The 57,671-nt window shown below is 33.2% G+C and carries 52 protein-coding genes (2 of these 52 only partly in view); 29 read left to right on the top strand and 23 right to left on the bottom strand.

Features of this window, described 5'->3' with window-relative positions; all coding sequences use genetic code 11:
• The 3 genes in view from ACWGOQ_RS02770 to ACWGOQ_RS02760 are tightly spaced (at most 58 nt apart) and all read right to left on the bottom strand, a layout consistent with a single transcriptional unit that may run on beyond the window.
• Window positions 1-2,014, bottom strand: partial view of a T9SS type A sorting domain-containing protein gene (locus ACWGOQ_RS02770; protein ID WP_452057024.1) — the 5' portion only. It extends 659 nt beyond the left edge of the window; 2,014 of the gene's 2,673 nt are visible here — the first part of the coding sequence; it begins with the start codon at window positions 2,012-2,014; the stop codon falls past the left edge of the window.
• 58 nt (window positions 2,015-2,072) lie between these two features.
• Window positions 2,073-3,203, bottom strand: coding sequence for a hypothetical protein (locus tag ACWGOQ_RS02765; RefSeq protein WP_452057023.1), 1,131 nt, complete (start codon window positions 3,201-3,203; stop codon window positions 2,073-2,075).
• Between the two features lie 30 nt (window positions 3,204-3,233).
• Window positions 3,234-5,150 (bottom strand): T9SS type A sorting domain-containing protein, encoded by a 1,917-nt coding sequence (locus ACWGOQ_RS02760; protein ID WP_452057022.1) that lies wholly within the window; start codon window positions 5,148-5,150, stop codon window positions 3,234-3,236.
• 543 nt (window positions 5,151-5,693) lie between these two features.
• Between ACWGOQ_RS02760 and ACWGOQ_RS02755 the strand changes: the two genes are divergently transcribed.
• The 16 genes from ACWGOQ_RS02755 to ACWGOQ_RS02680 all read left to right on the top strand — a co-directional run bounded on the left by ACWGOQ_RS02755 (window position 5,694) and on the right by ACWGOQ_RS02680 (window position 17,727).
• Complete coding sequence (locus ACWGOQ_RS02755) at window positions 5,694-6,359, top strand: recombinase family protein (RefSeq protein WP_452057021.1); 666 nt, start codon at window positions 5,694-5,696, stop codon at window positions 6,357-6,359.
• Between the two features lie 258 nt (window positions 6,360-6,617).
• Entirely contained in the window at window positions 6,618-6,800 is a 183-nt protein-coding gene (locus tag ACWGOQ_RS02750; RefSeq protein ID WP_452057020.1) for a hypothetical protein, read from the top strand.
• Window positions 6,800-7,375, top strand: coding sequence for an ABC-three component system protein (locus ACWGOQ_RS02745; RefSeq protein ID WP_452057019.1), 576 nt, complete (start codon window positions 6,800-6,802; stop codon window positions 7,373-7,375). Before ACWGOQ_RS02750 ends, ACWGOQ_RS02745 begins: the two co-directional genes overlap by 1 nt.
• Window positions 7,372-7,890, top strand: a complete 519-nt coding sequence (locus tag ACWGOQ_RS02740; RefSeq protein WP_452057018.1) for an ABC-three component system middle component 5 — start codon at window positions 7,372-7,374, stop codon at window positions 7,888-7,890. The genes ACWGOQ_RS02745 and ACWGOQ_RS02740 overlap by 4 nt, the downstream gene beginning before the upstream one ends.
• A 19-nt stretch (window positions 7,891-7,909) precedes the next feature.
• Entirely contained in the window at window positions 7,910-9,796 is a 1,887-nt protein-coding gene (locus ACWGOQ_RS02735) for a hypothetical protein (protein WP_452057017.1), read from the top strand.
• Window positions 9,793-10,797, top strand: a complete 1,005-nt coding sequence (locus ACWGOQ_RS02730) for an FRG domain-containing protein (protein ID WP_452057016.1) — start codon at window positions 9,793-9,795, stop codon at window positions 10,795-10,797. Before ACWGOQ_RS02735 ends, ACWGOQ_RS02730 begins: the two co-directional genes overlap by 4 nt.
• 92 nt (window positions 10,798-10,889) lie before the next feature.
• Window positions 10,890-11,783, top strand: coding sequence for a hypothetical protein (locus tag ACWGOQ_RS02725; protein ID WP_452057015.1), 894 nt, complete (start codon window positions 10,890-10,892; stop codon window positions 11,781-11,783).
• Window positions 11,780-12,091, top strand: coding sequence for a hypothetical protein (locus tag ACWGOQ_RS02720; RefSeq protein WP_452057014.1), 312 nt, complete (start codon window positions 11,780-11,782; stop codon window positions 12,089-12,091). Before ACWGOQ_RS02725 ends, ACWGOQ_RS02720 begins: the two co-directional genes overlap by 4 nt.
• A 61-nt stretch (window positions 12,092-12,152) precedes the next feature.
• Window positions 12,153-12,554, top strand: coding sequence for a hypothetical protein (locus ACWGOQ_RS02715; RefSeq protein WP_452057013.1), 402 nt, complete (start codon window positions 12,153-12,155; stop codon window positions 12,552-12,554).
• 17 nt (window positions 12,555-12,571) lie between these two features.
• Complete coding sequence (locus ACWGOQ_RS02710; RefSeq protein ID WP_452057012.1) at window positions 12,572-12,931, top strand: hypothetical protein; 360 nt, start codon at window positions 12,572-12,574, stop codon at window positions 12,929-12,931.
• Window positions 12,932-12,958: 27 nt separating this feature from the next.
• Window positions 12,959-13,696: a hypothetical protein gene (locus tag ACWGOQ_RS02705; RefSeq protein ID WP_452057011.1), complete on the top strand. Its 738-nt coding sequence runs from the start codon at window positions 12,959-12,961 to the stop codon at window positions 13,694-13,696.
• 49 nt (window positions 13,697-13,745) lie between these two features.
• Window positions 13,746-14,240 carry a hypothetical protein gene (locus ACWGOQ_RS02700; RefSeq protein ID WP_452057010.1) on the top strand — a complete coding sequence of 165 codons (495 nt, stop codon included), beginning with the start codon at window positions 13,746-13,748 and terminating at the stop codon, window positions 14,238-14,240.
• 251 nt (window positions 14,241-14,491) lie between these two features.
• Window positions 14,492-15,196, top strand: a complete 705-nt coding sequence (locus ACWGOQ_RS02695) for a hypothetical protein (protein ID WP_452057009.1) — start codon at window positions 14,492-14,494, stop codon at window positions 15,194-15,196.
• A 72-nt stretch (window positions 15,197-15,268) separates the two neighbouring features.
• Window positions 15,269-16,375: a TlpA family protein disulfide reductase gene (locus ACWGOQ_RS02690; RefSeq protein WP_452057008.1), complete on the top strand. Its 1,107-nt coding sequence runs from the start codon at window positions 15,269-15,271 to the stop codon at window positions 16,373-16,375.
• A 99-nt stretch (window positions 16,376-16,474) separates the two neighbouring features.
• On the top strand, window positions 16,475-16,951 hold the full coding sequence (locus ACWGOQ_RS02685) for a cupin domain-containing protein (protein WP_452057007.1): 477 nt from the start codon (window positions 16,475-16,477) through the stop codon (window positions 16,949-16,951).
• A gap of 443 nt (window positions 16,952-17,394) precedes the next feature.
• The gene (locus tag ACWGOQ_RS02680; protein WP_452057006.1) at window positions 17,395-17,727 is read left to right on the top strand and encodes a DUF5713 family protein; all 333 of its coding nucleotides are present in this window, start codon (window positions 17,395-17,397) and stop codon (window positions 17,725-17,727) included.
• Window positions 17,728-17,917: 190 nt separating this feature from the next.
• On the opposite strand, the gene ACWGOQ_RS02675 is transcribed toward ACWGOQ_RS02680, so the two are convergent.
• The 6 genes from ACWGOQ_RS02675 to ACWGOQ_RS02650 all read right to left on the bottom strand — a co-directional run bounded on the left by ACWGOQ_RS02675 (window position 17,918) and on the right by ACWGOQ_RS02650 (window position 34,081).
• On the bottom strand, window positions 17,918-19,573 hold the full coding sequence (locus ACWGOQ_RS02675) for a glycoside hydrolase 64/thaumatin family protein (protein WP_452057005.1): 1,656 nt from the start codon (window positions 19,571-19,573) through the stop codon (window positions 17,918-17,920).
• A 38-nt stretch (window positions 19,574-19,611) separates the two neighbouring features.
• On the bottom strand, window positions 19,612-28,062 hold the full coding sequence (locus ACWGOQ_RS02670; RefSeq protein ID WP_452057004.1) for a TorF family putative porin: 8,451 nt from the start codon (window positions 28,060-28,062) through the stop codon (window positions 19,612-19,614).
• 15 nt (window positions 28,063-28,077) lie between these two features.
• Entirely contained in the window at window positions 28,078-29,691 is a 1,614-nt protein-coding gene (locus ACWGOQ_RS02665; protein WP_452057003.1) for a hypothetical protein, read from the bottom strand.
• 29 nt (window positions 29,692-29,720) lie between these two features.
• On the bottom strand, window positions 29,721-33,173 hold the full coding sequence (locus ACWGOQ_RS02660; RefSeq protein ID WP_452057002.1) for a hypothetical protein: 3,453 nt from the start codon (window positions 33,171-33,173) through the stop codon (window positions 29,721-29,723).
• Between the two features lie 49 nt (window positions 33,174-33,222).
• Complete coding sequence (locus ACWGOQ_RS02655) at window positions 33,223-33,663, bottom strand: hypothetical protein (protein ID WP_452057001.1); 441 nt, start codon at window positions 33,661-33,663, stop codon at window positions 33,223-33,225.
• An 88-nt stretch (window positions 33,664-33,751) separates the two neighbouring features.
• On the bottom strand, window positions 33,752-34,081 hold the full coding sequence (locus ACWGOQ_RS02650) for a hypothetical protein (RefSeq protein ID WP_452057000.1): 330 nt from the start codon (window positions 34,079-34,081) through the stop codon (window positions 33,752-33,754).
• Window positions 34,082-34,589: 508 nt separating this feature from the next.
• Between ACWGOQ_RS02650 and ACWGOQ_RS02645 the strand changes: the two genes are divergently transcribed.
• The 11 genes from ACWGOQ_RS02645 (at window position 34,590) to ACWGOQ_RS02595 (ending at window position 44,363) form a co-directional block, all read left to right on the top strand.
• Entirely contained in the window at window positions 34,590-35,543 is a 954-nt protein-coding gene (locus ACWGOQ_RS02645; RefSeq protein ID WP_452056999.1) for a bifunctional helix-turn-helix transcriptional regulator/GNAT family N-acetyltransferase, read from the top strand.
• Window positions 35,544-35,554: 11 nt separating this feature from the next.
• Window positions 35,555-35,968, top strand: a complete 414-nt coding sequence (locus tag ACWGOQ_RS02640; protein WP_452056998.1) for a PTH2-like family protein — start codon at window positions 35,555-35,557, stop codon at window positions 35,966-35,968.
• Window positions 35,969-36,615: 647 nt separating this feature from the next.
• On the top strand, window positions 36,616-37,140 hold the full coding sequence (locus tag ACWGOQ_RS02635; RefSeq protein ID WP_452056997.1) for a DUF421 domain-containing protein: 525 nt from the start codon (window positions 36,616-36,618) through the stop codon (window positions 37,138-37,140).
• Window positions 37,141-37,192: 52 nt separating this feature from the next.
• On the top strand, window positions 37,193-38,233 hold the full coding sequence (locus ACWGOQ_RS02630) for a TIGR04086 family membrane protein (protein ID WP_452056996.1): 1,041 nt from the start codon (window positions 37,193-37,195) through the stop codon (window positions 38,231-38,233).
• 34 nt (window positions 38,234-38,267) lie between these two features.
• A complete protein-coding gene (locus tag ACWGOQ_RS02625) occupies window positions 38,268-38,420 on the top strand; it encodes a YqaE/Pmp3 family membrane protein (protein ID WP_452056995.1) in 153 nt (50 codons plus the stop codon).
• A 44-nt stretch (window positions 38,421-38,464) separates the two neighbouring features.
• On the top strand, window positions 38,465-38,800 hold the full coding sequence (locus tag ACWGOQ_RS02620; RefSeq protein WP_452056994.1) for an SWEET family sugar transporter: 336 nt from the start codon (window positions 38,465-38,467) through the stop codon (window positions 38,798-38,800).
• A 31-nt stretch (window positions 38,801-38,831) separates the two neighbouring features.
• Window positions 38,832-39,266 carry a hypothetical protein gene (locus ACWGOQ_RS02615; protein WP_452056993.1) on the top strand — a complete coding sequence of 145 codons (435 nt, stop codon included), beginning with the start codon at window positions 38,832-38,834 and terminating at the stop codon, window positions 39,264-39,266.
• A 442-nt stretch (window positions 39,267-39,708) separates the two neighbouring features.
• On the top strand, window positions 39,709-39,918 hold the full coding sequence (locus ACWGOQ_RS02610; RefSeq protein WP_452056992.1) for a hypothetical protein: 210 nt from the start codon (window positions 39,709-39,711) through the stop codon (window positions 39,916-39,918).
• A gap of 164 nt (window positions 39,919-40,082) precedes the next feature.
• Window positions 40,083-41,090 (top strand): 2,3-diaminopropionate biosynthesis protein SbnA, encoded by a 1,008-nt coding sequence (gene sbnA / locus ACWGOQ_RS02605; RefSeq protein WP_458202299.1) that lies wholly within the window; start codon window positions 40,083-40,085, stop codon window positions 41,088-41,090.
• Window positions 41,084-42,925: an FAD/NAD(P)-binding protein gene (locus ACWGOQ_RS02600; protein WP_452056990.1), complete on the top strand. Its 1,842-nt coding sequence runs from the start codon at window positions 41,084-41,086 to the stop codon at window positions 42,923-42,925. Before sbnA ends, ACWGOQ_RS02600 begins: the two co-directional genes overlap by 7 nt.
• A complete protein-coding gene (locus tag ACWGOQ_RS02595; protein WP_452056989.1) occupies window positions 42,903-44,363 on the top strand; it encodes a type III PLP-dependent enzyme domain-containing protein in 1,461 nt (486 codons plus the stop codon). The genes ACWGOQ_RS02600 and ACWGOQ_RS02595 overlap by 23 nt, the downstream gene beginning before the upstream one ends.
• A 20-nt stretch (window positions 44,364-44,383) precedes the next feature.
• Here ACWGOQ_RS02595 and ACWGOQ_RS02590 read toward each other — a convergent pair whose 3' ends face one another.
• The 4 genes from ACWGOQ_RS02590 to ACWGOQ_RS02575 form a co-directional block, all read right to left on the bottom strand.
• Complete coding sequence (locus ACWGOQ_RS02590; RefSeq protein WP_452056988.1) at window positions 44,384-45,379, bottom strand: endonuclease/exonuclease/phosphatase family protein; 996 nt, start codon at window positions 45,377-45,379, stop codon at window positions 44,384-44,386.
• A gap of 139 nt (window positions 45,380-45,518) precedes the next feature.
• The gene (locus tag ACWGOQ_RS02585) at window positions 45,519-45,998 is read right to left on the bottom strand and encodes a ferritin-like domain-containing protein (protein ID WP_452056987.1); all 480 of its coding nucleotides are present in this window, start codon (window positions 45,996-45,998) and stop codon (window positions 45,519-45,521) included.
• Window positions 45,999-46,009: 11 nt separating this feature from the next.
• Entirely contained in the window at window positions 46,010-46,141 is a 132-nt protein-coding gene (locus ACWGOQ_RS02580; protein ID WP_452056986.1) for a hypothetical protein, read from the bottom strand.
• A gap of 12 nt (window positions 46,142-46,153) precedes the next feature.
• Window positions 46,154-46,522 (bottom strand): DUF3253 domain-containing protein, encoded by a 369-nt coding sequence (locus ACWGOQ_RS02575; protein WP_452056985.1) that lies wholly within the window; start codon window positions 46,520-46,522, stop codon window positions 46,154-46,156.
• 70 nt (window positions 46,523-46,592) lie between these two features.
• Here ACWGOQ_RS02575 and ACWGOQ_RS02570 point away from each other — a divergent pair, with 70 nt between their 5' ends.
• Complete coding sequence (locus ACWGOQ_RS02570) at window positions 46,593-47,654, top strand: helix-turn-helix domain-containing protein (RefSeq protein WP_452056984.1); 1,062 nt, start codon at window positions 46,593-46,595, stop codon at window positions 47,652-47,654.
• Window positions 47,655-47,888: 234 nt separating this feature from the next.
• Here the strand turns inward: ACWGOQ_RS02570 and ACWGOQ_RS02565 are convergent, their stop codons facing one another.
• The 4 genes from ACWGOQ_RS02565 to ACWGOQ_RS02550 all read right to left on the bottom strand — a co-directional run bounded on the left by ACWGOQ_RS02565 (window position 47,889) and on the right by ACWGOQ_RS02550 (window position 51,879).
• Window positions 47,889-48,047, bottom strand: a complete 159-nt coding sequence (locus ACWGOQ_RS02565; protein WP_458202295.1) for a hypothetical protein — start codon at window positions 48,045-48,047, stop codon at window positions 47,889-47,891.
• A gap of 373 nt (window positions 48,048-48,420) precedes the next feature.
• Window positions 48,421-49,161, bottom strand: coding sequence for a DUF547 domain-containing protein (locus tag ACWGOQ_RS02560; protein ID WP_452056982.1), 741 nt, complete (start codon window positions 49,159-49,161; stop codon window positions 48,421-48,423).
• Window positions 49,162-49,980: 819 nt separating this feature from the next.
• Window positions 49,981-50,979 (bottom strand): fasciclin domain-containing protein, encoded by a 999-nt coding sequence (locus ACWGOQ_RS02555; RefSeq protein ID WP_452056981.1) that lies wholly within the window; start codon window positions 50,977-50,979, stop codon window positions 49,981-49,983.
• 24 nt (window positions 50,980-51,003) lie between these two features.
• Complete coding sequence (locus ACWGOQ_RS02550) at window positions 51,004-51,879, bottom strand: hypothetical protein (RefSeq protein ID WP_452056980.1); 876 nt, start codon at window positions 51,877-51,879, stop codon at window positions 51,004-51,006.
• A 773-nt stretch (window positions 51,880-52,652) separates the two neighbouring features.
• Between ACWGOQ_RS02550 and ACWGOQ_RS02545 the strand changes: the two genes are divergently transcribed.
• Window positions 52,653-52,991, top strand: coding sequence for a hypothetical protein (locus tag ACWGOQ_RS02545; protein WP_452056979.1), 339 nt, complete (start codon window positions 52,653-52,655; stop codon window positions 52,989-52,991).
• A 184-nt stretch (window positions 52,992-53,175) separates the two neighbouring features.
• On the opposite strand, the gene ACWGOQ_RS02540 is transcribed toward ACWGOQ_RS02545, so the two are convergent.
• From ACWGOQ_RS02540 to ACWGOQ_RS02515, 6 genes are all read right to left on the bottom strand, one after another.
• Window positions 53,176-53,931 (bottom strand): biopolymer transporter ExbD, encoded by a 756-nt coding sequence (locus ACWGOQ_RS02540; protein ID WP_452056978.1) that lies wholly within the window; start codon window positions 53,929-53,931, stop codon window positions 53,176-53,178.
• Window positions 53,932-53,933: 2 nt separating this feature from the next.
• Window positions 53,934-54,098, bottom strand: a complete 165-nt coding sequence (locus ACWGOQ_RS02535) for a hypothetical protein (RefSeq protein ID WP_452056977.1) — start codon at window positions 54,096-54,098, stop codon at window positions 53,934-53,936.
• Between the two features lie 34 nt (window positions 54,099-54,132).
• A complete protein-coding gene (locus ACWGOQ_RS02530; protein WP_452056976.1) occupies window positions 54,133-54,963 on the bottom strand; it encodes a peptidoglycan DD-metalloendopeptidase family protein in 831 nt (276 codons plus the stop codon).
• A 99-nt stretch (window positions 54,964-55,062) separates the two neighbouring features.
• A complete protein-coding gene (locus tag ACWGOQ_RS02525) occupies window positions 55,063-55,959 on the bottom strand; it encodes an ExbD/TolR family protein (RefSeq protein ID WP_452056975.1) in 897 nt (298 codons plus the stop codon).
• Window positions 55,956-56,603 (bottom strand): hypothetical protein, encoded by a 648-nt coding sequence (locus tag ACWGOQ_RS02520; RefSeq protein WP_452056974.1) that lies wholly within the window; start codon window positions 56,601-56,603, stop codon window positions 55,956-55,958. Before ACWGOQ_RS02520 ends, ACWGOQ_RS02525 begins: the two co-directional genes overlap by 4 nt.
• Window positions 56,604-57,671 carry the 3' portion of an AHH domain-containing protein gene (locus tag ACWGOQ_RS02515; RefSeq protein ID WP_452056973.1) on the bottom strand. The gene runs 1,020 nt beyond the window's last position, so 1,068 of the gene's 2,088 nt are visible here — the last part of the coding sequence; its start codon lies beyond the right edge, outside the window — the gene reads right to left on this strand; its stop codon occupies window positions 56,604-56,606.

The following is a 57,671-nucleotide window of genomic DNA, read 5'->3' as shown; positions in this document are numbered from 1 at the left end:
CTCCGTATTGACTCCAAACCCAATTCCACTGAGAAGTATTCGTATTAAATCTCAAAACTGTAACCCAAGTATTTACCCACGTCAACAATTCATCTGTATTAGTGACAGTAAATTTACCAGGTGTATATCGATTCTTATAACTTGCATCCACTCCTCCTATTCTACCACTACCACTATTAGTCCAACGTTGATTAAAATTCCCACTATCAAAATCAAATAAACTCGCCCAATCATATGAAAATCCAAGTAGTTCATCTTTTCCATCTCCATCAAAATCTCCAACCTGAAATTGATCAGAAGATCTTATATGCCACGTAGAAATATTAAAACTACCAGAATTACCCCATTTATAATACCAAGAGTTTGTAGTTGCATCGAACCCTTGCAATATTGCCCAAGCATTACTAACAGACATAGACAATAGATCCGTAATTCCATCACCATCAAAATCTCCTGTATAATGTCTATCTCCATCATTCATATACCACGATCCAATCCATCTACTTCCGTGATTATTCCATGTATCATACCAGTCTGTTCCTGTATCACAGGAATAATCCTCCATTCCAGACCATGTGGTACTACTCATAAAAAGGAGTTCTTCATCGGTATCTCCATCAAAATCTCCTACCAACTTATGGTCTCCATTATTAAAATACCACCCTCCTAATCTTCTTTTATTTCTTTCATTGGTCCAAGTCATCTCCCAGTCATTTCCTACAGTAGAAGAATTTATATTATTTAGACAACTACCATAAGAAGTGAGATGATTCTGAGTTCTAATTACGCTGGACGCGTTAAAAAAATACCCTGTCGAACCATAGCACATAATACCTGGATTTATATTACATTCTGTATTACCAGAAACTTCAAATGGATGCAGCATATCTAATGCGTGTCCTATTTCATGGGCAATCGTCATAAACGCGCTAGAAACATCACCAATTACCGCACAGGCATAAGTAGGAATGCGGCAAACTGTTCCTCGGTAAGCAATTCCCCCTACAGTTAAGCTTCCGTTATCATTTTTCATACGTCTTAATCCAGTAAATAGCATATTTAGATCTCTGTTCACCCCCGCAAAAATCGAAGGACTATTTGCTCTCAATTCTCCCAATCGATCTTCTGCAATAATAGATGTATATGGATCTGTACTTGATGTCTGTATATTCTGACCAGTAACACTAAAAAGAATATTAAAATAAATAGAAAAAATCCCTTCTGTTTGGTTTAATAAGGATAAGATTTTGGCATTAGAGCCTCCTCTATTTCTATATTTTTGATAGTGTTCATAATCCGCATCGGTTGCGATTTCCAAATATTTTGGTGTGCAATTTGTTGTACCACTTTTTGCAGTAAAAGTTTTATCTCCAATACTGATTTCTTCCTCATCTTCTATCGCTACAATTACCTGTTGACATGTTCCCAATGACTCTTCTTTTAGGTCATTCATTCGGTATACCAACAATAAATTTTTCACTTCATTATTTTTCAAAAAACTACGAGTAGACTCAAAAAACAACCAATCATCTTTTTCCTTATCATAGATATATCCCCAAAAATTATCTTTTGTGATAGTTAGTCTAACTACATTATTTCTGTTTTTGTCTGCAAATCCTTTATACGTATCAACCTGATCAATAATGTTGGTAGTTTCTCCTCGCTCATTAATAATTTGTCCATTAATCGCTTCTACATACTCTGGACTTCTGATATCATTAGATTGTAAACTTATTGTATATTTCCATTTTTCCGCAGCTATCACTAATTCAGAAACATAATTATCTTTATTAACATGTTTATAAACCTCTTCAAAATTAAAATCAAAAAGCTCATATCTCTCTAAATACGCTTCTAAACCAGCTACTGTTTCGTTAGAAGTTGTTAATTGAATTGTCTTGGGCACATACGTATCGATGTGATCAAAATCACTTCCTTCTTTTATCTGTTCTTGTCCATAAAGTATGGTAATCCCAAAACTTATAAACAAGAGGTTTTTTATAAATGATTTCATTGCTTCAGTATATTGTATCCACCTCCATATTTTTTATCTATAGAGGTGGATTGTTATATTAATTATTTATGGTCCAAACCCCAAGATCCGTACATCCAGAAGGGTTCATTGTCACTGTAGACAAGTCTATAATAGATGTATGAATTGGTCCTCCAGGGATACATAAACACAAACAAGCATTTAACTGAAATACGCTATCAGGACATACCCAAAACTCTACAAATCCATTTGCATCTGGTGTAAAATGTCCAGAAAAACCATTATAAGTAAGACCGGTAGCCCATACATAACATCCTGGGTCACCATTCGTATATACAACCTGTACACGTACACATACCAGCGCATTTGCACATGGATCATCTGCATTCCATGAACTATTAACCGATGTAATCTCTCCTCGTAAGACATTTCCTTGGTTAATCAAAACTCCAGAGATATCCCAGTATCCTGTATCTCTATTTAGCTCATATAAATTGACTTGTTCAGGAGTATTTTCTGTCCGTATGGGAAATGAAGTGTCAATAGCAACACCTTCGTTCAAGTCTAAAGGAATATTTTCTTCAGGAATTGTTGCTGTTATTTCGATCATACCGAAAGAAGTTAAAGGATATAGAGTACCATCTTCTTCGTTTTCTGCAATGTAACTTCCTGGAGCACTCCTTAACTCTAACTGATTTGTTATATCTATATAAGTTGCTCTAATTTCTACTACACCATTGTAAGGTTTTCCTTTATAACTGAATGCATTTGGCGGTATTGTTATCTGTCCATCAGAAGCTACAGAGATTTCTGCTCCTTTTTTAGAATCAATCACATGAGCTTTAGCCCTTTCTTTCATCAAAATAAACAACTTTGTGTTTTCCTCAATTACTTTAGATACGGTCACAAAACCCTGATGTTCTATAGTTAATACATCACCAAGACTAAAACTATTTTCTTTTAAGATGAAGCTCCCTTCTGCATCACTTATTCCAATTATTTTTCCTTCAAGTTTTATCGTTGCGTTATCTATTGGTTTATTATTTGTAGTCTGAAGCGTTCCACTCAGTCGATCTAATACTCCTTCTTTTTTCAGAGTGGTTTCCAATACAACCTGCTTTTCTGATGCAGTAAACTCATCATTACAAGCATAAAAAAAGGTTATAATTGCTAACAAAGTGATCAAAAAAAATGATTTTAAATTTTTCATTTATTCTATATTTTAAGTTGATTCAAATTTTTATTGTATTGCTAATTGCTGTGTGATTATCGCTCCTGATTTTCTGATGATTCTAATAAAATACATCCCTTTATCAATTCTAGAATCAATGTCTAAAACGATGTTTTCTTTTTGAACCGAAAAAGATAATGAGGTGCTTTTTCCAGAAAGCTCAACCAGCGCTATACTTTCAATAGGGTCGTTATTAAATCCCGAAATGGTCAGTGTATTTCCTGATTGTACCGGATTAGGATACATCTCTAACTTAGACACATTGGTATTTTTATCATCTGTAGAATGCTCTCTTTCATATTCTTCATACAGTTCATAAATAGCACCTGAATTCACTAACTCATTAATTTCTCTACTGTACCCACTATCAGGTTCAAAAGGATATTCTTTGGTCTCTAAAATAAATCCTCCGATATTATTCTCACTTTCTTGTATCTGCACTCTAAAATACTTTCTGGTTTCTTGCCATTCTTTGCAATCATTCCAGATTCCGTGTTTAATGTAATACCACGTATTTATTAACAGTCCCTGAAAAGAAGCTACATCAGAATTACAACAAAATCCACTGATGACATTATGATTTACATCATACACTTCCCATCCGTGATACACAGAAACAGGATTGGCATTTGCCTGCATATTTACACCTACCTGACCATTAAAGTTAGAGCTTACGCTTAGTGCAAAATCCGTAGTATATCCAGCCCAACTTACAGAACTAGGAACAATTTTTCTGGTTTCTTGCCACGGATAACAGTTTTTATCAGCATCATTCCAAACTCCATGTTTGATATAATAATTGTTGGTTCTGCTTAATCCAGTAAACGTTACCGTCGTTCCTCCTTGAATAGGTCCAACTTGTGTACCTCCAATTGTTGTAGCAGTAGCCGTTTCAAATAATCCCCACCATTGATACACATTAGGGTTTGTTGCTGTTACCTGTACTGTAATCGTTCCATTACCAGCACAACTAGCATTCACGGTAAAATTAGAATCCAAGGCTACATTCGATAACACGGTAAATCGTTTGGTTACAGGCAACCATCCTATACAATCATTACCCAGTGCAACTTTGATTTCATATTCATATCCAGCTTCAAAATTCACATTATTTCCTGCAAATAGCGTGGTTAAATTAACGGTTTGTAATTGCCCTGTAGTCCATCCCAATCCAGATACGTACTGAAAACTACCAGTACTTCCTGTAGGTCTCCTCCACGCATCAATAAAATAACGAACTTCTCCTTCAGAAGCAGTTCCGTTTAGGAGGATCGTTTCCCCTTCACAAAAGGCATCTTTACTATTGGAATCAGAATCTTCAAAATGAAAATCAACAGATAATGCTTGACTTTCTTCGATAACGATATCATCAATAGTCATTTCTGCTTGTTTTGCTCCTCCTGTATACAAAGGATTGATCAAAAGGCTGGCATAGTTCGCATTGGGTGTAAAGGTGGTCGTAACCAAATGCCAATTGTTTCCTACATACGAGCCTATAGTATTAGAAAAAATCGTCTGCTCATTCAGGATAGCGCCGCTCTGAAAATTAACCGCTCTTAAGTTTATCGTACCATGATCACTTATGTCCTGATTACCTCTATCATTCGTTCGTACTCTAAAAGAAACTGTATAACATTTGCCCGTCTCAAATGCGATAGCAGTTTGTATACTCTCATAATGATTGTTTGAACCTCCTGACCACATCCAGGCATTTGGATTAGAAGGCGTTCCATGCAATGAAGGACTACCGGTAAATGAATTCCAATTAGGAACGCAATTATTGCTAGTGGTAGTAAATGCAAAACTATAATTATTACAATTGGTATTGTAAGAAGAAAAATCTCCATTGGTGACCAGATTTTGACCTACCCCCAGATTAACCGATACTATTGTAAAAAATAGTACTAAAATATTTTTAAAATTCATTGTATTCGTTTTAAAAGAAATGCCTACTCATACGCTTTTCAGCTTCCGCGTTTTGCTTCACAAAAAATGATTATGGTTGATCAGACCCAGAAACAATTGCTTATTTGAAAAGAGGAGTATGTTTAGTGCTACATGTTACCCTTGTTTTTATTTTTTTTTGAAGTAGTTGCTTTTTATGAATGATTTATGAATGCTACAAATCGATGCTTACGTGCTTCAATAAGGAGACAAGATGTTTTGGTTATCACTACTAAAAAAGGAAGAACAGATATGAGATGATCTGAAAAGAATACTTGGAGTAGTTACCATCAGTCGGAGTAATTGGTTTGGAAAACATTTTATTTAGCTTACTAAATGTGTTCTTTTAAACTGGTGGTTTTATTAAAACTCGAATTTGAGAAGTCTGAAAGACGCACTCAAATCCGTTAGTTGAATTAATCCCGCCTCCAGGGCGGGATCCCATAAATTCTAACTCTAAGCTCATTAAGTTCAATAAAGCGGTTCATTTTATAAGTTTATCAAATAACACTTAAATGAACTATTATGATATTTGGATATGCGCGTATTAGTACTCCTTCCCAAAAGTTTGATTTGCAAATCGACGCTTTGCTGAAAGCAGGAGTAAAAGAAAAGAATATTTATAATGATGTTTCTTCCGGAGCAAAAGCAAATCGAAAAAACCTTGATTTACTTTTAAGCAAGTTACGTGAAGAAGATGTAGTCATTGTTTGGAAGATGGATCGAATCGCTAGGAGTGTTTCTCATATGCTAAAACTTGTTGATGAATTTGAACAATTAGAAGTGGGTTTTAGAAGTTTACAAGAACCTTTTATTGATACAACATCTGCCTATGGAAAATTTGTGTTAACCATTTTTAGTGCTGTTGCCGAAATGGAACGCAATATTATTGTGGAGAGAACATTAGCTGGACAGGAAAGTGCACGGAGAAGAGGCGCAATGATTGGCAGAAGAAAAGGTCTAAGTAAAAAAGCTGAAACAAAGGCCATTCTAGCAGAGAACTATTATCGGGATGAAAAAAATCAGCTTTCTATTACTGAAATCATGAAACTAATAGATATTAATTCCAAAGCGACTTTATATAAATACTTAGCGTATCGAGGTCGGAGAAATTGTAAGGTTTGCAAAGCCATGTTCTGGGATAAAGATCAAGAACCAGATAATGCATATTGTTGTAAACATTTTAAATAATCAGGGAAATAAATCCTAATTTATTTTATTTTTTAGTAATTTAGGAGCAACGTAAAAATTATAAATAATCCCCATATCCAGGTTGACTCTGGGTACGGGGTGTTTTTTTGAAAATAACCAACCACTGTGGAAAACCGTAATTAAGACATTGATAAATTATTGATATTGCAAAACCATAAAAAACTAAAATAGAATTTATAATGAGAAAATAATAACAATTACTATTATAATTGTTGAAAGCAAACTGAAAAGCAAACTATGGAAGATAATACTACAAAAATAATTATAGCAGTTATTGCTCTTGTTACAGCAATAATTGGTGGTGCTCTGATTTCAATCAATAAATCTCGAAAACGAAATACAAATACAAACCAAGACAATATAAAAATAAAAGGAAAAAAGAATAAAGTAATTGGCGGTGACGATAACTCTAAAGGTTAATGCTAAAAAAAACGAATCAAAATAACGCCAATATAACTGGCTCAAAGAATAAAATAATTGGTGGTGATGATAATTCGCAAACCAATAATTACATTGGCTCAAATGGAAAATTATCATCTCTATTTGAAAAGCTTAAAGGAAGTGTAGATAATAGCGAAGAAATTGAAAAAATATCAGATAACCTTAAAAGATATACTACACGTAGAGATACAATAGGTCTTGAACAAAAATTAAAAAATGCAGACAAAAGTTACTTGTATGAAGATTTTGCTTGGTTAAAACAGGAGTTTCACAAGAAGCTTGTTTATTATCAAAATTATGAACCAGCTCAAGAAATATTTGCCTTTATTTTAGCAATAGTACTTGAAAAACACATAAATCTTATTAAACCAATGTTACGCGAAGGTATAACAGAAAGGGAAATATTGGCAACAGTATCAAATGATATTGTAAAACCGATTTTAGATTTAATCGAATCAGAAGGGTGTGATGATATAATTGGTTTGTCATCAACTGAAATTCAAGGAATGTTTCATTACCTAACAGGCAATTGCCACATAAATTGGGAAGTATGATTGTATATCAAAAGGCATATGATTTATATCACACAGTTTACAGAATGATGAAACTGCTTGCTCATTTTAAACAAGATGGATTAATAGAAATAGATAGATTAAGAATTTGGGATTACTATTTACTTTATCCAAATAAAATGAAAAATATAAGATTAAAACGTGAAGAAAAAGATGTTAAACAAATAATTAGAAATTATATCATAAAAGATGAAAATCCTTATGAAATGGTTATTAACGACCGAAAAATGTTTGAGAAAATTAAACCGTATCAAATGACAGCTATAAAATGTCTAGCGTCATATGGAATAGTGAATAAAGATTATCTTCAAGAAAACAGAATATCAAGTATTAATAAAAACATATTTGATGATTACGCAGAGGACTTTAAGGACATAAGTGTGCAAGAAGAAAATGCAATCAAACTTTTAACAAGTCATTTTTATCAAATTTCTTTATTTGGTATTGATGGTTTAAAAAGTAGAACCGGATTATTAGAAAGTAAATATGACGCATAATAACCTCTTTTTTAACAGAATGAAAATTTACACCAGATATGGTGAAATTGCTTATGATGAAATTTTTCATAAAGGGATTAACATTATAAGAGGTAATAATAGTAGTGGAAAATCTACTATAACTCATTTTATGTTCTATGTATTAGGTGGAGCTTTTAATGACTGGGTAAAAGAAGCTAAAAAATGTTCTTATGTAATAGCTGAGATAGAGATAAATAAGGCTCCTCTAACCTTAAAGAGAGAAATAAACCTTAATAAATACGGAAAAGGAAACAAAACAGAAGGGTTATTTATTTTTTGGGGAACTTTAGAAGAAGCCGAAAAAGAAACCGAAGGTTGGCAAAAATTCAATTTTAATACAACAGATAATAAAAAAAGTTTTTCTAACGTATTATTTGAAAACCTCGACCTCCCTATTGTAAAAGGTGAAAATAACATCACTTTTCATCAGATACTTAGGTTACTCTATTTAGACCAAGATTCACCCACAAATTCTTTATTCTATTATGAAGAATTCGATACTACATTAACTAGAGAAACCGTTGCTGATTTATTACTTGGTGTTTACAGACAAGAATTATACGATAAGAAACAAAGAAAAGTTGAAGCTGACAAAGAACTTGATGAAACCAAGAGAGAAATCAAAGTAATAAAACGTTTTATTCAAAATCCGTATGACCTTATACCAAGTAGTTTAAATCAACGTATTACAGAGAAGGAAAAAGAAATCAATCAAATTGAAAGTGATATTATTGATTTAAAAAACCAAGAGAAAAAAGTTCGTTTCACTCAAAAGACTCAACTAGACTTTGAAAAGCTAAATACGGAAGCAATTTTACAACGTCAAAAGGTGAAAAAACTTGAACAACAGATTAAGAACTTTTCATACGAAATTGAGGATACAGATTATTTTATTCAAGCATTAAGAAACAAACTAAAAGCTTTAAATAAATCTATTTTGACCCGAGATTTATTAGGTAATTTCCCAATACAAAATTGTCCAGAATGCTTGTCCCCTATTGAACTAATTGAAAATGAAAATGTCTGTAAACTATGTAAAACTGATATTGATGATAGTTTCGGTATAACTCAAGCAAGAAAAATAGAACAAGAAATTGATTTTCAAATTAGAGAATCTAAAAATCTTATATCTATTAAGAAAAGACAACTATTAGAATTACAAGCTGAATTAGAATCAAACAAATTAGAATTATTTCATATTCAGCAAAAAGTTAATAGTAGTATTAATGATGTAAAAACAATAAGACAAGAAAAGTTAGACCAATTATATGTAGATAAAGGGTTTATGGAAGGAGAAATCATTCAACTGAGAACACTATTTGAAAATGCAGAAATGTATCAAAGTCTAATAAAACTTCAGTCCGATTTAGAACAGGAGATTGAAGCTTTGGATTTCTCAATTAAAAAGATATCAGCCGAACAAGAGAAACTTAAATTAGACATCAAAAATAAAATTGAAAAAGAAGGTGTTTATCTATTAAATAATGACCTTAAGAGGCAAGAGGATTTCTATCAAGCAAAAGAATTTCACATTGATTTTAGAAATAATATGGCTTATATTTCTGACAAAGACGCAAAGTATTCTGCCAGTTCAAGTTTTTATCTGAAAATTTCTGCAAGATTTTCTATTTTCCTTGCTTCGCTTGGTATCGAAAGAATGCGATATCCAAGATTTATTTTCTGTGATAATATGGAAGATAAAGGAATTGAAAAAATAAGAGCTGAAAATTTTCAAAAAATACTTGTAGAAGAAGCCGAAAAGTTTGATTCAGAAAAATATCAAATGATTTATACAACATCATTCATTCCAGCGGAATTAAATATTGATAAATATACAGTTGGAGAATTCTATACGGAACAAAATGCAAGTTTAAAAAACGTATGAGATATAATAGCACAGCTATTATAATATTAGTAACATTAAAAACAAGCTTTGTGAATTTAGAAGAATATTCAACCATTGAAGAAAAAGTTAAATTTTTCATTAACGGAGAAAGTAAGATAAACGTAAATATTGAAGGAATTTTTGAAAAGCTTGCTGAATTCACTGAAAAAGGAGATGGATTTATTTTTAGAGGATGTAGTGAAGCTAAATACAGGATGTATAGCTCTGCACAGAGAATTTATATGAATCAAGAACTTCACAAACAAGTCCCTGAAGACCAAATAGCTGAACACTATAAGAACTTTGTTGCTGAATTAATTGAAAATTGTAAAACTTGGAATAATGGAGTTGTAAGTAAACTATTAAAGAATTCTGGAATTGACGAGAATAATGCTATTGCTTATTTAAGTTATATGCAGCATTTTGGAGTACCTACACCATTTTTAGACTATAGTTATAATCCATATGTTTCACTATTCTTTGCTATAGATAATCTTACTTATTATCCGAGTAACAACGAAATTGACAACTATTTTTCTCTTTATTACACTTATAAAGATGGAACAATGTTTCAAGGTTGGAAATATGTATTTGACGAAAATTTAAAGAAAAAAGATATATCCTATGAAGCTATAGACACAAATGAAATGTCTATAATACTTCCTGATGATGAACTTTATAAAATAATAAATAGCGTTAATATTATTAATCAAGAAGGGTTATTCTTTTATAATAATCATCCTTGGTATCCCTTGGAAAGAACATATAATGAATATGTGACTTTTTTCAAAGAAGAGAAAGGGCAAGCAAAATTTGATGAATTAATGATGCACGATACAGTATCAGGTTGTTTCAATATTCACAAATCATTAATTCCTGCAATTAGAAAAAAACTCAACGAACTCGGAATTAATAAAAATTATATTTATCCTGATATGGCTGATTTCAGGAAGACTGTTACTAATGAAGGAATATTAAACAGTTTGACTCTAAAAAAATAATGTTGGCTAATAACTATTTATTTAGAATATAGTTTGAAACATTATAAATTTTAAAAGTTCAATAAAACGATCGTTACCTGTAAAAAGAAAAAATGTCATTAATAATAGGAAAAAAAGAACTACGTACAATACTATTCCTAGCAGATACAAAATTGACAATTGATATAGTTGATAAATCTGTTACGGGAGGTAATAAAATGAGAGTTAATCCACTTCATGGGATTCTAAAAACTTATATTTTGAACTCAAAAGTATGCATCAGTTTTGCAGGTAGGGTTGAAAATTCGATTGAAATAATAAAAATGTGTATAAATGATAATCCTGAAAATATTCCAGAATATTTAAAAGAAAAACTAAGACAGTCTAATGATAAAAATTCCGAGTTCCTAGTAGGAATTTCAGAAGTGTCTAAGACATTTATGTATAAGGTAAATTATGATAATATTACTTCGGGAGAAACCTTTTGGACAGGAAATCAAAATGGATTTAACGATTATCAATTCCATTATCATAATGAGAAAAATTACAATGAGAATAAATTCAACCAAAGTCAAGCTGCTTTTGCTGACTTAGTCACCTACACTAATGTTCCAACTGTGGGAGAATTCATAGTTGAAACTATATATGACACTGATTACAAATCGTTTATGTATTGCGAAAGATTAATGAGTTTTAGAGGCGAAAGAGTTTTTAATGTTCCTAAGGGTCAAAAGATCACTCTGGACATCGAAGGCTCTAGTGAAATTGGTAGTTTTCAAGTTTCAAATCTTGTTTCTAAAGATATAAATAAACCAGCCGTAGCTCTATTTTTCCCTTTGGCAAATTCTGGTGTTTTGTTTACAGTCAATAACTGTTTAGAACATGATGGTTGTGGCAAAGTTTATAGGAATAAGACAGTCGTTGAGTTTAAAGATTCAATTTATAATGAATATGGAATCTTGTTAGAGGGCTATATACTGAAAGATAATCGTCCAATTAAAATATGAATACAAAGACCAGAAACGGGCAATTTGAAGTTATAGATAGTTTTGCCATCAAAAGGCGAAGCGAGTTTTATCTTATAGGAGAAATTAAGGAAGGAACTATTGAGAAAAATTGGTTTATTAATGTTCCTTTCAATGATTCTTTTTCACTAACCGTAAGAATTTCTGCCATAGAAGATGTTGAAATATCAAGCGACAAAAAGATTTACAAATTGTTAATTGTTTCTGGCGATGAAGAGGAGATAAATATTTTGCTCGGATTAAACATCGGTAGCGAATATCTTAACATTACTATTGAAGGAAATGACTAGCTAACGAATTATTAAAACTATAGTAAAGCAATAAATAAAGTTCAATAAAACGATATTTGAAATGACGCTTGAAAAAGAAATAGAACCTCTTTGGATATTAGCTGCAAATATCGTGTCCGAGAGACAGTTTGGACCTGTTGGCATCGAAACCAAACATGGAACAAAAGCTTTTAAACCCAAAACTAAAGTTTATATTATTGGTTGGCACCCAGGAATGTGTGAATCGATAATTGTTATTGGACTTGCAAGAAAACCTCGAAAATTTGTTACAATGACGATTCGTGCCGATTGGGTAGAAAATCTGAGAGTAAAGCTGACCTATAACCCTGCTGTTATTAAAAAAATACACAAATTTCATGGAGTAGATCAAACATATTTAACTGAGGAATTTGTGACCAAAATGTGTAAAGATATACCGGTTTGGCAAGAGAAATTAGAGAAAAACAGAAGTAAAGTTCAATAAAACGATACCTAAAAACTATGAAAATACTTAAAGAAATAACTAAAATCTATTTTTTTACATCACTACTATTTATAGCGATAAGCTGCGGAACACAAGAAAAGCCTTTGGAAAACCCAAATAATTTAAAAGCATTAGCAGAAATAAAAACTGAATCGAAAATAAAGGATGCCATTATAACCGATGCCAATGTGTTATATGTCCAAGTTGAAGATGATGGTACGTCAAGAAATGGTTATGCTGAATATTTATGTCAAGTTTTATTAGATAATAAAGCAACAACTAATTGGGTTAGAGTTATGAAATTTGGAAGCCAAAATGATTTAAATAAAGATAACGCCTATGGAGTTCTTCTCGGAGAAAGCCACTGTAATTTTTAAAGTTCAATAAAACGATAGCAACTGGTTATGAAATGCAATCTATGTTTAAATGAAGTTCCACTTGCAAAACAAAGTCATATTTATCCTCAATTCTTATATGAATCAATAAAACGGGTAAATTTTATTCAAAAGGAAATAATCGAAAAATATATTAAATCATTCCCAAGACAGACTCCAGAGTTTGATAAAAACATATTGTGTTTGCAATGTGAAAATGAGAAATTTGGACAAGCGATAGAAGGAGTTGCTAAGGAAGAATTACTAAAAGTTTTTAATTTGAATTTACGTTCTGTAAAAATTTTAAGAGCAGAGGATGGGTCAAAGTTTTCAATTATTTCTGGAATTGATTATAACAAATTAAAATTATTTTTACTTTCTATTTTATGGAGGTCAAGCGTAACTAATAGAATATATTTTAGTGAAGTCAAACTTAACCCTGCCAATCAAGAAAGAATTAGAGACATTCTTTATAATAAAAGAGAAATTGACATTTACGAATATCCAATTTTTGCTACATCATTATTACACTTTAATGACATATTTAGACACAATATTGGACAGCCTAAGGAAATGTCATATTATAGTAATTTAGATGGATATTCATTTCTAATTAATGGAATAGTTTTTCATATTATTGTTAACTCATCTGGGAATAGTTTACCAGAATCAATTAAAGACTGCGTGTTAAATAAAAAAAATGAATTGACTCTTTTTTTTCCGGATGCAGAAAAGGAACTGTCTTTTTATATGAAAATGTTTTTATAAAAGAAATGTTAACGAAACTAAAGTTTAAATAACCGATGAAAAAAACACTATGAGAAAAATAGTAACTATAGCGTTCGTATTAATAACCAGTTATGGATATTCATGTAGTTTTGCCCCTAGTAGAATTAAAGAAAAATTCAATCGTTCTAATTTAATCTTTATTGGAAAAGTGGTTGAAATTAGTGATATTGAAGTAACAGATTCAATTGCAATTCCGTTCGAAGATAAATTTAGGGTAAGAAGATTTCCTTGGAAAGTGTATAAATTTAAGGTTAAAGAATTGATTAAAGGAGATTATGATACTGATTTTATTGAAATAAAGGTATCTGTCGGAAACTCCTGCTCTAAACATTTTTCATTAAATGAAACAAGCTTAGTGTTTTCGAGTCCGTCCAATTATGGATACCGTATAGCGGATAAAACCGAATTCCAAACATCTAGTGTTTGCAGTGGAACAGATCAATTTAAAAATATAAAACGTAATGATTTTAAAAAACTAAAAAGATTATCAAAGTCATTCTTTAGAAGAAATAAAGTTAAATAAAACGATGAGTGGAAACTGGAAAACAAGAATAAAGATAGGAAGCATTTGGGGAACAAGTACCGCGGTTTTGTCCTCTCTATTTGAATTTTTTGAACATAAGAGTTTTAGTAATATATTTTTGACATATAGTTTTTTACTTAAGCTTTTAGTTTTTATCATTTTTGGAGTTATACTTTTCGCGTATGGCTTTGCTAAAGACGAAAAAAAATAGTAAACTAAAAGTTTACTAAAACGATTCAAAATAAAACTGAATGATTTTAAAAATTATCACACTGCTATTTTTACTCACATACACCCAGTCATTTTCTCAGAAACAAACAATGAATCCAAAAAATGGAGAAATTTCCTTTTCCTGGCTAAAAAAAGATTCCGTTCTTAATGTTTTACACGTAGCAGGTGAACGAATTGAACCTATAAGAGAACAAAAATTTATACACGAATTTCAAGATAGTATTATAAGGCTTTTTTCTATTTTTCGTCGTGAAAATGGAAAAATTGATACTGGAGCATCAAATTTTATAAGTAGAGAATTAGGGCTAACTTACATAGCTTCTAAAGACAACACTCCTAAATTCGATAGAACTTATCCCTATCCATATAAGGGATATATTAAAGAAACATTTAAGGTAATAGAACATCGTTTAGATATCAAAAATATTAAGGGCTATGAATGTTTTCGTATTGTTGTTGAAGGCTTAAAAGAGTTAGATCAAAATCACGAAATACTAACAACCTATGAAATGTATGTTACTGAAAAAATAAAATGCAAATACCATCCCGTTTTGGAAGCTAAAAGTTTTCTTGAGCAATATTACCCTTTAGAAATTAGAACTTCAGCAACTTTAAATAATAAGATCAAAAACCCTAGTGATTACGAAAAACAATTGGATCAAATTTTTAAGACGCAAATAGGAAATACAAAATTATACACTCTTGATAGTATTTCTATTAAATAGATATATTATAAAAGTTCAGTAAACTGACAGGTAGTGTAAACCATGTCCCCTAACGAACATTTGAAAAAAACTATGAAGAGAATTTTAATCGTCTTATTAACATCTATTTTACTTGTAAATTGTAAAAAACAGGAAAAAGTTGACATACAATATTTATCAAAAGAATTCAATAAAAGTGTTCAAAATATTAACAAAATCCAATATAATGTTCAGAATATAATGACATTTTCAGACGGAAATATTTGGAACAACAAAGGTTTTGCTGTTATTGAGAAAGAACCTAATGATACAATCTTTGGATTTTCATTTTATGGAATAAGGGATGATATTAATAAATCTGCTATTTACAAAGATGGAATTGGATTTCAAATTTCAAATGAGAAAAATAATTTTAGACAAGAAAAAGGAGGGCTACATTTTTTGGGAAGTCCTGGTGGACAAATGATTTATAAGGATTTATTCAGATTAGAAGATAATTACAAAAGCGTTGAGATTTTAGAAACAGAAAATAGTTTTAATATAAACTATGAATTTGAAGATGATTTAAAAAACGAAATAACCCATAAAACAAAAAAGTTAGAATTAAGTAAGGAGACATTTTTACCAATCAAAGTAACGACTTCGTTACAACCAAGTTTTGGAGGTAAACAAACAAATATATATGTTTTTGATAATTTAAAAATCAACGAAAATATTGACAAAAATATAACTGAATATATTCAAGACTTAAATCAATTAGAGTTAATTAAAGAAGAGGAATCAAAACCGAACAAACTTTTAAATAAACAATTACCATCAATATCCTTAAAGAACTTGTTTAACGAAAACGAAACGGTAAAAATACAAACAGACAAAGTTACATTAATTGACTTTTGGGAAGTTTGGTGTGGACCTTGTGTTGCTTCATTTCCAAAAGTTGATAATTTAAAAAATAAGTTTTCTTCTAATTTAAATATTATTGGAATAGTTACGGAAGATAAGGGAAATGCAATAAAATTAGTTAAGAAAAAAGGAACTACTTTTTTAAATTTAATTGGAAATAAAGAGTTAAAAAAAACATTTAGCGTGAATAGTTGGCCAAGGTATTTTTTAATTGACAAGAATGGAATAATTCTAAAAGAATATCACGGATTTTCAACTCAAATTGAAAAAGATATTGAAGAATTAATTCGGGAATAAAAACGTTGCCTATGCATAAAATATAGTGCAGAGTTAATATAAACTTTAAAAGTTCAATAAAACGATGATCAAAAAATAAATACGTAAAAAGATATAAAAATGAAAAATTCAATTTTCTTCCTGTTTATTCTGTTCTCAGTTTCTGTATTTGCCCAAAATTCAGAATATCAAGTTTCCTCATATCAGACAGAAGGTATAAAAGCACCAAATACCCATTATATAGGAGAAGCTTGGTTGACGGCTATTATTCACGATGACAAAGAATTAGGTTATAATATCACAAAAGCAACCTTTAAAGCCAATTCGACATTAGACTGGCATAAACATAGTTCCGTACAGGTCTTAATAATTGTAGATGGAGAAGCATATTATCAAGAGAGAGGAAATGAGCCTGTAATTCTAAAAGAAGGTGATGTAATTAAATGTGAGAAAAATATCGAACATTGGCATTCCTCAACCAGGATTAGTGATGTAACCTATTTAGCTTTATATGGAGGTGGACAACCAACAACTTGGACTGAAGTTCTAACACAAGAATATTACAATGACGTAGCCGAAAAGCTAAAAAGTAATTGAAATTATTAAATCCAGACACTTGAACCAAAAAGCAAGCGTATAATACCAGATATGAAGTAATGTCGTACTACACATATCCAAACCTTTAAAAGTTTAATAAAACGATGAAAAAAACACTATGAGAAAAATAGTAACTATAGCGCCAGCTCTGCGAAGTTTGCAACTTCGTAGCGGTATGAGTAAGAGATAAAGAAAGCAATAACTGATTCAGAATAAACACAATAATAGTTCAGTAAAACGATGAATAAATTAAGAATTATAGGAATAGTATTATCAATTCTAGGAATTTCATTCTTTGGTTTAGGAGTATTATTTAAAATACTTCATTGGTCTGGATTATATGTCTTGCTTATCTCTGGACCGATTTTGTTTATCTTAGGATTTGCCCTTATTTTTTTAAAATCAAAAGTTCAAATAAACGATAATTAAAGACATTAACAAGTATGCCTTTCCCAATAGATGAAAAATATATAAGTAATACAGAATCTGAATTATGTGTAGAGTTTCCGAAGGAATTCAAAGAAAGAATGATTGAAACAAATGGAGGTGAGCTTGTATTAAATAATTATCAATTTGATTTGCATTCATTTTTTGATAAAACTGATAATCATAGTGCTACCGATAGGATAAATGATATAGAGGATGAATTCTTTGAAAACAATAGTGAAATTGAAATCGGTGCCATAGAGTGTCTAGGTTCAAATTTTGAATTCATTTCAAAAACTTATGGTTTTGATGCTACTATTGAAGAACTAATAGCAACAAGGAACTGGTAATGAATTTTTAATCAATTAAGGTCTAGACAACCGATGAATATTAACTCCTGAAAAACCAAAAGCTCTGAGAGTTTAAACACTCAGAGCTTTTAAAATTAAAACTAGCTTTTCGAAAAACTGTAACGGTTATTTAGGATGGAACATTCTGATCCATCCTGAAATATGCATACAAAAAATACTATTTTAAAATTTACAAAACATTAGTTGTATTTAATAATTCGATTTCTAGTGTATCAATAGTAGCTGGGTTTAAACTAGCTAACACATGTGCAAAACGATCCGTGAAGGCAAAGTTGTATGCGTTAGAAAGTTCTGATAATGTAGCTGCCCATCGATTGTAGTTCGTATCATTATTTGGTTGTAATCCACTAAAAAAATAAGAGGAAGAAATAGTAAACCAATCTTGGCTTGGCATTGCACCAGCCATAGTACCATTAATGTTTGTGGAACTACCTAACGCACCAATACTAAAACCTGAAAAAAGATCACCGCCAATCCATCCATATACGTCGTTTCCTGGGGCTTGAGCAGCAGTTGATCCATTAAGATGATATGGAGTATTACCTCCATAAATCCCTTCAGGATTCATCAGATCATCACTCTTGTAAAGTATTGTTGTTGTACCCGTAACACTACTAACCGAACCCGTAAGCAATATATCCAGATTATCATCAATCGTAGCAGTAAGATCATAGGTTTGTTTGCTTTGAGGGCCAGTTGAAGGAACATTAGGTCCAACACCAGCAAATTTTCCTTGTATTGTTGCGATTACTCCTTTCCCTAAAGAAGGAATAGTAGCTCCCTTCTTCGTGGATGGTCCAAATTCTGTATGTAAAAAAGTTAGGTAATTATGAAATAGATCATACGGTGTAACAGGAATAGCTCCTGGTAACGGATATGCTGGTGGATATGATGATGGCCCAATAATTCTAGCAAAACTTGTAAGAGGAGTAGGTCCTTTAGGATATTTTTTAAAATCGCCAGGAACTAATGCAGGTAGCGGTTTGCCATCAATACCCCCAGGTCCCGCAAGGCCTGAAACGGTAGGTGTCGTTAATTGCTTTAGTTTATCATAAATCGATACTGCCGTTACTCCTTGTAGAAAACCAGATACTGTTTGAACTGGAGTTATGGAAGAACTCGAATCCAGATATGTGTTCAATGTCATTGGTATACTCCAATAGTCTATGCTGGTCAAGTCTGCAACGTCATTTGGATTTCCTGTAAAGGTCATTTCCATTTTATCATAACGTAAGAAGAAATTGGGATCTGTAACAGCTTGTCCGGGTTCGTAATTTTTGTATTGTGGTGACCAAGGAGTATTATAACACACATAAATACGCCCACTAAAAGAAGTTATAGTTACTCCTTTTGATAATTCAGTAAGCGTATACCAATTTCCGGTAGATGGATAGGTTCCAGAGTCATTATCGATAGGGCTCAGACTCTCTCCCGTTGCTGTATTAAATACAGAAAAAGGAGTTCCAGCTTGTCCTGTAGGAGGAGTTCCTGCAAAGAAACCAATATGAATTGGTGTTGTAGAAGCTAAACCACTATTGTTTTTAAATGTAACAGCCAGTGCCGATGCCACCTTTTTCCAGGTAGTTTGATTACTCCAGCTGATACTTGATTTATCTGTTGATAGCGTTCCTGTGATATTTCCAGTATCATCTGAAAAATTTACGACTATTATTTGATCCGAGGCAGTTTGAATAACACCTGTAAAAGGTCCGCGGCCATTGTTATAACAAATAGATACTGTAAGTGCAGAAGTAGTCTCTGTTACTTTTGTTATAGAGATAGTTGTATTTTTTTGATCTGTCCAAATTCCGATAAATGAATTCATTCTTTTTTTTAGGTTATTTTTTCTATCTAATTAGGTATTCACATTGCTAAACTGAGTGGTAACTGAAAGATTAATGTATTAGCATCTAATGATGAGAAAACATCTATTTCGAAAGTAAATGTTCCATTTGGTGTACTAATAATATTTGCTTTTAACCAATCATTCATACTTGATGCTAAAGAATTTGCAAATGAAGTTCCATTATCCGTAGTTGCTAAATCAAAAGGTGTAGTGAGCAGCACTGGAACTGTAACCGGAAACTCCGTATTAGGAATTAAATATGTATAATCTACTGATAATTTCATATGTAATGAAGCTGCATCTACTCCAGTTGTAAACGAATCAAATAATGCCAACATGTTATCTGCTAAAGATCTATTCGCAGAAACTGGATATTCTTTAGTAGCTATAGCAGCTATATCTATCGTCGTTTTATCACTTAGTAAAGTGATTAGTTTTGTATAAAATCTCACTAATGGTGTTTGATACAAGAAATGCTTGTTGGTTGGTTGCCAACTATCTGAATTATTTGGTAATAAATCCATATTGCGAATAATTTGAGCTCCTCCCCAGGCATTCTGGGTGTTTAGGATATCTAAGTCATTAAGAACAACTTCTCTCAACGGTTGTATATTTCTATCTCCATATGAAAGGTATATTTTTACTCCATCATTATTCGTCTTATAATAGTCATATGTATTGTTACCAATATTAGTCGCTGTATATCCAGGAATATTGATCATTGGAATTTGATCCATTGGATTTTGACTATTTGGAATTACCCGAACATTTAGATTGCCTGAATTTTTTGCTCCTGTTTCAATAACTGTAAAATTCAATAATATCGATTCTTGTACCGCAGCAAAAGCTTCAGACTTTAACATAGCCTGAGGTTTTCTTGGGTTTACTTGATTCCAACTTTTCCAAGCCTCTGCCACCTGACTTACTATAGTTTTAAATGCTTCTACTGCATATAAAGCATTCGTGTATATAGTAGATTTTTCAGTGACATCTTTTTGCGTTAAGTTTGCTAAATATGATTTAAAATCATCATTAATCTGCGGGTAGACTTCTATAAATTGTGCCAGGGCTATATCTAGAGTTACAGATGTAGCTTTAGCCATTTTTGCACTCATCATATCATCTCCTGGAATGTTTAATTCTATCTGAGTCTCTATAGTATCTTGAGCTGCTATTGCATTTTTATAAGTATATATAAAATCCCAGGTTCGTGCATCTTGTAATGTTTTAACTTCTTCGACTGTAGGATAATTTATACCTTGAGCCGTAACAGATGGTGGTGTAGGATATGCACGTAACGGAATTGGTATTATAATTTGTCCTACATCACTAAGATCAGCATCCAGAGGAATTATAAATGTTAACCAGGTAGAAGCAGTATATCCGTCAATGCCATCAATTGCATGTATTTGTTGTTCTAAGTGACTCACTTTATACTGCATATTACCAAACTGGAAATTTCGAAATTCGGAAGTGTCTTTAGACTCAAACATATAGGTTAGCCAAGAATCTCCATTACCCATCGGTAGCTTTGAGGTGGATAATGAATATTCTGTAGAAGGCTGTATCGTGCTCCCTTCGTCAGGAACTGTAGGTTCATCACCTACCATATTTCCATATAACTTGGGTGTTGTAGAAGTTCCATCCACAGGATCTGCATTCGACTCATCCCAGGAGGAATTAATAGTAACCGGTGTCTGAATCGCAGCAGAATACTTATATGTTGCTGATAGCTCTTTTAGGATTTCCTGTTTCCATTTTTCCTGTGCATTACCAATATTGGCAGCTGATTTATCGGCAACATCAATAATGTAATCTATAGTTCCTTCGATCGCTTCCGCAAGATCTTCTTTACTATCCAGAATATCTTCCAGTATTTTTCCATTGTCTAATAAAAAAGCAGGAACTGCAAGTCCGGGAGCTAAGAAAGAATCAAATGCTTCTAGGAATTGTTTACCCCAATCATCTAAATCTATTCCAGAGAAATTTTGAGTCACTGCTGTACCAGACGGATATGGTTTACCAGTCTGGTATTGATTAATTTTTGTATTTAATGATACCAAACTTGTCGCCAGTGGTATTGGAGAAAAGAAATATGCTTTAGAATTATCATAGGTATATTTAATTCCTTTTACTCCCTTACTATCAAATCGTACCATCCAGATAGGACCGCTTGGATCAGAAGCATCAGTGTTCTCTTCTACATCTGAAGCTGTTGCTATTTTAATAAGAATTCCTTCTGCTGGCTGGTTTGTAAATGCAGTTTCAAAAAGCCCTGCAAAATAAGACAAGCCCAATGCGCTATTTGGTTCTGTTCCACAGGCGAATGATTGGGCTTGTGGTTTCACCCCGGTTGTAGCATTTGCTACTCCTAAAGCTTCTTCAAAATTAGGATCAATATTTTTTGTACGATTCATATTGATATGTACCAAGAGAGGAATACTATCATTATAATCTGCAATACTATCGGAAGCTATAGCACCTGAAATAGTATATGGAATCGGAATTGCAGAAGCATCGGGACTAGAATCTCCGCCTACAATTGCTTTTAAATAGTTAATAACTGGTTGTATAAATGCACTGGATAACGCAGCTATATCAATATCTTTTCTGAATCCTTCTGGGGTTTCTTTTGTTCCTTGAATTGTTGATGTAAAATTCATTACCATATCACCAGAACCTAGCTGATAGAATAAGTTCATGTAGGTTACCAAATCTACCGTGGCATTATTCAACGCACCAGAAGTTCCATCATTATATCGGGATACATCAAAACAAAAACTAATAAATAATTCTGGTATACCTGTTTTTTCTTCAAATAGATAAAAACTAGAAACAGAAGGCCATTGAGAAACGGAAAGTATCGTATCAGTGTATAATGATTTCATAGAAACCGAAAGCGGATTTACTTCGGTTGTTGGAGTATTACCAAACATATCTTGCCAATTTAATGACATGGCAACATCCGTTCCTATACCTGCATATGGATTTGGATAATCAGGATCATCATTTGCTCCCTGAACAAATTTATAGTATGGAATTGCAGAATTATAATTCCAGGGACCTGATGGATCAGACGCTGGAGCGTTGCCTGCTTTAGCATTCTGAATATCTTCCTGACTCATTGGATCTGTCGGTCCGGCTGGCATATAATTTTGATATACCGTAATCGTAGGCAAACTAACACCCAATAAATTAAATTGATTCTGTAGGTATACCTGATCTTCTGGCGTTGTTGGTGGATTTTGGGTTGGATCAAAATCTCCTGGATTATTTCTGGAAAGTTCATATCCTACATTTCCTGGCATTAATGTTGGCACCAGCACTGTAACATCGGGTGATTGTGCATACACTGCGGTTTTAGAAAAATCTAAATCATCTCCCGTGATTACTCCATTTACAAATGGTTGTGGAATAAAGTTTGCATATGTGATCACCATTTGTATACTTGCAACACCGGATTCACTAAATAAATAATCTGGTAATCCTTTAGCATCTTCTGGTGTAATATAATAGAAATAAAAACCTCCTGATCGAACAATACTGCACTCCCATAATAGGGTAGCAAAATCTCCCGGGTCGTTTAATGTATTGTATTGCGGTGTTTCTGATACCATTTTTGCAAAAGCCACCGTTCCTCCTGGATTAGTTTCTGTAGACAAATTAGCTTGTATAATTGCAGCATTTAATGCTCCATTTTCTGAAGATACAAAACCTGATTTTCCAGTAGCCGGATCGGGTTTCATTAAAAACTGAATCTGTTCAATAAATGAGTCACTGCCGCCCTGGTTCTTATTCATATAGGTCAGTATATCTTCCAATATATTGATACTGGCATCATCAGCTCCAACCAAATTATATATATTACCAGCTAATGGAGTATCTAAAAGATCCTGCGCCGTAACTCTTTGAACATTCACATTTAATGACGTTGCCCATTTTAAGTTATCAATTGTTCCCTGCTTGGTTGTGTCTCCATCAGGTGTTAAGGTTTTTAAACTAAAATCCAGTACCTTACTATTTTGTTGTAGTTCTGCTCTAAAATTGGATGGTGTCTTCCATAAGGTTGGTTTTGTTACGATTCCGTTAAAGAAATCACCAGGGTAATTCCATTCTGTATTCCCTCCTAAAGAGAAATTTTGAGGTGTATCTTTGAAATTGGTTATCGCCTTAGGATATCCTGATATTATAGAAGGATCTAATACATTAGTTCTAAGATTAATAGTTCTTTGTATTGCATCCGAATCTATAATAACTTCCAGTTTACCATCAATAGGTTTTATAAAGTTTATCCAAGCAGCACCACTGTTTAATAAATTAACCTGATATGTATCTGTGGTCTTTATTTTATCAGATACGGTCCATTGTTGTCCTGTTAACACATACAACGGTTCGGTCACACCAGAATCAACAGTAGGTGGTTCTGGTAATCGTAATCCATGCAACATAAATCTGGAAGCCATCCCATTCAATTGTCCGACATTCTCAGTAGTTATCACTTCTGTTATCATATCAGAAACTTTCATGGAAGTTTCTCCCTGAGCATTTAGATAATCTAATGCATTCTGTAGCAACTGTTTCACTACCAATGCTATAAAATCTGTAAAAATGAACGTTGGCATAGACAAGTCTGGCTGTTCCTCATAATCCGGATCAGAAACATTCTCACAATCCGAAGGTGCATAATGGCTTGCTGTAGCCGCACTTTCGTAAGCAACACTTAGAGATTTCAATAGTTTGGTTACGTCCTCAAGATACCGTTGTGTACCTGTCATTGACTGTGTTGCAAAATCAATTAAATCTCCATCAACTCCATTAAGTACGGTCTGCATTTGTAGTTCTGGAAAAATTGGAAATACAGCCGCCGACATATCTGTATCCTTACTGGCATCCACTGCTGAAATCTGAACGGTAAAAAATGCTTTTAAAAATGTTTCTATATCATTACCCGAAGTGTTTTTATAGTTAAAAGGCGCAGCATTATTGGGGCGCGTTTCTATATAGCATAACATTTGATGTAGTTCATCAGTAGTAATAGTTTGTTCCTTTAACCAACTTAATTTTGTACTACTTTGACTACTTCCTACAATTGCATTTGCCGCCCAATATAAAGCTCCTGTCGCCAATGCATTCATTCCAAACTGCGTAAAACTTCCTGGATTTGTTGTGCCTGTATCAATATATAACATCCCTACATATTGTGGCCCTGGTGTGATGTTCGTTAATGTTTCTCCTGACACCGTTAAATGTGGTACAAAATATAAGTCTAGACCAAAGGTTTCTTCAGTATCAATTTCTATTGGCTGCCATTTTAGAATAGTTGGAGCTGTTGAGGCCAGGAATAATGCTTTTTTAGCAAAAAGCTGATCTGTGTGATCCACTTTATACCATAGTGAGTTTTGAGTCGTATCAGAGCCTATAACAAATGAAGCGGTAATCGTAGTACTGAAACTTAGATGAATGGTTATCTTAAATAATCCAAGATTTATTTTCACACTTAGACTTACGCTCACGCCTGCTTCAAAAGTAACAGGGATCGCTCTGTATGCTTCTATGATAAATGTTACCTGGATATATGCGGTAATATCAAATGAGGCCGAGATAATTGCAAAATTCACCTCTCCATAGATTTTTCCGACTAAAGCTAGTGTTCCTGCAAACCTATAGTAAGTATCTGTCTCATTTGATAATCCATTTGGCAAATTAGGATTTGGCGTAAACGACGCGTACGTTCCCTGAAAAATTCCTATCGCAGTTAAGGAAAGTCCTGCTTTCAGGATTCCTTTATTGATTGTTTTTCCTAAACCTACAGAAATCGCCACTCCAGCTTCTATAACAGGATTAAATACTCCTTTCTGAACTGCTGGTAAATCAGTAGCTGTCGCTCCGGTTAACGATGCAAAATAGAATCCACCTGATCCTATGAATGGAAACATCTGTAAGGTAAATGACCTGGAAAAATTGGTAATACTTTCCGGCCAGCCTATATCCAGATAAAAATTACCATTGGTATAAATTTTCACCCCAATATTAGGCAATGTAATGGATACTGCACCAAATTCTAGCTGCCTGAATACATCTGGTAGTTGTAATTCTATTTGATAAACTCCTATAGTATCATTGATTTTTTTATATAGAATTTCAAACTGTAAATTCTTTAAAAACTCGGCTTTTTCTGAAACCCCAATGACCAATCCATATAGATTAGGATCATTAAACACGAATGCCATTCTATAAAACTGCGCTACGGTAAAATCAGCCCCAATCAACCAATCTGAGTTTTGATTGAATACCAATGGTCCGGTGGTTCCAGCTTTGATAGGAATCGTATTTGGAGAACTGTTAGGATCATCAAAGGCGCTTTCCATAGCGGTTATTGCTTCATCTACAGAATTAAAAGAAGCACTATTTGCCAATTCCAGGTGCTGTCCCATCCCTAAGAACTTAAGATCGAAGAACTGGCTTCCTAATCCGGGTACGCTTGGCATATCTTGTACCTTACTTCCTTTACCAGCTAAAGCTCCTGTTGTTTCATCTCCTGCAGTAATTGTTAATCCTAAGAAGGTTCCCTCGAAACCAAGATGTACCCCTTGATTATCCTTAGTTAGTTTGATTTTAGAAATGTTTAAGAATCCTAAATCCACAGCATTATCATATGAAATAACTATAGTATTTTTAGTACTATCACTTAGGTTTCTGGTATAGGTAAATGATAAGCCATCCAGACTAATGCTATTTAACAAACTCCACGGTGCAGATAATTCAAACGAAGGAATAATAGCCTCCATAAATTTAGTAATGATATCACCAAGCGACATCTCCTTAAAAGTAACTGCAAAAATATCCTGATTATCTTTTTTGGTATAGCTTGCTTTTATACCTTCCCATTGTAAGTAGATTTCATCTTCTTTATCTCCAAACTGATATCCAATATCAAAAGTTAATCCTAGTAAAGTAGTGGCGGATGTTATTTTCCCTGCGGCTTTACCATTAGTAAAGGTCACATCTGTAATTGCTGTAAGATCTAAGTTAAAACTACTGAAGTTTAACTGCCAGTTTACCGTACCTCCTACTTGATACGAAGTAGGTTTATTTGTTGATTTATCTGGTACTGTCGCCAAGAAGGACACATTACTGATATCCAACACTACTCCATCGTTACTAACCCAAGTTGGAATACTTCCAATTCCGAAAGGTTTTAAAAAGGTAAATGCGATATCTACCAATGAAATTTTCTGATCTTTTCCTGTATTTCCACCAAAAGTCCATGTTTTATCTGCGTATCCGGCAAATAAGGTAATATCTACTCCTGGATTATTGGTAGATTCATCTGCTCCAATATTGAACAAACCAGCAAATTTACCTGATGCTGTTCCTTGTTGGCTTGCTATTTCTAATGACATTCCTGTCATTGTAAAATCTAACTTGGGATCAGATATTGATAAAAATGTCCAATCTGATTTCACGCTACAATTCAAAGAATAGTTTTTTGACGTGGGATCCACCAAAAGATTGAATATTGTTATTTCCGAACTCAAATCAATAGTTACATCACTCCAAAACATGGTAAGTAAGTCACCCAATTGAATGGTTCCATCTAGCAATTGGACACTTACCTTAAAGTTAGGCACATTAGCTATGACTGCTACATTATTTGATCCTTCCGGGCCTATTGTAAAGTTGCCGGTGATTGTAAAGCTAACATTCGAAGCTATAGAAGAGTTAAAACCAGAGACTAAACTTTTAATTTCGATATTCGTTACAGCCAGATCTGGAAGTAATTGCCATGTATAATCGCTAGGTGTTCCTATAGAAACGGACATATAATCCATACTACTTGTCACAGAATTATAGCTTACATCAATAGTTTTAAGGCTTAATGAGGTAAGCGTACTAAAAGGCTGTGGTAAACTAGTTGCCAAATTAACTCCTCCTATTAACTGATAAAAGTTAGATATATTTGGCAATGGTTCACTAAAGGATCCCTGAAATAACCATATATCATTCACAATAGGGTATCCCATTTGTAATTTTATAGGAACACCTGTTTCTACTGTTCCGCCAACCCAACCAACTAATGGTAATTTTGCTTCAGGAACAGTTACATTATAAAATGGTTTTCCAATAGAAAACCAATCCACTCCTGGTAATGCTAAAGTTTCATCAATAATGAGAATATTCATTGTAGAATATAATATTCCATTTTTGATAAAAAAGGTTACTGTACATCCGCTATTTGAAATACCAAACGATCCTGTTGTCCCGTTTATTAAAATTGCATCTGCATCTGGCATTGTAATTACTACACCATCTATTCGTAGCTTTTCATCGGGCACAAACCTCTTGTATGCACTCGCAGTTTCGGGAATTTTTACCGCTTCGGCTGCAGAAACAAATATCAATTGATCCTGGTCGTTTACTTGTTTTTGTAAATCGGTATATAGTTGTGTCAGTTGTGTCGAATTCATAATGTTGGTACTAATTTATTCGTCTAATCCATTTACATAAAACAAGAAAAACAATAGAGATTGAAATAATTTATCTTCTTGCTGATTTTGCCAAAAAGTTTGTAATGCGGTAAAATATTGTTGAGTATCACCATCATCTGTATACCCATCCTTGATGAAATTGGCAATTTTATACATTCCTGTTTGAGTCAATCCTTCTGATGGTGGATTTAAAACCAAATCATCTGCCGGAAGTTTACCATTGGTAGTTATGGCGGAATCATTTAATCCTCTAGCAGCCATTTCACTTCTAACCGATTGGGGACCATGTTCTACAGCATTTATGGGTAATGTGGGATATACATTCTGTGCATTTTTTAATAGATTTAAGTACGGTTTATTTAAATTCAATACCAGATTAGCCGTTCCTTTCCCTTCAAATAAGCAGGATGCAGAACTCTTACTATAGATATAATCAAATGCTGGTAATGGAAGGCCATCCATTTTAATAAGTAGTACTTTATTCACTCCTCCTGGACTTTTCAAAGCATCGATTTTTGCCTGAAGCCACTCTGCATTACCTCCAGCATAATCAATAACTTCAACATTAGCAGCTGTAATATCTCCGGCTACGGCACCTATATCGGTTACAAATTGGTTTAATCGATCTATTCCTTGATTTCTATCTGCTGAAGCAATTCCTTTTAAATAAGTATCTAAGCGCACATAACTTGCTGGAGTTTCAAAAGCTATATTCAGAATAATTGTTCCCTGCTGCAAGTGTCCAATTTCAGAAAACTCCTGTGCATATCTTAATCCTGTAATAAGATATAGTAGAACATTTTCAGGTTTTATATTGAGATTAGCTTCTACACCTCCACCAAAATCACGATTTTCTCCAATTCCGTAAACAGGCATTAAATTCACTGTAGCATCCTCACCAGTAGTTGCTGCAATAATTTTTTTGTAAGCAGCCAACTTAGTCGCATCGTCCCCGAAATCTGTATCAAGGGGAGCTTGAGGAGGATTTACAAAATATCCTCTTTTCTTAAATGATGCTGCTCCAAGAGCAACTTGATCTTCTAATATTATATATGCCCCATTTACTTGTCCTAGTCGCTGGATCGCATTCTGTTTACTCCATTGAAATGGTTGTAATTTTAGAAAGAAATTTACGTTTACTCCTTTACTAGAAGGAGAAGGGTTATTCGCTAGATTAGTAGCATTTGTATCAAAACCTCCGGTAAACCCAAAATTAACTACTGGATACTCTTCAATATTTGTTATAAACGACGCTAATGTTATAAGTTTTACTGAAGTGTTATCGTTTAAAATCACTGTTTGTACGTCTTCTCCTGCTGCATTGAATCCTGGAATCAGTTTGGCCAGTTTTCTTTTATTATCTCCACTACTATTGTCATATACCAATTGAAAATTATGATTAAACCCTAAAGTAATAAGCCTATTCATAATTAGAATAGTAGTTGCCTGATGTCCCAATCCACTTGTATCTACTACATAAAGTCTAATAATATTATTTTCTTCATTCTGTAGAAAGTTGCTTACGAGTATTTTCTGTGCATCAAATTCTGATTCGAAAACATTTCCAACATTCGTCATTAAAGTTCGTACTACACTTAGTAAAGACATAATTCAATTTCTCTTAGTGTTATTAATCATTAATTTTTAAGATACGCTGCATACCACCCTAAACTTTCCGGAGGTGCTGTTTCTGATGGGTTTCCGAATAGGAAGAATCCTATTTGCCCTCCAGGTGGAAATGTTAAGCTCAATACTTTTAATGCGATATTGTTAATTTTCATGAGGTAAGAAACCTTGTCTTCAGCAATATCGATACGTATGGATCCAATATCCATCTTTAAAACTCCTTGTAGACTTAAAGACGGAGCTTGTGGATTTACTCCCGGTAATTTTAATCCCGCAACCGCGCCGGTTCCACCAACGTTCCAAGGGGTCATAAATGTGGTGTTAAAACCAGCTGCACTGGCTAGTGATCCTAGCGTTCCCATATTTAACTTAAAAGTAAGTCCATACCAATCTCCACTAATGGGCTGTTGTTGTTTTAAAGCCGGTAACTGTACATTAAGGTATCCTTGAGAAGCTGGATTGTTATCCTTTGTTCCTGACACCATTCCTGTTAATTGTAGTGGAAAATGCCGATATAAACTACCTTGTCTGGCGGTACTGCTACCAATATCAAAAGCCATTTTTGCAATATCGAATGTAAATGTTTGATTAGTAGGAGTATCCAGCGGAAAAGTCAAATCAATATACATATTAGAAAATGCAATTCCCTGTCCATTAGGAGGTTCTCCTTCTTCACTTCCGAAAGACAATAAATCAAATCCTTCTAATGCATAAAAATTAACGTATCCGAAAAATGAAAATCGGGATGCTACATTTCCACTACTACTGCCATCCTGTGACACGGCAGTAACAAAATTCGCTTTGAGAATTTCTACATCTCTTATGATCGTACTGTCTACCGGTAGTATATTATCTCCTGTAGCACTAAAGGTGTATGAAGGAACACCGTTATGGTTTTCATACGTTCCATCTAAAATCAATAAATTATCTCTGGTATCAGGTTTGACAGTTTCACCAAATAAATTATTAATAGTGAAAGCGATATAACTATTGAAATTGATGATTTTTGAATTTGTAAATAACACCTTAAGCAATAATACATTGTACACATAGTCTACAGAAGTATTGATAGGTGCTTTTGCCATATACTCGGTTATATTACTATCATATTGTTGATAGGTATCATCTTCATAATCTATTAGAGCAAATAATGAACTAGTGGGTTCCATCTCTATAGAACCGGCAGTATTTTTTACCACACTCAAATCTATCCCAAAGTGATGTGCATTAAATTCATCTAAATTAATTCCTGCCAACAGGCCTTGTAGTTCTGGAGGGAAATTGGTCAGTGAGATATCTACTTTTAATGCGATGACTCCTTTCCAATTCGGGTCGGTTGCTACTGTATAAAATTTGTAATAATCATTATCTCCTTCCTTATATTTGTCGATTCCTTTCTGAATATAATCATTAATCCAATTAGAGAGATTAGGTAATCCATTATTAGTAGTATCATTAAATGCTTCGGGATTTGTCCAAAATTGAATATTCTGTACACGTTCTTGTAATGTTTGATCACAATATTTGAAAATGACAATATTACTATACTGACCAGTATTAGGTTGTTCTGGATTTGGTTTAGGCACATTAAGATCAAACGGCCATTCTTCAATTTCCATTTGATTTGCAAAATCCCCCAATACATTATCCACATCAGAAGAAGCTACCAGAAATAGTTGATTGGTCTGGAATGAAGACTGTAGTGTTGCGTTCAACTCATTAAATGCCAATGTGTATACTTGAGATAGCTCTCCATTACTTTTGATAAATTGATTACTTGCCAGTTCCATTTTTTCCCAAGTAAATGTTTCTTCAGATACCTGGATAAAAAACCCTTGCGGACTTGTAGAATCTACTAACTTAGCAGTATCTAATTCTACATTGCTACTCTTATTTTTATTTCGTGTTGATACTCTATCCGAAGCTTGTTTCGATAAAGCATTACTAATATTTATTTTCCGTCTTGGTGTTAAAATCTGTAATTCAAAATTTTGAGCACTTACAGTTACAGGTACTTTGGTATGAAGACCATATCCTACCATAGGAAAATAAGCTACTTCTGTTATATCACTTAACGTTCCTGAGTTTGCCACATAATAATCAAGAAATAAACTTTCTTTGTCAGACTTGTTTGGTGCGTATAATGAGCTTCCTTGTGGTTGCGAATGGTATACTATAGATGCGTTAGCAACATTATTTCTAACCAAGCCTATCCAAGCTGTGCAAAAAGTATCAGAAAGTGATTGCTGAGCAGTATTGCTTCCTACTTTGTTTCCTAGCTGGAGTATTGGATACTGTGGTACATATGCGGGTTTCTTACCTATAAAAGCAAAGTAATCTCCTTTGGTTTCAGTAGTTTCTGCAGTAACACTTATAGATTCTGTTCCAGAAAGACCACATAATATTCTTAATTGATTATTAACATCCAGAAAAGAGATGTTTTCTGCATCGATACCTATTGTAAAATATCCTGATGGAATCGTATACCAATTGTCTGTATCATCGTGTATTGCTCGCTCCGAAAAAACCAGCATTGAACTTGTCGCTGAAGGTATATTTTCTGATCCATTAAGAGTTGATGTATCTACATTAGGTAATAGATGAACCGGAATCCCATAATCAGATCTAAAATTAGAAGGCATTACGGTATCCTTTTCCTCATCATTGTTATTATTAGTGCTCTTGCCTAAAAATGCCAAATACGTGCTTAATTGTTGTTCATTAAGTAAATCTATTGGATTAATACTCGCTTGGAATTGTACATAATCATTCTGACTACCATCCTGAAACAATGGGTAACTCATTTGCATTAAGTCACCGGTATCATTATTGTTATAAAAATATTTTAATGCGGTATCAAAGGAATCAAAATCAATTCCATGATTTAAACCCACCATAAAACGCATCCCAGCCATAGCCAAACCTGTTAACGGGATTTCCAATCCATTATGAGGTATTGTTTTTGAAGCTATATTGTTTGCTTTAAATACAATAAAGCCGTTTGGCGGTCCTGTAATTACAAAACGATTGTTTGTTGTATCTAACGTAATAGATACATTAAGTGCAGAAAGAGTGAGCGTAGAAAAATTATTACCAAAATTATAGCTATAGTTCTGCAATAGTGCAAAGCCCTTTGTTGCACCTTGTAGATAGATTAATTGTATAGTATCAGAGTTTAAAGGTCCATCAGGAGATTGTATCCAAGCAATTCCTCCTGTTTGATAAGGTTTTACTACACTTTTAAAATATGCCTGGGCATTTGTTACAAAAGCGGATACATCTTTTGGCGTATTTATAGCAAATAAATAATAGCCTCCATATTGTGCTGTATCTTCAAAAGTAATAGATGATGCTTCAACCGTTCTATCTTCTGGAAGTAAAAATGCGCACCAAAAAATGTCTTTGGGTGCAAGGTATAGAGAAGAGTTTCCTGAAGAAGTATTTGAAAAAGTTAAGGCCCCCATATGTGTGTAATTAAATAATTGAAAAGCTTAAAAAAGCAATATTCAATATTTACTCACTTACATGCCAGGCTATTATATCTCCTTTGAATGTAAATGACTCATTGTTTATTGCTACAGAGTATTCAAAGTTTCCACTTACTTTGGAAACTTGAGGAGAATCGTCGAGGGTTAGTATCAGCTTTCCTTCTGCTGTATAATTTGCTAATTGAAGATCAAAACGATACTTGTTTTGGGATGCAGTTAATGTTTGTACGCCTATCAGTGCGGTAGACAAATACATTTGGCAATTAACATAGGTTCCCGATTTATCAAGCATTAGCATTATCTTCAGATCACCAAAATACCTGCTATTAGTATCTCCTGGTTGAAGAAAGACTTCCTGAGGTACTGGTATAGAAGAAGCTCTTTGTTTAAAATTTGTAGTATCAGACCATGCAAAGATGCAGCATAGGATACATACAAAAAATAGTATTGATAAAGCTCTTTTCAAGTTACAGGTGTCTCTCTCAAAGATATGAAATTGCACTTAGAGCTATTCAATAAACTAAATGCAATTTCATTTTTATTTGTATCTGCCTTTAATTGCTCCAAGAAGCTATTTGCTTTTGAAATGGTGTATTATTGCCTCCATTTTGATCTGTTGCAGATCCAGAGCAACTTACTTCTCCTGAAACAAGTCCGAATGCAGCTTGAAAATTAATTTTGGCAATTTGTAACACTTGACTACCTGCCTTAAACTCAACATTTGTTGCTGTGGGTTGTACCGGACTTAAGGTAATTGTTCCTAATAGACCTGCTGCAGTATTAAATGTAGTTGTAGACACCTGCATTCCACTTACAATTGCTACAGTCGTATTTGCTGTAATGGAATTTACTAATAACGATTCTTGAGTTACTGGATAAGACATAATGTATGTTTTTGGTTTATTATTTGTTTACCCAAATTTACGATCAAAGTTTTATTAATAACCCCCGTAAAAACCCCTGTTTTTAAAAAAAAGCAGGGAAATTTTAAACTTATTATATATACCTAAAATTAATAATACTAGCATTTTTCATAAAACAATAAACATTTTAAACAGTATTATTTTTAATGGCTATCCTAATAATGGGAATTCGACTCGAACAGTCACCTTCGGGTTATGAGGGAGAAATGAAAAAACATAAATCATTTATTATCGGTTGTTTAAAATGAAAAAAACTAAGAACTACACAAAAAACTAATCACGTGTATCTAAACGCCACTTAGATTTTAATAGTAACTGTAGCCGTATTATAGAACGTGACAATTTTAACCTGTAGCCATATTTCAGGACAAGACGTTTTGAGAAACCTTTAGCTAGGAATTAAAATTATTTGAATATTATCAATATTAAATTATATTTGTAACTAGTTACGTAATCAATAACACATAATATGGATTTTGATTTAATTGGAGAAATGACTTTAGGCAGTAGGTTAAGAAATTTGAGCCAGAAAGTTACCGAAGACGCACAACAAATTTACGACCTCTACGAAGTGGAATTGAAACCAAATTGGTTTCCATTTTTTTACTATTTATCACATCAAAAAAATGCAATGCCAATTACATCGATTGCAAACGCGGTTGGTCATTCCCATCCTTCTGTGATAAAAATCATTCGTGAAATGTCAGGTTTTGGCCTGGTCAAAGAGCAAAAAGATAAATCTGATGGGCGAAAAAATAATATCGCACTTACCGAAAAAGGGCATAAAATTTCTGAAAAAATAACTAATCAATATATAGATGTAGAAAATGCTATAAAGAAAGCACTTGGACAGACAAAACACAATATTTGGCTCGCAATACAAGAATTTGAATATCTCTTAAAAGAAGAAACGCTATTCAAAAGAGTTTTGGAACAAAAGAAAATTCGTGAGTCAAAAAATATCGCTGTAGTACACTACAAAAAGGAACATCTAAATGATTTTAGGAAACTCAATGAACAATGGATTACAACCTATTTTGAAATGGAAGATGCGGACAGAAACGCTCTAAACGACCCAGAAAATTATATATTGAAAAATGGTGGAGAAATTTTAGTCGCTGTCGAAAACGATACGGTTCTAGGCGTTTGCGCATTAGTAAAAATACAAGACGAAAAGTATGATTACGAACTTGCTAAAATGGCAGTTTCACCAAAAGCACAAGGTAAGGGAATAGGTACTCTTTTAGGAGAATCCATAATTAATAAAGCCAAAGAATTAGGAGCAAAAAGGATTTATCTTGAAAGCAATACCATACTTACATCAGCATTGTCGCTTTATGAAAAACTCGGATTTCAAAAAATTTCAGGACACGATACACCTTACAAAAGATGTAATATTCAAATGGAACTTATCATAAATTAAAAGAGATATCAATGGATTGTGAAAATAAAATTGCAATAGTAATTAAAAATGAACTTTTAAGTTGGCAAAAACTAAACGTAGCTTCATTTTTGGCTAGTTCCATTGCTATAAAGTTTCCAGAAACACACGGAGCGCCGTTTATTAATGCATCTGAATCAGAATACTTGCCTTTTATAAAACAGCCTATTCTTATTTACGTAGCAGACGAATCACCTCAAATAGAAAGAGCTTTTTCTCGTGCACAAGCTAGGGAATTACATATTGGAATATATACAAAACCATTATTTTCCACAAAGAATGAAACGGAAAACCATATCGAAATTAAAAAGTGTAGTGATAAAGACCAAGAGTTAGTTGGAATAGTCTTATATGGAGATAAGAGAAAAGTAAGTAAAGCCTTGGATGGTCTGAAGTTTCACGCGTAAAAACCACCTAAAACAACGTATACAGCTCATAAATAGCTATTTGTACCATCGAAGTCAGGCATAATGGCAAGTCCGCCTATTGTGCCAGTTCAATAATTACTGAGGCAGTCTCGCCATCCTCTGTAAATCACCGCCTATATTACCTGTGGTCTATTCATTAATTGTACTATAGGCAGTGGGCACTTCATCAAATAAATATCTTGTAATACAATTTATAACTAAAAATCGTGTAAGTCCTATGTTACTAAAGGATAAATCAATTTGGAAAAAGTCCAGAATATCAGCAGGTGTGATTTTTACTAGTTGAATGTCTCAAATCTTAGCATCTTATTGAGTGTAAATTTACTTTGAGTCATTTATTTCTATCTCTTTCAAATAAATTACATTGAAAAACGCTGCTTTCAATTCTTTCATTCCGTAAAAAGTCTAGCTCTTCATCAATTTAAGGCATCGATTATCTGCTTATTTTCAATTAAAAGTCTTTCGAGAGTATTCTGTAGTAAGCTGCTTCGTGCAATAATTTGGAATTTGTTATTAATTATTTCATTTGAGCCCTTATTTATGATAGAACTCTCTCAACTTTGCACAAGCGTATGAAAATCATCGTAGTATGATTTGAATTATACGCTGCTTTAAAACAAATAGGGATGGAGAATTGGTTATATGCAGAGTTCGAGGTATTGATAAAGGTCATTGTGTCGCTACTCGTCATTTTTACAGTCATTATTATAATTACCAGAATATCTGGATTGCGAACTTTCGCAAAAATGTCCAGTTTTGATTTTGCATCTACTATCGCTATAGGCTCAATTCTTGCTAGTGTTATTATGGGCAATAATCAATCACTTTTAAAGGGAGCAATTGCATTAGGAGGCATTATTTTATTTCAAACGACTTTTTCTTTTGTAGTACGAAAATCTGATTTTTTTAAAAATTTAGCCACCAATGATCCCTTATTGTTAATGAAGAATGGTGAGATTTTATATAAAAATCTTAGTAAAGCCAATGTGGGAGAAGACGATCTTATTGCTAAATTAAGAGAGGCTAACGTCCTAGATTTTTCTGAAGTTCACGCCGTCATTCTTGAAAGTACAGGAGATATGTCCGTGCTTCACGGAAACGAAGACGTGGAGCTCAGTCAAAAATTATTAATGGGTGTTCGAATTGAATAAGCCTTTTATAAATAACAACATAACTATTTATACAATCATAAATTTTAAAACTATGGAAACTGTAATTACTAATGTTAATAATACTAAACAACGTTTTTCTCGCATCTCTTGGGGTGGGGTTTTAGCTGGTACCTTAACCACGCTTACTGTATTAATTTTGTTGAGCCTACTAGGATTAGGTATAGGGATGACCACTATTGATCCTATGACCGAACAGCATCCTTTATCTGGTCTGGGGACTGGGACTATTATTTGGTGGATAGTCACTAATCTTGTAGCAATTTTTATCGGTGGTATGGTAGCGGCTAGGTCATCTGGCTTACCTTCTAATACCGATGGAGCAGTCCACGGATTCCTTTCCTGGGGGTTGTCTTTATTGATAAGTATACTGTTAGTTACCTCCACCTTGGGAAGTATTTTAAGTGGTGCTGGGACTATTATAAGTTCTATTTTCGGAGATTCTACTGCTGAAAATATTGCGGAGCAAATTAATATGAGTCAAAAAGACAGTCAAAAGGCCACGGATATCACTTTGCAATCTGTAAAATCAGAATTATTTCAACTTATTAACAAGGGTGAAAAATATAATATCATTCCAGAAGGCACTGCATCAGAGGCACGCCAAGAATTAGGAGAAGTACAGTCTGAATCAAGACAGGCATTACGTCAATTAGAAATTGACGATATGATAGAAAACTTCGTTAATGATGTTAAAATAGATTTAGACCGAAATGGCGACCTTGACATCCGAGTTGCAGGAAATCGAGATTATATCAATAAGGAAGAAATCACTACCTATCTTACTAATAATACAGATTTGAGCAAGCAGGAAATCAATGGGGTAATTACCAAGTGGGATCGTAAAATTGATGAAGTTGTAGAAACTGTAAAAAAGCAATATGCAGAAGTAAAGTCAGAAGTACAAGAGATTACAGAAGAGACGACAGATGCTGCTGGTAAATATGGTATTATTGCATTTGTAATCCTATTGTTAGGAGCCCTTGCTGGATTCTTCGGTGGAGCGACAGCAAGTCCTCATTACACCGTTAATGAAGAACACAGAGCTGATTTAATCAACGACGAACTTAGCTAAAAATAATTTTTTATAACACTAAAAATATATCATTATGTCATTAACAACAATTATACTTAATATTCTCTTACCACCACTAGCTGTATTTATGAAACATGGTGTAGGTTCTGCACTACTGATAAGTATTATACTTACTATTATAGGATGGATACCAGGTGTGATACATGCATTTATTGTGAATGATTAATAGAATATACATCCTCTGTTCAACTCTATCTAAGAGATTTGTAAATGTTATCTTTTGCAAATCCCATAGCTGTTTATACTGAAGTTAGTATAGTATTCATTGAAGTAATTATAAGCATTATGGTCTTCGTAGAAATTATTGGCACCCTTGCTGGCATTTTTACAACGATTGCGGTAGTTCCTCAAATAGTAAAAGCTTTTAAAACTCAAAAGGTAGATGATGTAAGTCCTTTTTATTTTATCATTTTATTATTAGGAGTAGGGCTGTGGACATTTTATGGTGTTCTAAAAATGGATTGGCCTATAATATTGACAAATGGAATTTCATTTCTTTTAAATACGATAATGCTACTATTATATTTTAAGAAAAGAAAAAGGTGAAATATAAGTTAAATAATTAAATAGTACAGTTATGGATAACTTTATTATAGAATCTATAGCAGTTGGGTTTATTGCTACTATAGCTATGACCGCCTTTAGTTATTCAATATCCTATATTTCTAAAAATATATTTGAAGAACCACAACTCATCAATATGTTACTGTCTCAATGGAATGATAATTCTTTTAATTTAGAAAGAGAACATATTGTGGGGTGGGCAATTCATTTTCTCATAGGAATGTTCTTTGTGCTTGGCTTCAAGATTTTGCATATGTGCAAGATACTTGACATTTCAGTATTGTCGGGTATCATATATGGGTTATTTGCTGGAGTTATTGGTGTATTCTTTTGGGGTATAGTTTTATGGATACATCCAAATACACCGAAAATAAATAGAACACGCTATCTGCTTCAGCTTATTCCAGCACATATTGTTTTTGGTATAACAATGATTTACTTATTATAATAGGGTAAAATGGTATCGTATTTATAATGAAAAACGTAGTTAATTTTTTTTCAGTAAATAGAAAGGCAATGTATGGTGGTTTACTAGCCACTGCGGTTATCGCCCTAGGGGCTTTTCTTTTGGGTAATATTTCTGTCGATGAAGTCAACTTCTGTGCAAGGGCTTAATATGCTGTGCAATACTATTGTCCTAGCATCAGCCACAATCTTAGCGCTACTTCTCACATTGCTGGGAATAGTAGAGGAACAGAAACAAAATTAAAGAATATGTATTACAAACAAGTGCTCAATATTGAAAAATTTGATACGTTTTTATTTATCAGCGCACTCATAATGTTTCAATTTTTTAATATCCCAATTACCGAAGTAGATGAGGTACAGGTTTCTTGGTACACATATATATACAATGAGCTACGTTATTCGCCTCTTCTATAATCAGTGATATGATGGTAACTACTATTTTAATGTTATATGGAACCGTTACTAATATAATAGCCATAGTAGGTCTCGGCCTAGATGACCATAAGATGCTAGCGAATGAAAAACAAGATATAGAAAGCGTTGATGAAGAGGAAGAAGAACATAAGCAGTATATAATTTACCCCATCGAAACTACCTGTGTATCTGCAATAATTTTAATACCTAATAATTGAACTTAGTGAACCAATTTCAAAAACTAAATTTAGACTCTTATAGAACTATCGTTGCTCTATGTTAAATTTAAAATGATTTGAGTTAACTGGGTAGTTATTAACAGCGTAATTTAAGAGCAATCGTTATGAGTGACTTTATCCCATATTAAATGAAATTAAATAGTATGAATATTGATACATTTCCTAAAATAAATACACCAAAAAATATTGTAGATGCAATTGGCAAAACTCCCTTAGTGGAACTCCGAAATCTTTTTCCTAATTGCAATGCTAATTTCTATGGAAAATTAGAAGCGGCAAATCCATCAGGAAGTTTAAAAGACCGCACATCAACATTTATCGTTCAACAAGCGTTAAGGGAAGGGATAATTAAAGAAGGAGATACTATTATAGAATCAAGTTCCGGCAATATGGCGTTGGGATTGGCGCAAGCTTGTATCCATTATAACTTAAAGCTCATTGTGGTTGTAGACCCAAAACTTAATCCACACACAGAAAAACTTTTAAAAGCTTATGGTGCCACAATCGAATTTATTAAACACCCTTTGCCAGAAGGTGGATTCCTGGCGGCACGCTTACAAAGAGTTCAGGAATTACTTCATAAATATCCAAATAGCTATTGGACGAATCAATATGGCAATCCAAATAACCCACTAGCGCATCACCAAACTATTCGTGAAATAGGAGATAGTTTAAATGGTGGCGTGGATTACATCTTTGTAGCCACCAGTACTTGTGGTACGCTAATGGGCTATGCTGATTATATTGAAGAACACAATCTGAAAACAAAACTTGTCGCCGTAGATGCCAAGGGTAGTGTTCTTTTTGGCGGCGAATCAAAAAAACGTTTTATTCCGGGACACGGTGCTGGTGTTGCTTCGCAGTTTTTGAAACTCGAAAAAATTTGGGATAATGCAGAAGTGAGTGACTTAGATTGTATAGAGGGCTGTTGGTCCTTGTTGAAAAATGAAGGTATTCTTTGTGGTGGTTCTACAGGTGGTGTTATTACTGCTATCGAGAATTATACGATTCATCTCGAACCTTCGGTAAATTGTGTTTTGTTATTGAGTGACCGCGGTGAGCGCTATTTAGATACCATTTATAACCTAGATTGGATTCAGGAAAAATTTCCTGAATACCAAGAATACAAAAAATCTTCTATTGGATGGTAGATATGAATAATTACAAATCGCTACTTTCATCAGTTTATAATGTAGGGATTATAGGTTTAGGACCAAAAGGACTTTATGCATTAGAGCGGCTTTTGGCTCAAATTAAATCGAGAAACATACAGATTCCGATAGCTATTCATATTTTTAATCAGAATCCATTTTTTGGGCCTGGTAACGTATACCGTAATGACCAAGCGCCTTATTTGATTATGAATTATGCAAATAAAAATATCGATATCTGGTCAAGAGAATTACCAGAACCTATTGTAAAAGAAACACCAGATTTTACTGAATGGCTGGTAAAAAAAACAGGAACACCCACTGAAAAGCTTATAGACGGATTTGCATCCAGAGCTATGGTAGGTAGTTATTTAATGGAATCATTTACACGGCTGTGCGAGAATGCACCATTAAATGTCAAAATCACAACACACGTCACGACTATTCAAAAAATAGCTAAACGTGATGGCCGTATTCGATTACATAGCACCTGTAAAGAAACGCATCACCCAATAACTTTTGATACTTTAATGCTCACTACGGGACATCTGAGCAATGGTGCGCACTTTGATACTAAAAAACTATCCGAAAGTTATATTGAATTTATTTATCCCGTTTCGCAAAAATTGAGCCATATAGAAGCTGATGCTAAGGTGGCTATACGAGGTTTTGGTCTTACGGGTATTGATGCAATACTTGCACTCACTGAAGGTAGCGGTGGCCGTTTTGAATCTAATACTAATGGTACCTTATCATACACTGCATCAGGTAAAGAGCCACGGGCAATTTTTCCATTTTCAAGGACTGGACTTCCCATGGTTCCGCGAGGGACGGATAGTAGTGATAGCAATCCACTTCGCTTTTTTACAGAGAAGACTGTTTTAGAGTTTCGAGATAAACCATATATCAGCTTTCCAGAAGACATACTACCTTTAATCAAAAGAGAAGTTACTTTTAATTATTACAAAGTAATCTTCAAAAAATACCGTCGGAGATTAAATTTCAGTTCCGATTACAATACTATCGACCGACAAATAGCCCAGTTTCACAATACCTTCCCATCTGAGAAAAGGTTTGATTGGGAAGCATTTATCAATCCTTTTCCAAGCCAAAAAACGTTGTCTCATAAAGATATATATGGCTATGTAAAATTGCTCATCGATGAAGCTGAAAAAGGATTGGACAATAGTCCTATAATGGCAGCAGCTGGTACATGGCGTCAAATAAGTCCTGTTTTTAATATACTTTATAGCTACGCAGGTCTTGATGCAGCTTCCCATCATCTTTTTGATACTACTTACTTCGGTTTGTTCAACCGCATCGCCTACGGTCCGCCCATTATAAATATGAAAAAAATAATGGCTTTAGCAGAGGCTGGTATTGTAGATTTTAGCTTTATTCGTAGTCCAAAAATCTCAATGTTTACTGAGGATGATTTTACTAGATATAAGCTAAGCAATGGTCGAAAGAAAATAGAAGTCGATTATCTTATTAATGCTCGTGTGCCAAGAAACGAGACAAGAAATGAAAATTCTTTGTATGCAAATCTTTTAAAAGAGGGGTTGGTATGCAAATATATTAATACCAACAACGGTCATTACAAACCTGGCTGTGTTGCTATCGATTTTAAAGGCAGACCCCTATCCAAGGATGGCAACATTCAGAAAAATATCACATTGTATGGTACGCCTACGGAAGGTGTGACATTTGATAATGATACGCTTTCTCGAAAGCGGAATAATTTTGCATCGCAATGGGCACACGATATTTCAGAACAATTAGATAAAATACTAAAGAACAGTCTTTTAGAAAATGAAAAACAACACCAAATATAGTAAAGGGAATCCTGAAGGTGGTTTAACACCGATCACGTCTTCGTGGATGCACCAATTATTTAAAAATCAAACATTGATGAGCGAGCTTTTTGAAAAGTATTCTTCGCCCATCAATATTCATCACTTGCCTACGTTTTCAAACACGATTTCTTCTTTCAAAAAAATGTTCGATGATTATGGTTTGAAATATCAAATTTTCTATGCTCGAAAAGCGAATAAATCCAAATCCCTCGTAAAGCAGGCATACGCATCAGATATTGGTGTAGATACCGCAAGTTTTAAAGAACTGGAACAGAGTATCGCTTTGGGCGGTAACGGGAAAAACTTGGTACTCACCGCTGCCATAAAAACCAACGAACAGTACGAACTTGCTATTCAAAATAATGTCCCGATAATTTTAGATAATATAGACGAATGTCAACAGGCGGATACTATTGCTAAAACATTGAATAAAAATGCGATTATTGGAATTCGCGTGAGCGGTTTTATTGTAGAAGATAGAAAACTGTACAGTCGTTTTGGTTTTGATATTGAAAGGGTCGAGCAGTTTATTTCAGCAAATTTTGGGACAGGTCGCCGCTATGAAAATCTAACTATAAAAGGGCTGCACTTTCATCTAGACGGGTATTCTACGTTGCATCGTGGTAAAGCATTGGCCGACAGTATATCTCTCATCAAGAGATTGAATACTAAGGGTTTTGAACTTTCGTTTATAGATATTGGCGGTGGTATTTTAATGAACTACTTAGAAAACGAACAGGAATGGGCAAATTTTGAATTGAACCTGAAAAAAACAGTTGAAAACGATAATAATCAGCTTACATTCAATAGCAATGGCTTGGGATATGAATTGATTGATGGAAAATTGAAAGGTTCACTAAAAACGTATCCTTATTTCAATAAAGTGAACGGTACCGCTTTTCTAAAAGAAGTACTGGACTACACAAATCTGGAAACAGGCAAGACCAATGCACAAACTCTTAAAGAATTACAACTCGAGTTACGTATAGAACCAGGTCGCTCATTGCTTGACCAAACTGGAATGACCATTGCCAAGGTAGCGCATAGGAAACAAGATGCTAAAGGACAGTGGCTTGTAGGTCTTGAAATGAATATGACACAGATGATGAGTTCTAGTGCAGATTTTTTATTAGACCCCTTCATTATTTACAGGAATAAACGAGAATCCAGCACCCCTGTTGATGTGTTTTTTACAGGTGCTTATTGCCTGGAAAGAGATGTATTATTAAAGCGAAAAATCAATGTGCCTCATTTACCACAAACAGGTGATTTTGTCGCCTTTGTTAATACTGCTGGATATATGATGCACTTTTTTGAAACCGAGGCACATCTATTCGATTTATCGAAAAACCTCAGTATTAGTGCTACAGAAAAATTGTCAGTGTTAGACTTTATTCCAGATGATATGATTAAATAACAATTCGTTGTAGACTCAAATTATAACACGAGCTCAACATAAATTGGGAAATGGTCTGAGCCAATTTTTTCTAATCGCTCAATTTTTTTAAGTCGGAATTCTTCAGTAACAAAAACGTGGTCTAATGGCCATCGCATTAAAAAAATTTCTGCGTTATAACTATTATAAAATCCTCGTCCTACTCTTACATCATAGAGAATATCTTCAGTTCCGGTTAGTTCATCTACGTAAGACCAAACTACGTCATTCAAATCACCAGCAACTATGGTTGGGTATTTACGTTTCGCAACTTCTCTCCCTAGTTTTTTTAGTTCCTTTTCTTCTTGTCCTTCATTATCGGGTAAATCTTCAAAATGTGTGGGCGGTACAGGATGCACACAATGTAATGTGATATGTTTACCATTTGATAGCGTCATATCGCAATCAAAAGACGGTACTTTTTTATTGTTTAAGTACTTTACCTGAATATCTACTAATGGATATTTACTATATAAAACCATTCCGTAAGCTGCTTCGTTGATAGTTTCTTGTGCATATTGATATTCATTTTTTAAAACTTTCAATTCTTTATTCCACCAGCTATCTGTTTCCATTGCCAAAATTAAATCTGGCTGTTTTCTTTGAATTAATTTTATAAGTGGTTGTGATTCTCTATTGGACATTTTAACGTTAGTTAATAATATACTAAACTGTGAGTCGGTAGCTTTCACTTCAACAGCTGCCGGAACATCTACAGGAACAAGCATTGTATAATTAATTAAAAAATAACCATTTATAAATAACCCTAAGAGTAGCCCAGCTGGCAGAAGATAATCATACCACTTCCACTTTTTAACAGTTAACATAAGAACTATAAGACTTATAAATGATATTACAAAAAATTGAATTCTAGGAAAATCTGGAAATTTTAATAACCGTGTTTCTTCATTTCTAAATACTGAAAGTATAGAGAATGTAGCGACTAACACTATCACGATGTAAAAAATCGCATAAATTATTTTTAAAAAATTTTTCATACTATTTATGTGTGTTTTATAGTTGCTTTATATAATAAGCGGTGGTATAATATAAAAATTATTTCATCTAAAACGCCTAAAGTTTTAGGGTAAAAAAAAAGCCACAACAAAGTGGCTTTCTAATTTTTAATATTAGGGGTTAATCCATAATATCTTCTAGCTTTTTAATTTTTGATACAGATTGCTCAACTTGCTTCAATTGATTTGTGAGCATACTATTGATATCCACAGGAAACATATACTCATTCATCGCTTCTTTATATTCTTCTACACTTGCTTTTTCACCTCTAAGACATTCTTCAAGAATACCTTCGTCAGAATTTGAGCTAAAGGCATCTTTAATATTCATCCACGTGCGGTGTATAACGCCTGTTGTACTTCCAGACTCGATAGGTGTTTCATTAAGTTTAAAGATGGTGTCGCTAATTTCGGTAGCAAACTGCGAACGCATTGCTGCTCTTTCTTTTAAGTACTTAGATAAAAAACCGTTATCTGCTTTTAGCATTGCTTCTTTATAACCTTTCTCAGCATCATAATTTTTTTCTAATACTTCTTGAAGTTTTTCGACAAGTTTATCGTGAGAATCTTCTTTAACTTTTTCTAATGTTGTTTTTTTCATAATAAATTGATTTAAAATAGTTTTTGTTTTACTTTTTTTAGTTTAGGTACAAATTCTTTTTTAAAAGACCGATTGTTTTTTATCATATCGTAGGCATAATATCCTACTTGTATAAGTGTTAGTATTCTAAAAATCTTTTTCATAATATCTGTATTTTATTTTTTTCTTAATCTAATAGGGCCTTTGGCTTCCGTTGCTTTTTCAGAAATCACTTTTCCTTTTTGTAAGGTCACCAAATGACCTGACTCAACCAAATCATCTGCTACTTGCCTTACGTTATCCATTTGATTTCGCCACGACTCGGGAAATAGTGCTCTCGCTACTTCTGATGGGCAATACGTACAGTTTGTTTCTCTAGACTTGGCAAATTTTAAGTGCGCTTCTTTTATTGTGGAGATTGCTCCTTCATAACACGCAAACATTTTTCCTTTTTTTTGAAAATTAATTGGTTGTAGGTGTGATAAAGATATTTTAAGTTGGTAACAATTGTTAACGCCAATGAATTTATCTTTAACAAAATTCAAGTAGAATTATTTTAAACTTCAAATTTGTAAAATTTTAAACTATCTTGAAAAACAGTCAATATCCAAACTAATGATCTCAATAGCCGTCAATTCACTTCCTATCGCAGATATAATGAACGATTTATCAAAAGCGTTCGATACATCATATACCGAAAGTTGTGGTTTTTATGTGCTTACCATTCCGAAGAATTTTGGAAAAGGAAAAATTAGCGGGATTAACTTTGATAGTGGGATGGGTATTATACAATACAATTGTACATTTATAGAGGATGTAGAATTCAAGTTTACTGTAAATGATGTGCATCCCTTGAAATTTTTATATTGTGTCGAGGGTAAAATTCAACACGCATTCGAAAATATTGATGAGCACCATAATATAAAACGTTTTCAAGAGGCTATTGTAGCAAGTGAACAACATAATGGTCATATTTTAAGATTTGACGCTGGAAAACACATTGCTATCAACAGCCTTGAAATTACACGTAGAAAGTTTAGAAATAGAATACAGTGTGATTTGGTCACCTTTGACGAAAGTCTGCAAGAATTGTTTAATGATGAGAATGCAGAAAATCTCTTTTATCACGAGGGCTACTACAGTTTACGAATGGCAGATTTGTTTCATCGCATTCAAGAATTTAAAGAAAAAAATGTACTCAAAAACCTTTTTTTGGAAGGTGTAGCCTATCAAATGCTTACCGAACAAATTGTACAATACGAAGATGACATAGATGAGGATACTACCAAAAACGTACTCAGACAAGCAGAGGTAGTACAGATAGAACAAGCGGCACAGATTATAAAGGAAGATCTTGCTAATCTTACAGGAATAGATGAGATTGCTACTACGGTAGGTTTAAATAACAGTAAATTACAGGAAGGATTTCATTTATTGTACAATTGTAGTGTAAACCAATATATACATGCTACACGCATCAATCTTATTAAAGATTTAATCTTAAATACCGAGTACACTATTTCAGAGATTGTCTATCTGGTTGGACTGTCGAGTAAAAGTTATTTATCCAAAATCTTTAAAGATGAATATGGCACGTCCCCATCGGAATATAGAAAGCAATTTTTTAGCACAATTGAAGAGAAAAAGAAGCAATTGGACACTTCGACTGATATTTAAATCTGACCTTCAATATATTTACTAATATGAAATTTTAAGTAACAAGTTTCAACCAAACCATGAATTTGGTTTTTATATTAAATATTTTTGTCCAGTTAATCTCATATAGATAGAAATGGACAAAGCTTTACTCGAACATATTAATATAACTGGAATAGGACAATCTTATAACAAATAAATAAGTCCCAAACAGAATAAGGAATTAAAGTTTAATAAAACGAAGAAAACAGCCGATTATATTTTATAAATAATTATACCACAAAAGTTAGTTGCTGTCCTTATAACCGTCCATTTTCCAGCAGTTTCTATAATAGTAACACCCGAAAACGAATCTGGCGCTGGGGTATCTCCTAATGTTCTATTGAGAACTTCTGTTTTATCCATATTATTCATACTCCCACAAGAGTTCCAGATCTTGTAGCCGTCATATCTGCATTATATTTGGTTGTAGGCAGTCTCGCCATCCTCTGTAAATCACCGCCTATATTACCTGTGGTCTATTCATTAATTGTACTATAGGCAGTGGGCACTTCATCAAATAAATATCTTGTAATACGATTTATAAATAAAAAATCGTGTAAGTCCTACGTTACCTGAGGATAAATCAATTTGGAAAAAGTCCAGAATATCCACAGGTTTCAGAGGATTGAAAAAGCAATTAAATATTTCAAAATAGCTTTGCTCAATATAGAAGTTCAACTACCAAAAGAATGAGGGTATATAAAATCATACAGAAGGCAGAGATAATTCTTCATTTATAAATGATTTAATCAAATACATAACGTTCGTAAGAAGGTAACACTTTATTCAGACCCCAATTGTAATTCTTATACTCTAAATCCTGATTTTCTCTAATCTTGACATTAGAATATTTATTGATGAATTCGACAACATCACCATCATTCACTTTAAAATCCTTTCGAAACCAATCAAATAATTGGGAAATACGCACTTTAGATGGTGTAATTATATTACGTGTTGGATCATTAATAAAATCCCTGGTTTGTCTATCGAGTGCTTCTTCCAAATTTTCTGCGGTGTAGGCTCTGTTCCATACTACAGGACATGAAATTGATGCACAGTTGATTGCGAAATGTATTCTCGGATCATCAAATTTTCTCAAAATTTTATGTTCTAAATCATTTAGACTATACCACTCTCCATCTATCTTAAAAAATTTCTTTTTCCAGGGCTTTTTTAAATCTGTTATGCTTTTTAACGGATAACTATCGATAATCAGTTTGATAGTATATGCGTTATATGCATTGATCCAATAAGCCATTTGCTCATTTCTTGTCCACGTCTTATCGGGTTTAGTCTCTGAGAGTTTCTGAAAATAATCATATAGCAAGAAACTATTTCGCATAAAACCTTCGTAATCGACATATCCATTTTCGGAAACATTTAATAAAAGTGCCTTATCCCAACTGGTATGGTCTAATTTATTTTGACCAATCGTAATGCTATACGTCATTAATGCGATAAATAAAATTGTAAAATTTTTCATTATTTATTTTTTAAAACTGTTGTTAATATGAAATTATTTTTCATTCAAAACTTTTGAATACTAAATAACATGCACCTATACATACGAGAGAAAAGACGGTTGGGTTTTCATTACAATGTTAAAGTTAACTTAAGGTTTTTATAATTTATCACGCGATCTTTTAGCCTATATATCCGAAAGTTCAATGAAACAAGTTGCTCAGGAAACAAAAAAACTTCCTTTACCATCAAGTACCTGTATGACCAAATACGCCTTAAACGAAATTCAAGAACATATCAATCCAAAATAAATAGCTACTAAGCCAATCATTAAAAAATGAATTTACCGTGTCATAAACATACCTAGTAAGGATTTGAAAACAAGAGATTTTTTTATCGTTTATTGTTTAGGATGCACCTGTTAAGAAAAAGCTTATCATTGGAGCTTGAAAATTTTTGCAGTTTTCTAAAAGCTAGTCCACCAAGGCAATTTTTTAGTCCACTCAATACAGGTTAAAGTTAGTTTTAGTCAGGTAACGATCGATTGTGAAAAAAGTAAAAAGAGATCGAAAACTGTCGAAATCCCAAGAGGTACGAATAGTAGGTTAGCCGATAAAACCTATGGAAAAATATTCTAATAAACTTGTGGCCTGTTCGAGTAGAGGTGCCTCAAGGACACGTAAAAATTTTGACGAATTTCAAGCTGTAATAGATTTTCTAATGCATAAATCGGGATAAAACAAAGTCAACTCTTTATATCTATGGACTGATATATTTAGCGCATAAAAAACGGCTATGTAAAAACATAACCGCTCTCCATCCTTTCTTCTAAACCTAAACATTACATATTTGGTAAAAGGACTTGATCTATAACGTGTACAATGCCATTTGTAGTTTGAACATCAGGAATGACCATATTCGCTGGACTCATATTACCTGAACCGCTAACAGTAAGTACGCCATTATTATACATACCTAAAGTAATTGTATCTTCACCCAAGGTATCGAAGCTACCAGCAGAAAGTTCTGATGTAAATTTATCTGAGGCTACGTCTGCAAAAACGTGATTTAGCAAAACCGCTGTAACTAGCTCTTGAGGTAATTGTCTTACATCTGCTGGTTCGGTAAATGTTAAGTCTAAGGCAGCACCCAAATCTATAAAAGCTTGATCAGTTGGTGCAAAAACGGTGAAACTAGCATCAGGATTGCTCAGGGCATCTACTAGACCTGCATATACTACAGCCTCTACAAGGTATGATAGTTCGGGGTTTACAAAAACTGCTGCATCATTAAGGGCTAACGCAGATTCTACTACGTTCCCTCCTGTTGCGATCATGACTTTGTCAATCACATGAACAGTACCATTGATCGCATCTACATCGGTAGCTAAAACTTTTGAACCATTAATAAAGAGCTCATTGTCGCGACTCACAAATCGTCGGTTAATCCCTAATGCCGACATAGACATCTCTCCTTCAGAAATGCTATTACCTGCTAAGTTTCCATTAGAAACATGGTATAAAAGAGTGTTTGTTAAAAAATCTTTTTGTAGTACACCCAGTGTATTTTCGTTGAGACCCAACCTTGCAAATGCATCATTTGTCGGTGCAAATACTGTGTAATCTCCAGAAGGATCATTAGGGTTCGGATTGCTTAGGGTAACAGCTACTCCACCAGTAATAGCGGCTTCTTCTAAGGTACTAAAAGCAGGATTGTTCACTGCTATGTTCGCAATAGTCGGTGGCACATCTTCATAAGCACTTTCTGTTTCGCAACTTAAAACAACAGCAGTACATATGAAAAGTAAAATTATCTTGTATTTTTTATATATTATATTCATTTTTTTAAATTTTATTGATTGATATTAAAAGGAGTAAGTCAGACCTCCGTAAAATCCTGTTGACACACCTAAATTTCTACCGGCTACATAGGTATTAGCTCCTCCTGAAATACCGATATGATTGATTACAGGAACATACGCGTTGAGTCCGATTCTTGTATAGTTTACCTTTGTAGCAGGAAAAAAACCATTGAAGCCTTCTCCTAAGATATCGACACCGCCTTGAGAAATTTGATTGGAGATGTAAGCGTCTACATAAAATTTTTGCGCAGCGTATCCCAATTTTAATTCGTTAAAAAAAGCATCCGGCACATCATTATTTCTTATACTGTATCCTATTTGACCAGTAGCAAAAAATCCAGAATTGTGTTTGTATGTCAAAATACCTAAACTGTTTATATCAGTAGATCGGTTTCCGATAGCGATAATGGATTGCAATCCTTCATCCACCTCATAATTACCTACAGGAAATTCAACACCTAAACTTCCGATAAAATCGAGTTTGCTTTTCCCTATGTCAGCGGTGTAAAATCTATACTTTGTGTACAGACTTAGGTCTTGTACACCTTGGCGTACATTTTCAAAACCATTATTTTCTTGGCTTGCTTCAGAAGCATTACCTTCGGATCTTATAAATGGTAAATTGGCTACGACCATAAAATTATCTGAAAACGAATAGTCAACATATAGTGAAGTGGAACTGATATCCACTTGATCAAATACTGGGACACGATCTACTTTTTCCGGAACCAGAAAAACCTGATCATAACTTTCCATAGATTGAGATAATGTAATACTTCCTTTACCTTTTTCTTTCATAAACCCATCTATCGGGCTTTGTGCTAAACAAAATGTAGACGCCATTAGGGCAGAAAACATCATAATTGTTGTTACTTTCATAATTTAGATTTAGAATTCACTTTACTTACGAAGCATTCTCCGGTATGGTTTTCTAAAAAATGTTAAAAAACTATATTTTTTATTTTTTTCATATCTGAACGATACCAAAAAAACCTAACAAGTATTTGAAAATAAGGTTTTTACAATTTTTATATCGGTAATTAAAATATTATGATTTTTATATAAGTTGAAGGTATAATTTTTAAAACATTGCAATGAAATCACTTTTTTGAGCCTCTTTTAGGTTTAAATTTTTTTAGGATACCCTATAATTTTAATTTTGTTTTCATAAATACACAGAGATTAGGTTATTATTTGCCCACACGTTTCGGGTGGCTTCTAAATTATTATATGGATACTATGATAAGGTGGAACAACAATAAGAATCTTTATAACTAAGGTTTAATAAACGATGATTGAAGAACTACTAGATTTGGTAGCAGGGATAATTAATAACAATAAAAGGTGATCAGTAATACTCGTAATTCTGATGCTACTTTTATTTGCAGGGTATTTAATTTACACAAAGGTTCAATAAACTGATGAAAAATATATTCAAATATTTAGCATATCTATTTTTTTAATATCCTTAGGTATCGCATACTTTAGTGGTATGAAACGAGGTCAATCTAAGTGCGTTGATTTTGATGTTCTACCAATAATCCACAATATTTTTACAGCCATTATTTGTTTGAGCCTTATGGCTATTGGTATTTTACTATATAATAAACACAATAAGATGGGTAATAATAATTTTAAAGTTCAATAAACCTATGAAAAAACATCATTGTAATTTAAATATCAGATATGATCTCCCGAAGGAAATTTGGGATACAATAGAACAAGTGTATTCTCAAATGCCGGGATGGTTGGGTTTCGGTACAAAAGATAAAGGATTTGATGGCATACCTCATTGGTTTAGTTATAATGAAGGTGAAAAAAACATTGTTGCTTCCGTAGAACCTAGCGGACTTCAATTTGAAGCAACTATGGATGAAGATGAATGGCTTTTATGGAAAGTTAATTTTAAAAAGATCGCTACAGAGGTTTTAGGATTTAAAGTTGGTGAAATAGAAGAAGGAGAAGTAGGACACGAAATAGAATGGCTTTGAGTAATTGAATATGCCGGTAGCAATTCAAACTGTTATAACAAAAGATAGAAAATTTCTAAGTTGTTTGACTGGTCAATGGATTGAGATCTTCGTGCAGGATCTGATAAAAGATATCCATAGGTTCCATAGATGATGTGTTTTAGTTATTCTTTCCTTTCAAGTATTGACACATGGCTACTTACTTTCAGTTCGTATGAACCCTTACTTTATACTTTTCATTTTTATCATATTTCATCAACACTACGAGTAGTTCATTAATGATCGTACGCTTCTTATTTTTCTGTTTTTTTAAAATCTTTTGGGTTTTGTCCAGCCAAAAAATATAATCTTCGTATACTAGATTAGGTGCATAATCTACTGCAATCACATCAAATGAGTTGATCATCTTTTTATAAGCCTTACTACTAATTTCCAACTCTTTACCATCTACTAATCTCACTTTTTGATCACTCAGTATCCTGATCTGTTGATACGATAATTTCTCACCTTTTACTTTTGGAGTTGTGACCGACGTTTCTACGTGATCTGATATTGCTTTGGGGATATACAGTTTGTTTACATATCCAATAGGACGTTTAAAACTGGTAGTAAACCTCATCATATGCACTACTTGATCAATTCCTGATCTTACCACTGCTGCTTTTATTTTATCAATAGTTTTATAATTGACTCTTTTATCAGCAAAAATATAAACCTCATGTATCCATTCTTTTGGTATTTTTTTAAGTTTTTGTGTGATCACATTTAGATTTTTAATTTGTGCACCTTGCAAATTATAAATACGGTTATCCCTACTCACATACAAAAAGGCTTCAGCCAACTCGTGTTCATATGTTACCTTCTTTCCACCATACTCCGGTAATTCAATTTGATCCGGTAGTTGAGCCTGGACATTAAGAAGAAAGAAGAGAAAATAAATGGATGTAAGATATTTTATCATAACTAGTTGTTTATCGCAGAGAAATGTTGTCCATAATGTTGCCCCCAATACTGAATTCTTTGATCGATTTCATCGAGTGTTGGCTGGGAGTATATTCCATATGCACAAATACTTAATAATAGTATACAAATCAGTAAAAGTATCGTATGTATATTTTGTTTTTTCATCTTATTATTTTTAATTCTTGGTTTAGTTATTGTTTTAATATGACCTTGTATATTTATTTTTCTCTACCAACTCTTCAATAGATTCTCCATTACCTACCCTAAATTTAGTCTTTAGAGTTTCTCTCTTAGTTAATCGTTGAAAATACACTACAAAATGTAAATGTGGCCCTGTAGAAAAACCTACATTGCCGCTATATCCAATCAACTGTCCTTTTGTTATTTTATCCCCTACTTTCACTTCTGCTCCGTCTTTTTTGATATGTACATACTCTGCAAAGGTACCATCAGGATGAAAAACCCTTATATAATTATTATACTTCATACACTTTCTTCTAGGGCAGTTTTTACTATTTTCATCAACTACATTGGTAACAACACCTTCTCTTGCTGCTAGAATTTTGGTACCAACATCCATAGTAAAGTCTAGTGCATTTTCGTTTTTATGAGAAAAACTACCATTATATCCTTGATATAATTTATAAGTTTCATTTTTAGAAAATGGCAGATGATAGTCGTAATCTTTATCATGTTTAGACAAAAAATGATCTCCTTGTTGAAATATTGTAGTAGATGAGAACGTATATGATTTATTTTTTTTTATAATTAATAACTCCGTAATAATGTGTTTTTCTGCATTTGCAGGAACTACGAAAATATCTTGTTTACCTTTTGATGATTTTAAGTTTTCTAGAGTAAAGGTATATCTCACAGTCATTGGATATGGATTCGGGTTGGTGGCTATTATTTTATATCCATTAGGGATTCTTTCATAAGAGTTCCCTACTTTTTTTTGTGCTAATACTCCCTGAAAACTTAGGAACGATATCACACATACTATTAAAAATTCTAAATAGTGTTTCTTCATTATTTTATACAGTGTTAGATAAACCAAAACCTAGTCATTAGGCTGTAGTTATTATATAGTTATTAATATTTTTTTCTGATAAAGTTCTTGAACTAAAATTTACTTTAGCGTAATTTCAATTTTTCGGTATAAGTTTTCTAAATCATAAGAGATTTCGGTAACCCAAGCTCTTTTTTCTTTTGACTTTTCTAAGGATTTACTGATTTGTCTTAATTCTTGGATAGTTTGCATATAATAATTGTAGGTAATGTCATTATCAAACCTTAAGAAAACAATTTGGTTTTCTTTTAAAACCCCTTTAAGTATAGAACTATCTTTAATAGAAATAGTTTTTCCCTTATGTATTAAATTACCGTTCTGATTAATCCATAATGAGGTATACGTATATTGTTTTAAAGTTAACTGAATTTCTTTTTTTCTTTTGGAATATAATAACGGATCCAATTCATAATGCCAAAACATTGGTGGCGGAGGCGGTGGCAATGGTAAAGAACTAGTTTTTATTGATGTAATTTTTTCTTGATCTTCTAAAGAAATAATAGGAGTAGTATTCTTTTCTTTAAGGCTTCCACTAAGTATCGCAGGAGTAGCTTCAGAGATATCTTTGATATTACCGGTTTGATAATATATTGTTCTAAAAACAGCTCCTATTTCTGATTTTATTCTATCAATAGTCTTATATTTTACCTCTTTATCTGCATATAATAATATTCTTATAAATGGTGTTAACTCTTCTAATTCAGTATGCTTTTTCTTCTCTAGCGCATAGTATATCTCTTCATAAAAATCAAGCTTTTTATTTTCTAAATAAACCTCTTGGTTTTTAGTGACATAAAAACTTAATAATGGGGTTGTATGCTTTAAGTTAATTTTCTCACCTCCTGTTGGGAGCTGTATTTGATCAGTTGGTTGGGCCATCAAAGTTGTTGATAGCAATACAAATCCAACAATGACAAATAATTTTTTAAAATTCACCATAAAAATGTAGTTATTCAAAATGTTATTTTATCGAAAGGTGTAGTAATATGTCCTGTTACATCTGCTGCTTCCAGAGCATTCTTTAGTCTTTTACTAATAATTTTATGATTAAAAGCGTCTATTTTATAAAAATCATAATTGAAAAAATCAGAGTTCATCTTTAGGTTTCCTAACCTGAGAGTAAGTGGGTATTTATTCTTTTTTATTTCGTTTATAATTTGATCTCGAGAATTAATTAAAATTTTCCTAACGACAGTTCTAGTTTTAAAATTAAAAACTTCGGCAAAGGAATTTTCTGCATCAATCAATCGCCAAAAATCATTAGGTATACAATGAAACCAATAATATTTTAGAATGATTTCATTATGATACACTTTCATAGGATAGAAAGCGTGTGGAGGAAGAATATGTTCCTGAAAAACCCGCTTTGTTTTTTCATTAACAATCATTCCAAAACTAGCTCCAGCTCTAGGTAAAAACCCTGTAGGAAAAGCTTTTGAATGTAGTTCTAATTCATAATTAGGTACAAAATCAGGGAAAGAATGATTGTTTACGTCAAAACAACCATTTCTCCTCGGGTTATATCCTTTTTTTAATTCTGTTTGCGGATAATATCCGATGATCTCTAAATCATCGGATATTCCTATATTATAATATTTCATTTAATTTAATCCAAAATCAGGGTTAATCACTTCTCTAAAATAAGTATTTAAATTCATACCAGAGTCAATTGCATCATCAATATGACCATTTAGTTCTGGGAGTAACATTTCATCTAAAAACTCAGATGCATTTTCAGGAGATAAGGCATTTATGTTAGCTTCAAATTGATCTAGTCTAAATTCTACAAATCTATCATAAGCAGGATGGTTTCCGTGCAGTCCATCACCAGTTAATGCAGAAAATTTCTCTAATGCCCTTCCGTTCTTTCTAGCATTCATATGAAAACCATCATAAGCTGCTTCTTGAATTACTTGATGTGTTCTTTTTCCCCACGGTAATAGATGATGAGCTTCCTGACCGGCAACAGTCCCTATAACTTCAGCTAACTTACCTCTGCTCCCGAAATCGACAACGCCGTTTACAACTTTATAAGATAAATTAATAACGTTATCTCCTACCTTTATAGCCATTTTCCAAGCTTGGGTGCCTCGAGCTATTCTGGTTACCGGTGTTAGTAATTTCCCTCCTGGAATAATACTAACGATTAACATTCCTCCAGCAAGGTATTCATTAGCTGCTGCACCATCAAAATCAGTTCCATCAATGACTATTTTAATATCTTCAACAGGAATAATATATCGCCCTACGAACACCGCTCCATCTTCCCAAAAAGCTTTAAATAAAAAATCAAAATCTCCTCCAGGATAGTTTGTTGGGGCTACTCGATACTCATACCATCGATCAGTTTCATAACTATAATAGTAATGATAAGGTGCATTATCTTCTGATGCCGCTATAGACCCAGCAATTTTTTTATTAATTGCTCTTTCGCTGTTAGAGACTAAAATTACTCCACCTTCTTCTAAGAGATACATTGTACCACCTTCTACTGGATGCTTATGAGTATATCTTCTAGAAGTTCCAGGTGTTATTCCTTGACTATCAACCCAACGATTCTCTATAGTTTTTAAGGTAACAGTCATCTTTACCTCATTTTTGGCTTCTTCCGAGAACTCCATTGCTTCCCAATAGTCATATACATCAGTAGCTGTATCACAATTTTCATT

The organism is Aquimarina ulvae (assembly GCF_053613295.3).
The sequence above is the reverse complement of the archived record's forward strand: the minus strand, read 5'-3'. Positions and strand labels throughout refer to the sequence as shown.

What these genes read in the sequence shown, in the direction of transcription:
- ACWGOQ_RS02765 (WP_452057023.1), bottom strand. Translation starts at nt 3,203, where the DNA reads ATGAAAAATTTAAAATCATTTTTTTTGATCACTTTGTTAGCAATTATA.
- ACWGOQ_RS02760 (WP_452057022.1), bottom strand. Translation starts at nt 5,150, where the DNA reads ATGAATTTTAAAAATATTTTAGTACTATTTTTTACAATAGTATCGGTT.
- ACWGOQ_RS02755 (WP_452057021.1), top strand. Translation starts at nt 5,694, where the DNA reads ATGATATTTGGATATGCGCGTATTAGTACTCCTTCCCAAAAGTTTGAT.
- ACWGOQ_RS02750 (WP_452057020.1), top strand. Translation starts at nt 6,618, where the DNA reads ATGGAAGATAATACTACAAAAATAATTATAGCAGTTATTGCTCTTGTT.
- ACWGOQ_RS02745 (WP_452057019.1), top strand. Translation starts at nt 6,800, where the DNA reads ATGCTAAAAAAAACGAATCAAAATAACGCCAATATAACTGGCTCAAAG.
- ACWGOQ_RS02740 (WP_452057018.1), top strand. Translation starts at nt 7,372, where the DNA reads ATGATTGTATATCAAAAGGCATATGATTTATATCACACAGTTTACAGA.
- ACWGOQ_RS02735 (WP_452057017.1), top strand. Translation starts at nt 7,910, where the DNA reads ATGAAAATTTACACCAGATATGGTGAAATTGCTTATGATGAAATTTTT.
- ACWGOQ_RS02730 (WP_452057016.1), top strand. Translation starts at nt 9,793, where the DNA reads ATGAGATATAATAGCACAGCTATTATAATATTAGTAACATTAAAAACA.
- ACWGOQ_RS02725 (WP_452057015.1), top strand. Translation starts at nt 10,890, where the DNA reads ATGTCATTAATAATAGGAAAAAAAGAACTACGTACAATACTATTCCTA.
- ACWGOQ_RS02720 (WP_452057014.1), top strand. Translation starts at nt 11,780, where the DNA reads ATGAATACAAAGACCAGAAACGGGCAATTTGAAGTTATAGATAGTTTT.
- ACWGOQ_RS02715 (WP_452057013.1), top strand. Translation starts at nt 12,153, where the DNA reads ATGACGCTTGAAAAAGAAATAGAACCTCTTTGGATATTAGCTGCAAAT.
- ACWGOQ_RS02710 (WP_452057012.1), top strand. Translation starts at nt 12,572, where the DNA reads ATGAAAATACTTAAAGAAATAACTAAAATCTATTTTTTTACATCACTA.
- ACWGOQ_RS02705 (WP_452057011.1), top strand. Translation starts at nt 12,959, where the DNA reads ATGAAATGCAATCTATGTTTAAATGAAGTTCCACTTGCAAAACAAAGT.
- ACWGOQ_RS02700 (WP_452057010.1), top strand. Translation starts at nt 13,746, where the DNA reads ATGAGAAAAATAGTAACTATAGCGTTCGTATTAATAACCAGTTATGGA.
- ACWGOQ_RS02695 (WP_452057009.1), top strand. Translation starts at nt 14,492, where the DNA reads ATGATTTTAAAAATTATCACACTGCTATTTTTACTCACATACACCCAG.
- ACWGOQ_RS02690 (WP_452057008.1), top strand. Translation starts at nt 15,269, where the DNA reads ATGAAGAGAATTTTAATCGTCTTATTAACATCTATTTTACTTGTAAAT.
- ACWGOQ_RS02685 (WP_452057007.1), top strand. Translation starts at nt 16,475, where the DNA reads ATGAAAAATTCAATTTTCTTCCTGTTTATTCTGTTCTCAGTTTCTGTA.
- ACWGOQ_RS02680 (WP_452057006.1), top strand. Translation starts at nt 17,395, where the DNA reads ATGCCTTTCCCAATAGATGAAAAATATATAAGTAATACAGAATCTGAA.
- ACWGOQ_RS02675 (WP_452057005.1), bottom strand. Translation starts at nt 19,573, where the DNA reads ATGAATTCATTTATCGGAATTTGGACAGATCAAAAAAATACAACTATC.
- ACWGOQ_RS02670 (WP_452057004.1), bottom strand. Translation starts at nt 28,062, where the DNA reads ATGAATTCGACACAACTGACACAACTATATACCGATTTACAAAAACAA.
- ACWGOQ_RS02665 (WP_452057003.1), bottom strand. Translation starts at nt 29,691, where the DNA reads ATGTCTTTACTAAGTGTAGTACGAACTTTAATGACGAATGTTGGAAAT.
- ACWGOQ_RS02660 (WP_452057002.1), bottom strand. Translation starts at nt 33,173, where the DNA reads ATGGGGGCCTTAACTTTTTCAAATACTTCTTCAGGAAACTCTTCTCTA.
- ACWGOQ_RS02650 (WP_452057000.1), bottom strand. Translation starts at nt 34,081, where the DNA reads ATGTCTTATCCAGTAACTCAAGAATCGTTATTAGTAAATTCCATTACA.
- ACWGOQ_RS02645 (WP_452056999.1), top strand. Translation starts at nt 34,590, where the DNA reads ATGGATTTTGATTTAATTGGAGAAATGACTTTAGGCAGTAGGTTAAGA.
- ACWGOQ_RS02640 (WP_452056998.1), top strand. Translation starts at nt 35,555, where the DNA reads ATGGATTGTGAAAATAAAATTGCAATAGTAATTAAAAATGAACTTTTA.
- ACWGOQ_RS02635 (WP_452056997.1), top strand. Translation starts at nt 36,616, where the DNA reads ATGGAGAATTGGTTATATGCAGAGTTCGAGGTATTGATAAAGGTCATT.
- ACWGOQ_RS02630 (WP_452056996.1), top strand. Translation starts at nt 37,193, where the DNA reads ATGGAAACTGTAATTACTAATGTTAATAATACTAAACAACGTTTTTCT.
- ACWGOQ_RS02625 (WP_452056995.1), top strand. Translation starts at nt 38,268, where the DNA reads ATGTCATTAACAACAATTATACTTAATATTCTCTTACCACCACTAGCT.
- ACWGOQ_RS02620 (WP_452056994.1), top strand. Translation starts at nt 38,465, where the DNA reads ATGTTATCTTTTGCAAATCCCATAGCTGTTTATACTGAAGTTAGTATA.
- ACWGOQ_RS02615 (WP_452056993.1), top strand. Translation starts at nt 38,832, where the DNA reads ATGGATAACTTTATTATAGAATCTATAGCAGTTGGGTTTATTGCTACT.
- ACWGOQ_RS02610 (WP_452056992.1), top strand. Translation starts at nt 39,709, where the DNA reads ATGATGGTAACTACTATTTTAATGTTATATGGAACCGTTACTAATATA.
- sbnA (WP_458202299.1), top strand. Translation starts at nt 40,083, where the DNA reads ATGAATATTGATACATTTCCTAAAATAAATACACCAAAAAATATTGTA.
- ACWGOQ_RS02600 (WP_452056990.1), top strand. Translation starts at nt 41,084, where the DNA reads ATGGTAGATATGAATAATTACAAATCGCTACTTTCATCAGTTTATAAT.
- ACWGOQ_RS02595 (WP_452056989.1), top strand. Translation starts at nt 42,903, where the DNA reads ATGAAAAACAACACCAAATATAGTAAAGGGAATCCTGAAGGTGGTTTA.
- ACWGOQ_RS02590 (WP_452056988.1), bottom strand. Translation starts at nt 45,379, where the DNA reads ATGAAAAATTTTTTAAAAATAATTTATGCGATTTTTTACATCGTGATA.
- ACWGOQ_RS02585 (WP_452056987.1), bottom strand. Translation starts at nt 45,998, where the DNA reads ATGAAAAAAACAACATTAGAAAAAGTTAAAGAAGATTCTCACGATAAA.
- ACWGOQ_RS02580 (WP_452056986.1), bottom strand. Translation starts at nt 46,141, where the DNA reads ATGAAAAAGATTTTTAGAATACTAACACTTATACAAGTAGGATATTAT.
- ACWGOQ_RS02570 (WP_452056984.1), top strand. Translation starts at nt 46,593, where the DNA reads ATGATCTCAATAGCCGTCAATTCACTTCCTATCGCAGATATAATGAAC.
- ACWGOQ_RS02565 (WP_458202295.1), bottom strand. Translation starts at nt 48,047, where the DNA reads ATGAATAATATGGATAAAACAGAAGTTCTCAATAGAACATTAGGAGAT.
- ACWGOQ_RS02560 (WP_452056982.1), bottom strand. Translation starts at nt 49,161, where the DNA reads ATGAAAAATTTTACAATTTTATTTATCGCATTAATGACGTATAGCATT.
- ACWGOQ_RS02555 (WP_452056981.1), bottom strand. Translation starts at nt 50,979, where the DNA reads ATGAATATAATATATAAAAAATACAAGATAATTTTACTTTTCATATGT.
- ACWGOQ_RS02550 (WP_452056980.1), bottom strand. Translation starts at nt 51,879, where the DNA reads ATGAAAGTAACAACAATTATGATGTTTTCTGCCCTAATGGCGTCTACA.
- ACWGOQ_RS02545 (WP_452056979.1), top strand. Translation starts at nt 52,653, where the DNA reads ATGAAAAAACATCATTGTAATTTAAATATCAGATATGATCTCCCGAAG.
- ACWGOQ_RS02540 (WP_452056978.1), bottom strand. Translation starts at nt 53,931, where the DNA reads ATGATAAAATATCTTACATCCATTTATTTTCTCTTCTTTCTTCTTAAT.
- ACWGOQ_RS02535 (WP_452056977.1), bottom strand. Translation starts at nt 54,098, where the DNA reads ATGAAAAAACAAAATATACATACGATACTTTTACTGATTTGTATACTA.
- ACWGOQ_RS02530 (WP_452056976.1), bottom strand. Translation starts at nt 54,963, where the DNA reads ATGAAGAAACACTATTTAGAATTTTTAATAGTATGTGTGATATCGTTC.
- ACWGOQ_RS02520 (WP_452056974.1), bottom strand. Translation starts at nt 56,603, where the DNA reads ATGAAATATTATAATATAGGAATATCCGATGATTTAGAGATCATCGGA.